The sequence below is a fragment of the Roseomonas marmotae genome, from assembly GCF_017654485.1.
Lineage (GTDB): Bacteria > Pseudomonadota > Alphaproteobacteria > Acetobacterales > Acetobacteraceae > Pseudoroseomonas > Pseudoroseomonas marmotae.
Genome location: NZ_CP061091.1, coordinates 1,090,327 through 1,146,733, shown reverse-complemented (window position 1 = coordinate 1,146,733; position 56,407 = coordinate 1,090,327). Strand labels below are relative to the sequence as shown.

Annotated in this window: 49 protein-coding genes, 1 tRNA gene and 5 pseudogenes (2 of these 55 running past the window's edge); 25 read left to right on the top strand and 30 right to left on the bottom strand. The window is 66.8% G+C overall.

The window, feature by feature from the left end:
• Both IAI58_RS05445 and IAI58_RS05440 read right to left on the bottom strand, forming a co-directional pair.
• On the bottom strand, positions 1 to 1,124 hold the 5' portion of the coding sequence (locus IAI58_RS05445) for a ribonucleoside-diphosphate reductase subunit alpha (RefSeq protein WP_208776031.1). It extends 754 nt beyond the left edge of the window; 1,124 of the gene's 1,878 nt are visible here — the first part of the coding sequence; the start codon lies at positions 1,122 to 1,124; its stop codon lies beyond the left edge, outside the window.
• Positions 1,125 to 1,340: 216 nt separating this feature from the next.
• Positions 1,341 to 2,993, bottom strand: coding sequence for a Na/Pi cotransporter family protein (locus IAI58_RS05440; protein ID WP_207445230.1), 1,653 nt, complete (start codon positions 2,991 to 2,993; stop codon positions 1,341 to 1,343).
• Positions 2,994 to 3,191: 198 nt separating this feature from the next.
• Here IAI58_RS05440 and IAI58_RS05435 point away from each other — a divergent pair, with 198 nt between their 5' ends.
• From IAI58_RS05435 to map, 3 genes are all read left to right on the top strand, one after another.
• Positions 3,192 to 4,091 (top strand): LpxL/LpxP family acyltransferase, encoded by a 900-nt coding sequence (locus IAI58_RS05435; protein WP_207445231.1) that lies wholly within the window; start codon positions 3,192 to 3,194, stop codon positions 4,089 to 4,091.
• Between the two features lie 225 nt (positions 4,092 to 4,316).
• Positions 4,317 to 4,934: a TetR/AcrR family transcriptional regulator gene (locus IAI58_RS05430; protein ID WP_207445232.1), complete on the top strand. Its 618-nt coding sequence runs from the start codon at positions 4,317 to 4,319 to the stop codon at positions 4,932 to 4,934.
• A gap of 32 nt (positions 4,935 to 4,966) precedes the next feature.
• On the top strand, positions 4,967 to 5,773 hold the full coding sequence (gene map / locus IAI58_RS05425) for a type I methionyl aminopeptidase (protein ID WP_207445233.1): 807 nt from the start codon (positions 4,967 to 4,969) through the stop codon (positions 5,771 to 5,773).
• 347 nt (positions 5,774 to 6,120) lie between these two features.
• Here the strand turns inward: map and IAI58_RS05420 are convergent, their stop codons facing one another.
• Both IAI58_RS05420 and IAI58_RS05415 read right to left on the bottom strand, forming a co-directional pair.
• Positions 6,121 to 7,401, bottom strand: a complete 1,281-nt coding sequence (locus tag IAI58_RS05420) for a DEAD/DEAH box helicase (protein WP_207445271.1) — start codon at positions 7,399 to 7,401, stop codon at positions 6,121 to 6,123.
• A gap of 317 nt (positions 7,402 to 7,718) precedes the next feature.
• Positions 7,719 to 8,600, bottom strand: coding sequence for an MBL fold metallo-hydrolase (locus IAI58_RS05415; RefSeq protein WP_207445234.1), 882 nt, complete (start codon positions 8,598 to 8,600; stop codon positions 7,719 to 7,721).
• A gap of 144 nt (positions 8,601 to 8,744) precedes the next feature.
• Here IAI58_RS05415 and IAI58_RS05410 point away from each other — a divergent pair, with 144 nt between their 5' ends.
• The 10 genes and pseudogenes from IAI58_RS05410 to IAI58_RS05365 all read left to right on the top strand — a co-directional run bounded on the left by IAI58_RS05410 (position 8,745) and on the right by IAI58_RS05365 (position 18,039).
• Complete coding sequence (locus tag IAI58_RS05410; RefSeq protein ID WP_207445235.1) at positions 8,745 to 9,719, top strand: GlxA family transcriptional regulator; 975 nt, start codon at positions 8,745 to 8,747, stop codon at positions 9,717 to 9,719.
• 261 nt (positions 9,720 to 9,980) lie between these two features.
• A pseudogene (locus tag IAI58_RS23440) lies at positions 9,981 to 10,268 on the top strand (IS5/IS1182 family transposase); the annotation flags it as partial.
• Positions 10,269 to 10,358: 90 nt separating this feature from the next.
• Positions 10,359 to 11,085 (top strand): IS5 family transposase gene (locus tag IAI58_RS05400; protein ID WP_408906185.1). Its coding sequence is split into 2 segments (ribosomal slippage): positions 10,359 to 10,679 and positions 10,681 to 11,085, totalling 726 coding nucleotides; the frame shifts between segments, so codons are not numbered across the junction.
• Between the two features lie 176 nt (positions 11,086 to 11,261).
• Entirely contained in the window at positions 11,262 to 11,702 is a 441-nt protein-coding gene (locus IAI58_RS05395) for a Rap1a/Tai family immunity protein (RefSeq protein ID WP_207445237.1), read from the top strand.
• Between the two features lie 7 nt (positions 11,703 to 11,709).
• Positions 11,710 to 12,003: a glycine zipper domain-containing protein gene (locus tag IAI58_RS05390; protein ID WP_237182170.1), complete on the top strand. Its 294-nt coding sequence runs from the start codon at positions 11,710 to 11,712 to the stop codon at positions 12,001 to 12,003.
• Positions 12,004 to 12,641: 638 nt separating this feature from the next.
• Positions 12,642 to 14,048, top strand: coding sequence for an ATP-binding protein (locus IAI58_RS05385; protein ID WP_207445238.1), 1,407 nt, complete (start codon positions 12,642 to 12,644; stop codon positions 14,046 to 14,048).
• Positions 14,045 to 15,361 carry a sigma-54-dependent transcriptional regulator gene (locus IAI58_RS05380; protein ID WP_207445239.1) on the top strand — a complete coding sequence of 439 codons (1,317 nt, stop codon included), beginning with the start codon at positions 14,045 to 14,047 and terminating at the stop codon, positions 15,359 to 15,361. Before IAI58_RS05385 ends, IAI58_RS05380 begins: the two co-directional genes overlap by 4 nt.
• A gap of 42 nt (positions 15,362 to 15,403) precedes the next feature.
• The gene (locus IAI58_RS05375) at positions 15,404 to 15,844 is read left to right on the top strand and encodes a tripartite tricarboxylate transporter TctB family protein (RefSeq protein ID WP_237182189.1); all 441 of its coding nucleotides are present in this window, start codon (positions 15,404 to 15,406) and stop codon (positions 15,842 to 15,844) included.
• Positions 15,844 to 17,367 carry a tripartite tricarboxylate transporter permease gene (locus tag IAI58_RS05370; protein WP_207445241.1) on the top strand — a complete coding sequence of 508 codons (1,524 nt, stop codon included), beginning with the start codon at positions 15,844 to 15,846 and terminating at the stop codon, positions 17,365 to 17,367. Before IAI58_RS05375 ends, IAI58_RS05370 begins: the two co-directional genes overlap by 1 nt.
• A 78-nt stretch (positions 17,368 to 17,445) precedes the next feature.
• Positions 17,446 to 18,039 carry a DedA family protein gene (locus IAI58_RS05365; protein ID WP_237182915.1) on the top strand — a complete coding sequence of 198 codons (594 nt, stop codon included), beginning with the start codon at positions 17,446 to 17,448 and terminating at the stop codon, positions 18,037 to 18,039.
• Between the two features lie 574 nt (positions 18,040 to 18,613).
• Here IAI58_RS05365 and IAI58_RS05360 read toward each other — a convergent pair.
• On the bottom strand, positions 18,614 to 19,891 hold the full coding sequence (locus IAI58_RS05360; RefSeq protein ID WP_207445243.1) for a DUF2254 domain-containing protein: 1,278 nt from the start codon (positions 19,889 to 19,891) through the stop codon (positions 18,614 to 18,616).
• Positions 19,892 to 20,025: 134 nt separating this feature from the next.
• Complete coding sequence (locus IAI58_RS05355) at positions 20,026 to 20,382, bottom strand: DUF2238 domain-containing protein (RefSeq protein ID WP_207445244.1); 357 nt, start codon at positions 20,380 to 20,382, stop codon at positions 20,026 to 20,028.
• Positions 20,383 to 20,476: 94 nt separating this feature from the next.
• On the opposite strand from IAI58_RS05355, the gene IAI58_RS05350 reads away from it, so the two are divergent.
• Positions 20,477 to 20,989 carry a DUF421 domain-containing protein gene (locus IAI58_RS05350; protein ID WP_207445245.1) on the top strand — a complete coding sequence of 171 codons (513 nt, stop codon included), beginning with the start codon at positions 20,477 to 20,479 and terminating at the stop codon, positions 20,987 to 20,989.
• A 154-nt stretch (positions 20,990 to 21,143) separates the two neighbouring features.
• Here IAI58_RS05350 and IAI58_RS05345 read toward each other — a convergent pair whose 3' ends face one another.
• Positions 21,144 to 21,509, bottom strand: coding sequence for a Na+/H+ antiporter NhaA (locus IAI58_RS05345; RefSeq protein ID WP_237182914.1), 366 nt, complete (start codon positions 21,507 to 21,509; stop codon positions 21,144 to 21,146).
• A 309-nt stretch (positions 21,510 to 21,818) separates the two neighbouring features.
• On the opposite strand from IAI58_RS05345, the gene IAI58_RS05340 reads away from it, so the two are divergent.
• The 4 genes from IAI58_RS05340 (at position 21,819) to IAI58_RS05325 (ending at position 25,176) form a co-directional block, all read left to right on the top strand.
• Positions 21,819 to 22,232: a cupin domain-containing protein gene (locus IAI58_RS05340; protein WP_336512704.1), complete on the top strand. Its 414-nt coding sequence runs from the start codon at positions 21,819 to 21,821 to the stop codon at positions 22,230 to 22,232.
• A gap of 189 nt (positions 22,233 to 22,421) precedes the next feature.
• The gene (locus IAI58_RS05335; RefSeq protein ID WP_207445246.1) at positions 22,422 to 23,312 is read left to right on the top strand and encodes an aldo/keto reductase; all 891 of its coding nucleotides are present in this window, start codon (positions 22,422 to 22,424) and stop codon (positions 23,310 to 23,312) included.
• 127 nt (positions 23,313 to 23,439) lie between these two features.
• On the top strand, positions 23,440 to 24,360 hold the full coding sequence (locus IAI58_RS05330) for an NADP-dependent oxidoreductase (protein ID WP_207445247.1): 921 nt from the start codon (positions 23,440 to 23,442) through the stop codon (positions 24,358 to 24,360).
• Positions 24,361 to 24,510: 150 nt separating this feature from the next.
• Positions 24,511 to 25,176 carry a putative quinol monooxygenase gene (locus IAI58_RS05325; RefSeq protein ID WP_207445248.1) on the top strand — a complete coding sequence of 222 codons (666 nt, stop codon included), beginning with the start codon at positions 24,511 to 24,513 and terminating at the stop codon, positions 25,174 to 25,176.
• A 263-nt stretch (positions 25,177 to 25,439) separates the two neighbouring features.
• Here IAI58_RS05325 and IAI58_RS05320 read toward each other — a convergent pair whose 3' ends face one another.
• The 8 genes and pseudogenes from IAI58_RS05320 to IAI58_RS05290 all read right to left on the bottom strand — a co-directional run bounded on the left by IAI58_RS05320 (position 25,440) and on the right by IAI58_RS05290 (position 32,671).
• Positions 25,440 to 26,285 carry an IS3 family transposase gene (locus IAI58_RS05320; protein ID WP_237182943.1) on the bottom strand — a complete coding sequence of 282 codons (846 nt, stop codon included), beginning with the start codon at positions 26,283 to 26,285 and terminating at the stop codon, positions 25,440 to 25,442.
• A complete protein-coding gene (locus tag IAI58_RS05315) occupies positions 26,234 to 26,596 on the bottom strand; it encodes a transposase (protein WP_207445250.1) in 363 nt (120 codons plus the stop codon). The genes IAI58_RS05320 and IAI58_RS05315 overlap by 52 nt, the downstream gene beginning before the upstream one ends.
• Before the next feature lie 162 nt (positions 26,597 to 26,758).
• Positions 26,759 to 27,930 (bottom strand): IS3 family transposase gene (locus tag IAI58_RS05310; RefSeq protein WP_207451582.1). Its coding sequence is split into 2 segments (ribosomal slippage): positions 26,759 to 27,666 and positions 27,666 to 27,930, totalling 1,173 coding nucleotides; the frame shifts between segments, so codons are not numbered across the junction.
• A gap of 65 nt (positions 27,931 to 27,995) precedes the next feature.
• A pseudogene (locus IAI58_RS23435) lies at positions 27,996 to 28,070 on the bottom strand (transposase); the annotation flags it as partial.
• Between the two features lie 64 nt (positions 28,071 to 28,134).
• Positions 28,135 to 28,767, bottom strand: a pseudogene (locus IAI58_RS05305) (IS701 family transposase); the annotation flags it as partial.
• Positions 28,768 to 28,898: 131 nt separating this feature from the next.
• Positions 28,899 to 29,975: an IS5 family transposase gene (locus tag IAI58_RS05300; protein WP_208775950.1), complete on the bottom strand. Its 1,077-nt coding sequence runs from the start codon at positions 29,973 to 29,975 to the stop codon at positions 28,899 to 28,901.
• 71 nt (positions 29,976 to 30,046) lie between these two features.
• Positions 30,047 to 30,754: pseudogene (locus IAI58_RS05295) on the bottom strand (IS701 family transposase); the annotation flags it as partial.
• A 240-nt stretch (positions 30,755 to 30,994) separates the two neighbouring features.
• The gene (locus IAI58_RS05290; protein WP_208776029.1) at positions 30,995 to 32,671 is read right to left on the bottom strand and encodes a hypothetical protein; all 1,677 of its coding nucleotides are present in this window, start codon (positions 32,669 to 32,671) and stop codon (positions 30,995 to 30,997) included.
• A 203-nt stretch (positions 32,672 to 32,874) separates the two neighbouring features.
• Here IAI58_RS05290 and tnpA point away from each other — a divergent pair, with 203 nt between their 5' ends.
• The 3 genes and pseudogenes from tnpA to tnpC all read left to right on the top strand — a co-directional run bounded on the left by tnpA (position 32,875) and on the right by tnpC (position 35,195).
• Positions 32,875 to 33,276: an IS66-like element accessory protein TnpA gene (gene tnpA / locus IAI58_RS05285; protein ID WP_207451415.1), complete on the top strand. Its 402-nt coding sequence runs from the start codon at positions 32,875 to 32,877 to the stop codon at positions 33,274 to 33,276.
• Positions 33,273 to 33,617 carry an IS66 family insertion sequence element accessory protein TnpB gene (gene tnpB / locus IAI58_RS05280; RefSeq protein ID WP_207451417.1) on the top strand — a complete coding sequence of 115 codons (345 nt, stop codon included), beginning with the start codon at positions 33,273 to 33,275 and terminating at the stop codon, positions 33,615 to 33,617. Before tnpA ends, tnpB begins: the two co-directional genes overlap by 4 nt.
• 46 nt (positions 33,618 to 33,663) lie before the next feature.
• Positions 33,664 to 35,195 (top strand): annotated as a pseudogene (tnpC, locus tag IAI58_RS05275) (IS66 family transposase).
• Between the two features lie 3 nt (positions 35,196 to 35,198).
• Here the strand turns inward: tnpC and IAI58_RS05270 are convergent.
• A complete protein-coding gene (locus IAI58_RS05270) occupies positions 35,199 to 35,468 on the bottom strand; it encodes a hypothetical protein (protein WP_207451419.1) in 270 nt (89 codons plus the stop codon).
• Positions 35,469 to 35,567: 99 nt separating this feature from the next.
• On the opposite strand from IAI58_RS05270, the gene IAI58_RS05265 reads away from it, so the two are divergent.
• The gene (locus tag IAI58_RS05265) at positions 35,568 to 36,788 is read left to right on the top strand and encodes an IS256 family transposase (RefSeq protein ID WP_207451421.1); all 1,221 of its coding nucleotides are present in this window, start codon (positions 35,568 to 35,570) and stop codon (positions 36,786 to 36,788) included.
• Here the strand turns inward: IAI58_RS05265 and IAI58_RS05260 are convergent.
• The 7 genes from IAI58_RS05260 to IAI58_RS05230 all read right to left on the bottom strand — a co-directional run bounded on the left by IAI58_RS05260 (position 36,769) and on the right by IAI58_RS05230 (position 43,946).
• Positions 36,769 to 36,966 (bottom strand): hypothetical protein, encoded by a 198-nt coding sequence (locus IAI58_RS05260; protein ID WP_208776009.1) that lies wholly within the window; start codon positions 36,964 to 36,966, stop codon positions 36,769 to 36,771. The two genes, IAI58_RS05265 and IAI58_RS05260, sit on opposite strands and share 20 nt — an antisense overlap.
• 63 nt (positions 36,967 to 37,029) lie before the next feature.
• Positions 37,030 to 39,774 (bottom strand): AAA family ATPase, encoded by a 2,745-nt coding sequence (locus tag IAI58_RS05255; protein WP_208776027.1) that lies wholly within the window; start codon positions 39,772 to 39,774, stop codon positions 37,030 to 37,032.
• Between the two features lie 208 nt (positions 39,775 to 39,982).
• Positions 39,983 to 40,059, bottom strand: a tRNA-Arg gene (locus tag IAI58_RS05250).
• Between the two features lie 167 nt (positions 40,060 to 40,226).
• Positions 40,227 to 41,273 (bottom strand): sulfate/molybdate ABC transporter ATP-binding protein, encoded by a 1,047-nt coding sequence (locus tag IAI58_RS05245; RefSeq protein WP_207448633.1) that lies wholly within the window; start codon positions 41,271 to 41,273, stop codon positions 40,227 to 40,229.
• Positions 41,270 to 42,073 carry a sulfate ABC transporter permease subunit CysW gene (gene cysW / locus IAI58_RS05240; protein WP_207448655.1) on the bottom strand — a complete coding sequence of 268 codons (804 nt, stop codon included), beginning with the start codon at positions 42,071 to 42,073 and terminating at the stop codon, positions 41,270 to 41,272. The genes IAI58_RS05245 and cysW overlap by 4 nt, the downstream gene beginning before the upstream one ends.
• A 26-nt stretch (positions 42,074 to 42,099) precedes the next feature.
• Positions 42,100 to 42,930, bottom strand: a complete 831-nt coding sequence (gene cysT, locus IAI58_RS05235) for a sulfate ABC transporter permease subunit CysT (protein WP_207448631.1) — start codon at positions 42,928 to 42,930, stop codon at positions 42,100 to 42,102.
• Entirely contained in the window at positions 42,927 to 43,946 is a 1,020-nt protein-coding gene (locus IAI58_RS05230; protein ID WP_408906211.1) for a sulfate ABC transporter substrate-binding protein, read from the bottom strand. Before IAI58_RS05230 ends, cysT begins: the two co-directional genes overlap by 4 nt.
• Before the next feature lie 283 nt (positions 43,947 to 44,229).
• Here IAI58_RS05230 and IAI58_RS05225 point away from each other — a divergent pair, with 283 nt between their 5' ends.
• From IAI58_RS05225 to IAI58_RS05215, 3 genes are all read left to right on the top strand, one after another.
• The gene (locus IAI58_RS05225; protein ID WP_207448629.1) at positions 44,230 to 45,417 is read left to right on the top strand and encodes a trans-sulfuration enzyme family protein; all 1,188 of its coding nucleotides are present in this window, start codon (positions 44,230 to 44,232) and stop codon (positions 45,415 to 45,417) included.
• Positions 45,418 to 45,604: 187 nt separating this feature from the next.
• The gene (locus IAI58_RS05220) at positions 45,605 to 47,137 is read left to right on the top strand and encodes an ATPase domain-containing protein (protein ID WP_237182515.1); all 1,533 of its coding nucleotides are present in this window, start codon (positions 45,605 to 45,607) and stop codon (positions 47,135 to 47,137) included.
• Complete coding sequence (locus IAI58_RS05215; RefSeq protein WP_237182913.1) at positions 47,130 to 48,833, top strand: ATP-binding protein; 1,704 nt, start codon at positions 47,130 to 47,132, stop codon at positions 48,831 to 48,833. The genes IAI58_RS05220 and IAI58_RS05215 overlap by 8 nt, the downstream gene beginning before the upstream one ends.
• Before the next feature lie 51 nt (positions 48,834 to 48,884).
• On the opposite strand, the gene IAI58_RS05210 is transcribed toward IAI58_RS05215, so the two are convergent.
• The 7 genes in view from IAI58_RS05210 to IAI58_RS05180 are tightly spaced (at most 25 nt apart) and all read right to left on the bottom strand, a layout consistent with a single transcriptional unit that may run on beyond the window.
• Entirely contained in the window at positions 48,885 to 50,516 is a 1,632-nt protein-coding gene (locus tag IAI58_RS05210; protein ID WP_207448623.1) for an ABC transporter substrate-binding protein, read from the bottom strand.
• Between the two features lie 21 nt (positions 50,517 to 50,537).
• Positions 50,538 to 52,334: a S9 family peptidase gene (locus IAI58_RS05205; RefSeq protein ID WP_207448621.1), complete on the bottom strand. Its 1,797-nt coding sequence runs from the start codon at positions 52,332 to 52,334 to the stop codon at positions 50,538 to 50,540.
• 25 nt (positions 52,335 to 52,359) lie between these two features.
• On the bottom strand, positions 52,360 to 53,130 hold the full coding sequence (locus IAI58_RS05200) for an ABC transporter ATP-binding protein (protein ID WP_207448619.1): 771 nt from the start codon (positions 53,128 to 53,130) through the stop codon (positions 52,360 to 52,362).
• Entirely contained in the window at positions 53,127 to 53,996 is an 870-nt protein-coding gene (locus IAI58_RS05195) for an ABC transporter ATP-binding protein (RefSeq protein WP_207448617.1), read from the bottom strand. The genes IAI58_RS05200 and IAI58_RS05195 overlap by 4 nt, the downstream gene beginning before the upstream one ends.
• Positions 53,989 to 54,894 (bottom strand): nickel transporter permease, encoded by a 906-nt coding sequence (nikC, locus tag IAI58_RS05190; RefSeq protein ID WP_207448616.1) that lies wholly within the window; start codon positions 54,892 to 54,894, stop codon positions 53,989 to 53,991. The genes IAI58_RS05195 and nikC overlap by 8 nt, the downstream gene beginning before the upstream one ends.
• Before the next feature lie 2 nt (positions 54,895 to 54,896).
• Positions 54,897 to 55,964 carry an ABC transporter permease gene (locus IAI58_RS05185; RefSeq protein WP_207448614.1) on the bottom strand — a complete coding sequence of 356 codons (1,068 nt, stop codon included), beginning with the start codon at positions 55,962 to 55,964 and terminating at the stop codon, positions 54,897 to 54,899.
• A gap of 5 nt (positions 55,965 to 55,969) precedes the next feature.
• Positions 55,970 to 56,407: the 3' end of an ABC transporter substrate-binding protein gene (locus IAI58_RS05180; protein WP_207448612.1), read on the bottom strand. It continues 1,194 nt past the right edge of the window; 438 of the gene's 1,632 nt are visible here — the last part of the coding sequence; the start codon falls outside the window, past its right edge; it ends in the stop codon at positions 55,970 to 55,972.

The following is a 56,407-nucleotide window of genomic DNA, read 5'->3' as shown; positions in this document are numbered from 1 at the left end:
AAGGGCACGTTCTGCGACTGCAGGAAGGAGTGGAAGCCCATCACGCCGAGGCCGACGGAACGCTCCCGCATCGCGCTGTATTTGGCGCGCGCCATGCTGTCCGGCGCGGTGTCGATGAAGTTCTGGAGCACGTTGTCCAGGAAGCGCATGACATCCGGGATGAAGTAAGGGTCGTCCTTCCACTCGAACCAGGTCTCAAGGTTGAGGGAGGACAGGCAGCACACCGCCGTCCGCTCCTGGTCATGCTGGTCGCGGCCGGTGGGGAGCATGATCTCGGCGCAGAGGTTGGAGGTCTTGATCTCCAGCCCGGCCAGCTTCTGGTGTTCCGGCCGCGCGTTGTTGGCGTGGTCGGAATAGATGATGTACGGCTCGCCCTGCTCGATCCGCGCCATCAGGATACGGATCCACAGCGCGCGCGCCGAGACCTTGCGCACGATCGCGCCGTCCTTCGGCGAGGTCAGTGCCCATTCCTCATCGGCCTCGACGGCGCGCATGAAGGCATCGGGGATCAGCACGCCGTGGTGCAGGTTCAGCGCCTTGCGGTTGGGGTCGCCGCCGGTGGGGCGCCGCAGGTCGACGAATTCCTCGATCTCCGGATGTGTGACCGGCAGATAGACGGCGGCCGAGCCGCGGCGCAGCGAACCCTGGCTGATCGCCAGAGTCAGGCTGTCCATCACGCGGATGAAGGGGATGATGCCGGAGGTCTTGCCGTTCTGGCCGACCTTCTCGCCGATCGAGCGCAGGTTGCCCCAGTAGGAGCCGATGCCACCGCCCTTGGAGGCCAGCCAGACATTCTCGTTCCAGAGGCCGACGATGCCGTCCAGGCTGTCATTGGCCTCGTTCAGGAAGCAGGAGATCGGCAGGCCGCGCGTGGTGCCGCCATTGGACAGCACCGGGGTGGCCGGCATGAACCAGAGCTTGCTGATATAGTCGTAGATACGCTGCGCATGCGCGGTGTCGTCGCCATAGGCGCTGGCGACGCGCGCGAAGAGATCCTGGTAGGATTCGCCGGGCAGCAGGTAGCGGTCGTCCAGCGTCGCCTTGCCGAAATCGGTCAGCAGTGAATCACGTGTACGGTCCAGGCGTACCTGGCTATGGCCTTCGAGCTGAATGGCATCGAACACGGCGGTGAACCCCTATGGCTTAGCGAATTGCGGGCGCAGATTTGCACCCTCATCTCTCGGCCATCAACACCAGATTTAGTCATGGGATGCATGTCGCCCCCCACAGATAGGGGGTGGACAAGTTTCCTCCACAGCTCAAAAGCCGCGGCTAAAGGCCGAATTTCACAGGTTCTCCACAGCCCTCGGGACAGGGCTGCCACAGCCCCGAAAATTTTTCTAGGCCCCCTTTCCGGCCACGCGGCTCGGCAGCAGGGCCCCCGCCCGCTCCAGCACCGGATAGGCGGCGGCCGCCACCAGATGGCTGTTGATGCGCTTGATATCGCGCAGCAGGTCGAGCCGCAGGGCGCCGGCATCCGCCGCTTCCGCGCCGTGCCGCAGCCGGTCGAGATAGACGCGAGTCGCCGCGCTCTCCATCTGCCGGAAGACCGTCTTCTCCTCGGCCAGCAGATGCGCGGCGCGAGGGTCCTCCGTCATGAACAGGGCGGCGGCGGTGCGCAGGTTGGCGCGCAGCCGGACCAGCAGCGCCCGCAGGTCCCCGATGCCGCCGGATTCGGCCGACGGCCCTTCCTTCCACAAGGCGGCGGCATGCGGCAGCAGAATGCGGCGGGCGACACCCCCGGCCTGGTCCAGCTGCGTCACGAAGGTGATGATTTCCCGCATCCGCCGGTGGTCCGCCTCGTCGAGGGATTCCGTGTCCAGCGCCGCCAGATAGGCGCGGATGGCGCCGGCTAGCCGACCCAGCGCCTCCTCCAATGCCTTGCAGCCCGGTGGCGCACGGCGGGCGCCCAGGGTCTGCTGCGCCGCGGCCAGCAGCTCCTCCAGCAGATCCGCCAGCCGCAGCGCCTCCCGCGCCGCGGCGCCGAGCGCGAGGCCGGGGACGCGCCGCGTGGCCTCATCCAGATACAGCGGCCGCCCGGGATCGGCCGCCGCCGGGCGGTCGGGCAGCCAGCGGCGCAACAACCGGGCATAGGGCGAGAGCAGCGGCAGGAAGAGCAGCGCCAGCACGAGGTTGAAGCCGACATGGAACCAGACCACCGCCAGGCCGGGCTCCCCTGCCCCCACAGTCAGCCAGCCGGCGATCCAGGGCAGGAGTGGCAGGGCCAGCGCCAGCCCCACGAGCCGGTTCAGCAGATTGCCCAGCGGCACCCGCCGCGCCGCCGGGTCATCCCGCCCGCCGCCCTCCACCACCGGGTTGACGGCGCTGCCGAGATTGGCCCCCAGCACCAGTGCCAGCGCGGTCTCCGGCGGCACGATGCCGTGCTGGGCCAGGGACATGATGAGCAGCACCACCGCCACGCTGGAATGGGTGGCCCAGGTCAGCGCCGCCGCCAGCAGCACATCCAGCAGCGGCACGGTGGAGATGATCCGCAGCAGCTCCCGCAGGGCCGGCGCGCTCTCCAGCGGCGCCATCACTGCCATCAGCTGGTGCAGCGCCAGCAGCATCAGCCCCAGGCCGATGGCCGACCGCCCGAGGTCATGCACCACGGAAGCCGGGTCGCGCCGGAACATCAGGAAGCCCAAGAGGATCAGCAGGGGCGAGAGCAGCGCGATATCGAAGGACAGCACCTGCACCACCAGCGTGGTGCCGAGATTGGCGCCCAGCATGACGGCCAGCGCCGGCACCAGCTCCACCACCCCGCCAGCGGCGAAGCCTGCCACCATCAGCCCGGTGGCCGTGCTGCTCTGCAGCGCGGCGGTGACACCGAGGCCGGCCAGCAGCGCCTTGACCCGATTGTTCAGGGCCCGGCCCAGGAGGATGCGCAGGCGCGGCCCGAAGGCCCGCTGCACCCCTGTCTGCACCATCCGCATGCCCCAGAGCAGCAGGGCAATGGCCCCGGCCAGGCTGATGACGACGGTGGTGAAGGACATGCCGCGGGATCTCCTCTCTGGTCAGGCACGGCGGAACTTGCCGGAAAGCATGGACTTTCCCCGGCCGGTTTACGACAGCCAGGTGCCGCATCCGCGAGGGCGGGGCCGGCCATGGCGGGCCGCCCTCCGGCACAAATCTATGGCCCGCCACGCCGAAAGCAGGCAGAACCCGCCCCTGACTTGGCGTAAGACAACCATATGCGACAGTTCCGGTGGCGGCTCGAGGCAGGCCTGGTTCGCCTGCTGCTCGGCTTTTCCCATGCCCTCGGCCCCATCCGTGCTTCCAACCTGGGCGGCGCCGTCGCCCGGACCATCGGGCCCTGGCTCCCCGTCTCCCGCATCGGCCTCCGGAATCTGGAACTGGCCTTCCCCGGGCGCGATGCCGCCTGGCGGGCGGCCACGCTCCGCGATTCCTGGGAGAACCTGGGGCGCACGGTCATGGAACTGCCGCATGTGGGCCAGCTGCCGCAGAACAGCGGGGAAGGCCCGGGCTGGGAGGTCGTGGGCGCCGGGAATCTGCCCAGGGGCGGCCGCGCGATCCTGGTCTCGGCGCATCTGGCGAACTGGGAAGTGCTGCCCCGCGCCGGGGCCCTGGCGGGGCTGCGGATGGGTGGCTTCTACCGGGCGCCGGACAATCCTTATGTCGCCGAGTTGCTGCGCGGCCTCCGGGGCACGGAGCAGGAACTGGCCCTCTTCCCCAAGGGCTCGGCGGGGGCGCGGCAGGCGCTGAAGCATCTTTCCGGCGGCGGAGCACTGGGGCTGCTGGCAGACCAGAAGCTGAACGAGGGGCTGGAGCTGCCCTTCTTCGGGCAACCGGCCATGACCACCTCGGCCCCGGCCGAGTTGGCCCTGCGCTTCCAGTGCCCGCTGATCCCGGTACAGGTCACGCGCCTCGGGCCCTGCCGCTTCCGCATCCTGGTGGAACCGCCGCTGGTGCCGCCCGGGAGCGGCGACCGCCACGCCGATATCCGTGCCCTGACCCTGGCGGTGAATCAGCGGATCGAAGCCTGGCTGCGGGAGAGGCCGGGGGAATGGCTCTGGCTGCACCGCCGCTTACCCAAATCCGCCTATCGGGGCAGCACCACCGGCAGGAGCTAGACGGCGGCCGACGAGAGCCGGCCCGATGGGTGCTGAGCGCGCCTCAGATGCGCCAAGGCGCTGGGCCTCATCGGCCCGGCGGATGGCAGACAATCGCTAGAATCCCGGATGCAGCTATGGCGGCCCGACAGCCCAGGTGTCCGGTGCCACTGCCATTCGGCTGCATATAGGGTGCCAGATGCCAATTAATGTGGACGTCCATTCTAGAATGCGTATTCTAGAAAAATGGTCCGGACAGCACGCTTCTCGGCAGGGCACTTCATCGACGCAGCCATAGCCCTCGTCGCAGAAGGCGGGCCAAGCGCCGCCACCATGCAAGCCGTTGCACGGCGGGTCGGTGCACCGACCGGCTCAATCTACCACCGCTTCGAGTCCCGGTCGGCCATTCTCGCCGCTGCCTGGAACCTCAGCTACGGCTCCCTTGCCCAGGTGCTGACGCCGCTCCTGCACGCCGGGCGGCCGCGCGAAGCCGCGCTGGCACTCCTACCCTGGGCAGGTGAGGACAGGCACCGCGCCCGTTTCCTTCTGCTGCACGAGCCCGTCTCTCTGTTCGAGGACACGCCTCCCCCCGAGCCGCTCCGGCTGGAAATGGAGCGGCTGGAAGGCGGGATGGACCAGGCGTTCCGCGCCTGCATCGCCCGGACTGGCGATGGATTGATCCGGGAGGAAGACCTGGCGCGCGCCAAGTTCCTGATCTTTGACGCGCCCATCGCGATCCTCCGCCCCCATCTTACAACAGACAGCGTCATCCCACCCTTTGCCGGACAGATGATTGCCGAACTGCACGCGGGAGTGCCGTTTGTCGGTGCGGGCATCCGCGCCGATGGCACGCAAGCGGCCTGAGCACCTATCCCACAGAGCGTTTCAGAACGAACATGAACGACATCGTCGACGACCGGCGGATCAAGCTGCATTCGCCTGAGGACTTCGCTGGCATGCGCGCGGCAGGAAGGCTCGCGGCAGAAACCTTGGACATGATCACCGCGCATGTGCGTGAGGGCGTCACCACCGCGGAACTCGACCGGCTGTGCCACGAGTTCATCATGGGCCATGGCGCCGTCCCGGCTTCTCTGGGATACCAGGGCTACACCCACGCGACCTGCATCTCGCTGAACCATGTCGTCTGCCATGGCTTTCCGGGGAATCGGGTGCTGATGGAAGGGGATATCCTCAACATCGACCTCGCCGTTATCGTCGATGGATGGCACGGGGACAGCAGCCGCATGTTCACGGTCGGCAGGATCCCTACCCGTGCGGGCCGGCTGATCGAGGTCACGTATGAGGCGATGATGCGCGGCATCGCAGCCATACGGCCCGGCGCAACCCTGGGCGACATCGGCTTCGCAATCCAGAGCCATGTGGAGGCTGCGCGTTTCAGCGTGGTGCGGGATTTCTGCGGCCACGGTCTCGGACGCATGTACCATGATGCGCCCGACGTCCTGAACTATGGCCAGAAAGGCAAAGGCCTCGAGCTCCGCCCTGGCATGTTCCTGACGGTGGAGCCCATGATCAATGCCGGCCGGTCCGACGTGAAGGTGCTGAGCGACGGCTGGACGGCCGTGACCCGCGACCGTAGCCTTTCCGCGCAATTCGAGCACAGCATTGGCGTGACCGGGAGCGGTTGCGAGATCTTCACCCTGTCCCCTGCTGGCTTCACCAAGCCCCCATACACAAGGGGGTAGCAAGCGACAGGCCCGGGCCGCCTCGCACCAAGCTCTACGCTGGCCTGGAAGCTGCCGTTCCGCTTCCCGCCGGCGTCCACCGCAACAGATGCACGGACAAAGATGGGACGTCGGAATGGGAAAAGCCCGACATCTCCGCCAGGCTTTTCGATAAGATCCTGATTTTACCTAGGAAAGACTGGCGCCTCCGCAGAAATTCAAACTCCCGCCCCCAGATTCGTGGGTTGACGGCCGGAGTGCCTCTGTGGCCCTCACGAAGAGCAATCGAGGAACATCAACGACTTCCGCCGGAACCCCGCTCTGGAAATTGCCTCGGGGCCGACCCGCCAGCCTTATCAGGCGTCCTCTCAGGCGGCCTTGGCCGCTGCCCGCGCGGCGAGCTTCTCTTCCTCGGTCCAGATTTTGCGCTCGCGCTTTTCCTGCGGCTTGATCGCCTTGACCGGCCCACCGCCCAGCACGGGTGGGCGCATGGTCGAGTTCCGCGCCGCTTCCGAATGCCATGGGTGATCGGCCTGCACGGTCAGGGCGCGACCGATTTCCCGCTCCACATCCCGCAGCCAGGCACGCTGCTCGGCATCGCAGAGCGTGATGGCGAAGCCGCTGCGCCCCGCCCGACCGGTGCGGCCGATGCGGTGGACATAGCTTTCCGGCAGGCTTGGCAGGTCATGGTTAAAGACATGGGTCACGGTATCGACGTCGATGCCGCGTGCTGCGATATCCGTCGCCACCAGGACCTGCACGGCCCCGGTGCGGAAGGCGTCCAGCGCGCGTTCCCGCTGGCCCTGCGACTTGTTGCCGTGCAGGGCCTCGGCCGTGATGCCCGCCTCGGTGATGAAGGCGCAGACTTCGTTGGCGATGTTCTTCTGCAGCGTGAAAACCACAGCCTGGCCGATTTCCGGCCTCCGCAACTGCGCCAGCAGCGCCGCCTTCTTGTTGGCCGCATCGACGAACATGACCGACTGCTCGATCCGGTCGACGGTGGTCGAGGGCGGGGCGATCTCGACCCTCACCGGATCGCGCAGCAGGCTTTCGGCCAGAGCGGCGATGGATTTCGGCATCGTTGCCGAGAACAGCAGCGTCTGCCGGTCCTTCGGCAGGGTCGCCACGATGCGCTCGATCGGCTTGGCGAAGCCCATGTCGAGCATCTGGTCAGCCTCATCCAGCACCAGCGCCTCAAGCTGCGACAGGTCGCAGAGGCCCTGGTTGATCAGGTCCAGCAACCGCCCTGGCGTGGCCACGATGATGTCGGCACCGGTCCTGAGCGCATTGACCTGGTGGAACTGACTGACGCCGCCGAAGATCGTCGTCACGCTGGGCCGCAGATGGCGGCCGAAGCCCTCGAAGCCGTCGGCGATCTGAGAGACCAGTTCGCGCGTGGGCGCCAGGACCAGGACGCGGGCACCGCCTCTGGGTGCCGGTCGGGGAGCCATGGCAAGGCGATGCAGCAGCGGCAACGCGAAGGCGGCGGTCTTACCTGTGCCGGTCTGGGCCATGCCCAGCAGGTCGCGGCCCTCCAGCAGCATCGGGATTGATTGGGCCTGGATAGGGGTGGGACTGGCATACCCTTCCTCGGCCAGGGCGCGCAGCAGGGGCGGCGCCAGGGAGAGGTCGGCGAAGGTCATGGGCATGGTCAAGCGGCGCCTCCGGCGCTGGATAAGGCTGCGCCTAATCGGGCTTCGCTGGTTTGGAGGACGGGCTTTTACGAGTGATGCTGCACTGCGTCAACGCGGAGAAGAGGGGCAGCGAGGTGGTTCCTCTCCTCACCCGCTGCCGCCACAAACCCTACCCGCTGAACCACCGCGCTTATCGTCGGGGCAGACTGTTCGGCCTCATGAAGGAGTGGCCGGGATTACGGCAGGCTACGACCGCCTCGCCCGGAACTTCCTCTCCGCCATCGCGCTCGTGGCAACCGCTTGTTTCTGGATCACCTGATTGAGGCGGCAGCCTAGGTGACAACGGCCTCTCCGTCGGCCGGGACAAGCAGGCTCGACGTGAAGCCCTCCTTCTCGGCAAAGGCCCGCAGTTCGGCGCGGCTCAGGACGCAATGGTTGACCGCCTCCATGTGGCTGGCGATCAGCGTAGCTCGCGGCGCAGCACGATGGACTGCCAGGACATCCGCTTCGCCCATGATAATGGGCTCCAGGCCGTTGAAGGTTGCCTTGCCCGCATTCAGAACGATCACGTCCGGTCGGTGCCTTGCGATGGCTTGCTCGACATGCTGGTTCCAGATGGTGTCGCCCGCCACGTAGAGCGTCTTCTCCGACGGGTGGCTGAAGACGACGCCGCAGACCTTGCCCAGGGCCGGGATCGCCTTGAGCGCGGCATCGGTGCCGTGCTGCCCACCTGTCTTGGCGAGCTTGACGCCCTTGAACTCCGATGCCTCAGTCAGGACGCGCACGTCCATGAACCCTGCTCCCCGGATCGCTTCGGCATCCTCGTCATTCTGCGCGAACAAGGGCAGCGACTTGTCGAGCTTCGCCTTGGCGGCATTATCCCAATGGTCAGTGTGCAGATGGGTCACGATCACCGCGTCCACATCGGTGATGTCAGCGATGGGCATCGGAAGTGGAACCAGGGGGTTGCGGCGCTCGCTGTTGGCCGAGCCAGGGAAGCCGGGGGACGTGCCCTGGTCGTCCAGCATCGGGTCTACTAGGAACCGCACACCGCCATAATCGATGCGCAGCGTTGCGTTGCGGATCTGCGTCACCCTCGCCCGCTGGCCAGCCGCTTGTGAAGCCTGTGTCGTCATTCCGATGATCCCCACGGACAATGCCATGATCTTCATCCGGCGCGTGATCAGGAAGCCTTTCCTGCTCCTGTCGTTCATGGTTCCAATCCTCCTTATCAGCAACTGGGCTGCAAAGGGCACCAGTATCCCCCGCATGCCGTAAAGGCCGCGATAACTTCTGGATAACGGACTAGGCGCAAGGATAAGAGTGGCGGCATCGACATAATGAGGGCCGGAAACGACATGGTGGTGCAGAAGCCAATCGAGATTGGCCTGGTGATCTACCCTGGCGCCCAGATGGCGGCCGTTCTTGGGATGACGGACTTCCTAGCGCTCGCGGACCGGATCGCGGGCGAAAAGGCTGATGGTCCCCAGACACCTTCCCTTCGTGTCAGTCATTGGCAGTTGCAGAATGGTGAGGACATGCCGGCGCGCGTGTTCGATACCGCTCCCGGAATTGAGGGGGCGCCGAACGTCCTCATCATGCCGCCCCGGCTGGGCGCGCTTATCGAAGCCGACGAGGCGGCTCCCTTTGTGAACTGGCTCCGCGAGCGACATGGCACCGGCACCTCGCTCGGCTCGATTTGCACGGGCGCGTTCCTGCTGGGCGAGACAGGCCTCCTGTCCGGCCGGTGCGTCACCACCCATTGGATCTTCGAGGAGGCGTTCCAGGCCCGCTTTCCCGAGGCCAGGACGGATGCCGCCCGCCTGCTCATCGACGACGGCGATATCATCACTGCGGGCGGGGCGATGGCCTGGACCGACCTCGTCCTGAAGCTGATCGACCGTCATCTCGGACCGGTGGTTATGATGGAGACGGCGCGGCGGCTCCTGGTTGATCCCCCCGGGCGGGAGCAGAGCTACTACAGCGCCTTCACACCGAGGCTGAGCCACGGTGACGGCGCCATCCTCAAGGTCCAGCACTGGCTTCAGGCAACAGAGGCGAAAGATGCCGACTTGGCCACTCTGGCCGCCCAGGCAGGCTTGGAAGAGCGGACCTTCCTGCGACGCTTCCAGAAGGCAACAGGCCTGACAACGACGGAGTACTATCAGCGGCTCCGCGTTGGAAAAGCTCGCGAGCTGCTTCAATCCAGCCCGCTTACAGCGGACCAGGTGGCATGGGAGGTCGGCTACTCCGACCCAGGCGCTTTCCGGAAGGTGTTCACGCGGATCGTGGGCCTGACGCCCGCCGAGTACCGCAAGCGCTTCCGGGCATAAGGTGGACGGACCGAAAGCAACCAGGCTTGTCGAAGGTCTGCTTTCTTGTGCCATCCGCCAAGAAGCAGTCATTCCGTCTCCGGCCAATGCCCGCCGCAACAGATGCACGAACAAACGTGGGACCAGCGTGAGACGTCCAAACGCGAAAAGCGTCCCCTTGGGTGGGTGATCGAAGGGGCCAATCGCAACGACCACAATCTGATGCACCCGGCGCTTGAGGCGATCTCAATCAAAGGCCCAAGCCGACGCCCCCATCGCCCCCAGCACCTCTGCCTCGATAACGGCTTCGACTATGACGAGCCGCGTGCACTGGCAGCCGAGTTCGGGTTCACCCTGCACCTGCGCACACGTGGCGAGGACGGCAGGGCCAAACGGCGCGCCGGAGCCAAGGCAAGGCGCTGCGTCGTTGAACGCATGCACTCCTCCTGGCTGAACCGCTTCCGCTCCAGCCTGATCCGATGGATCAAGAAGCCTGACAACTACCTCGCCCGGCTCCATCTTGCCTGCGGCATCATCACATGGCGTCACGCCCTACCGGATAGGCTCTAACACTACTTGGGCAGTTTAGGGTCAGGACCTATTAACGAGCCTCTTGCGCTTTGATCCTGCTGTGATTCCATGGTAGCCAGAGGTGCTGCCATGGCTGACCTGTTCTGGCTGACGAAGGCACAGATCGAGCGGATCTCGCGCTACTTTCCGCTTTCGCATGGTGTGCCGCGGGCCGACGACCAGCGGGTCGTCAGCGACATCATCCACGTCATCCGCAATGGCTTGCGCTGGCGCGACGCGCCTGCCGAGTACGGCCCACACAAGGCCCTGTACAACCGCATCTTCGTGGGGCTGGCAGGGCGCAAGGGTCAGCCTGACCGGCTGATGATCGATGCTATGCACCTCAAGGCTCACCGCACAGCAGCCAGCCGGCTCAAAAGGGCTGTTTCCCGCCGTATCGGGCGCTACCTGAGGCGACCTGAACTCCAAGCTGCACGCCATCACTGATGGCCAAGGCCGCCCGCTCATCATGCTGCTCTCCGAAGGTCAGATGAGCGACCACAAAGGCGCAGCGCTGATGCTCGGCGCCCTGCCGCCCGCCCGCATCCTGATCGGCGACAAAGGCTATGACAGCGACCGCTTCCGTCAGGCCCTGGCCGCTCGCGGTATCGAACCCTGCATTCCGTCACGCCGCGGACGCAAGCAGCGCATTCCGCATGACAGGATGCTGTATCGCCAGCGGCACCGTATCGAGAACATGTCCGGCAGGCTCAAGGACTGGCGCCGCATCGCCATGCGCTATGACCGCTGCGCCCACGCCTTCATGTCCGCCATCTGCCTCGCCGCCACCGTCCTCTTCTGGATCAATGAGCCCTGAGCCTAGGCCCCGGCCCCTGGCGGCACCTTTCGCGGCCCTGACTTGAGAACGACACCGCAACTATCATGCGCCGCGTGGATTCCACTCCTGGCGGCCGGGCGCGCCCGGCCGCCGGTTCAGGCCGTCGGGCTATCCTGCACGGGTCCGCGCGCCGCGATCATGCGAGGACCGATCTCATGCGGATACTCACCTTGGCCTCGGCGCTCATCGCTTTGGCCACAGCCCCTACACTGGCCCAGATGGCACCGCAGGGGGGTGCTTCCATCGTGACCCATGCCGGCAGCGTCGCCGATCTGGCGGCGATCTGTGATCCATCGCCCGAGCATCCGCGCCGCCTGGAATCCATCGCTTATTGCCAGGGCTACATCACGGCGGCGGGCCAGTACCACACGGCCGAACGGATGGCCGGCGACCAGGCAAGTCCGCTCTACTGCCTCCCCAATCCACCCCCGACCGTGGCGGAGAGCGGCCTCTCCTTCGCCGCATGGGCGCGGCAGAATCCGCAATATAACAACGAGCCGGCGATCGACGGCCTCACCCGCTGGGCACAGGCGAGTTTTCCCTGTGGAGATGCAGCCCAGCAGCGCGGCGCCAACCGCGGCACCATGGGCCGCTGAGAAGGGGATGCAGATGATTCGCCATTTCCGCGTGGCCTTGCCCTTGGTGGCAGTGCTCTCCCTAGGCGCCTGCGGGCCGGGCGGCATGAACCCCGAGACCCGCAACATTCTCGGCGGCACCGCCGGCGGCGCGGCGCTGGGCGGTGTTGTGGGTTCCTTCAGCGGTGATGCCGGCCTCGGCGCCCTGATCGGGGCCGGTGTCGGCGCGGGTGCCGGCTATCTCTACAACCAGGCGCACCAACCGCCCCGCTGGCGGCCTCCTCCACCGCCACGCGGCCCGCGTGGCCCGGGCGGCTACTAATGACATAAGGCGGCATTGCCGGGCTTCCACGAGTCCGGCCCCTTCCCCTTGACGCCAGTTCAGGGCGGCACGCAGCGCTTACGCCGCCTCCGCCCGCAGCACGGCGTCTCGTCGTCTACTGCGGCTGAGCCCGTAGAGGACGCAAGGCGGTACTCCTGGTCTTCCGGCAGGTGGCGGACTCATACGCACGCCTTCGCCAGCGCCCGCACCGTCGCGTCATCCAGAGCGCCCCCGCGCTCCATCAGCGCCTAGTACACTGCCGCGCACTGATCCCTGCCCAGCGAGCACGAGCATCACGCCCTCCCTAGCTGACACAGGCAGGCAGCACCTGAGAACAGACCGGGCAGCCCAGGATGCTCGCGCCCGATGCTGTTCAGATATCCGGACATGCACCGCCAGAGATGTCCGGAGATCCGGGCGTGCCACCCGGCGTCTGGCGCCGAAGTGATTGAGTTTGCACCCCTCTAAGCTCTGGCAAAGCTCTTGCAGAGCAGCGCTCGATGTACGACGCCAAGGCCATATCGCGGTCACGCATGCCTCGCCGCCCCATGCGGCGGCAGGCAAGCAAGCTGCAAACGATCGGCAAGGCCCTGCCGCGCCGGTTGGACACGCATCTTTCCGGAGCACGCCTGACGTCCATGCTTCCTCAACTTCGCTCGCTCCCCCTGGCCATACGGCTGCCGCTCCTGGCGGGGCTGGCGGTGTTCGTCTCCTCCGTCGGCACCACCCATCTGGCCCTGAGCTTCATGCAACGGGAGCTGGACAGCAGTGTGGCCCATATGGCTGACGTCTATATCGACAGCCTCGCGGGCACGGCCCTGCCCTGGCTGCGCGCCGGCGACTTCTCGGGGCTGGAGGCGGCGCTGGAGCGCAGCATGGGATTCCAGCGCGGCGTCAACGATCTGGCTATTATCGTGGCTGATCCCAGTGGCCGTCCTCTGGCCCATGCCGGCGAGCCGCAGGGCCCATCGCCCATGGCCTTCGGGCAGGCAGGCCTGCATTGGTCACCCGATCCCGCCCAGGATACGGCCTGGGTACAGCGCGAGCTGGTGATGGATGGGCAGGTGGTGGCACTCGTGGCGGCGCAGCTTGCCTTCCCCGAGCAGACCAGCCGGCAGCGCCACGTCACCTGGGTTCTGACAGTGGCCGACCTCGTGCTGGCAACGTTGGCCGCCGGCCTCGCCATGCTGCTGGCGCGCCGGCTGATGCAGCCCTTCCTGGCCGTGAGGGCGGCCCTGAACCGCGCCGGCACCGGAGATTTCGAACCCCTTCCCCTCGCCCGGCACGATGTCGAGGCCAACCGCCTGGCCGAAGCCTTCAACCTGATGGCCGCCCGGCTACGGGAGCGGGAGGAGCTGGCCAGCCGCCTGGCGGAGCGGGAGCGCGCCGCCATGCTGGGCCGCCTCGCCGCCAGCGTGGCGCACGAGGTCCGCAACCCCCTTGCCGGCATGCTGACAGCCCTGGAAACAGCGCGCCGCTTCGGCGACGATCCGGCGGCACGCGGCCGGGCGCTCGACCTCGTGGAACGAGGGCTGCGGCAGATCGAGGCCGTGGTCCGCAGCACCCTCGCCACCTACCGCCAAAACGACGAACGCCGGCCTCTCTCGGCCGAGGACCTGGAAGACCTGCGCCTGCTGGTGATGCCGGAGGCGCGGCGCGGCCAGGTCGGGCTGGACTGGCATGTTTCCCTGCCGGAGCCCTTCCCCACCGATGCGCTGCGCCTGCGGCAGCTCCTTCTCAACCTGCTGCTGAACGCCGTCGCCGCCACGCCGCCGGGCCGGCAGGTCCGTCTGCGCGTGGACCGCGCCACGGATACGCGCCTGACGATCTGCGTGGAGGACGAGGCGGGCGGCCTGCCGGCGGAGGCGGAACAGCGCCTTGCCGGCAGCGGCACGGATGCCGCCGGCGGCACGTCCGGCGGACTGGGGCTGGAAATCGCGGCGCAGCTCGCCGCCAGCCTCGGCGCCCGCATTGGGGTCGTGAAACTGGCGCGGGGCAGCCGCATCACCCTCGACCTACCGGCCCGCGCGGAGAAGATGCCATGAGCCCGACCCCTTCCCGCTCCGTGGTGCTGATCGAGGATGACGAGGTGCTGGGCGAGAGCCTGGTGCAGCGGCTGACGCTGGAGGGAATCGCCACCGCCTGGGCGCGCAGCGCGCGTGAGGGCGAGGCGCTGCTGCGCCGCCAGCGGCCAACCCTGATCGTCTGCGACATCCGCCTGCCCGACGGCAATGGCGAGGCGCTGCTCACCCGGTTGATGCCCGAGCTGGGTGGCACGCCCATCATCGTCGTCACGGCCTTCGGTGACGTGGCGCAGGCGGTGCGGCTGCTGCGTGCCGGCGCCGACGACTATGTGGAGAAGCCCTTTCCGGCACAGCTCCTGATCGACAAGCTGGCCACCTATGCCGGCTGGGCGGCCCCCGACGCGCCCGCCGCGGATATCACCGGCTGGTCGTCCCCGGCCATGCGCACGCTGCGCCGCCACCTGCTGAAGCTCGGCCTCGTCGATACCACCGTGCTGCTCGGGGGCGAGAGCGGCGCCGGCAAGGAAGTGGCGGCGCGCGTGCTGCACGACAATGGCAGCCGCGCCGTGGGACCGTTCGTTGCCATCAACTGCGCGGCGATTCCGGCGGAGCTGCTGGAAAGCCAGATCTTCGGCCATGAGCGCGGCGCCTTCACCGGCGCGGCCGAGCGACAGGCTGGCCTCGCCGAGCGCGCGGCCGGCGGCACGCTGTTCCTCGACGAGGTGGCGGAACTCGGGCCGGCTCCCCAGGCGAAGCTGCTGCGCCTGCTGCAGGAGCGGCGCTTCACCCGCCTTGGCGGGCGGGAAGAACTGCCGCTGCAGGCACGCATCATTGCTGCCAGCAATGCCGACCTCCGCGCACGCGTGGCCGAGGGCCGCTTCCGCGAGGACCTGTTCTATCGCCTTGCCGTGGTGGAACTGACCGTGCCGCCATTGCGCGAGCGACCGGAGGATCTCGGCGCGCTGGCGGCGCATTTCCTGCGCCACTTTGCCTCAGCCTTCGGGCGGGAGGAGCCGCAGCTTTCGGCGCCTGCCTTTGACGCGCTGCTGGCGCATGACTGGCCCGGCAATGTGCGCGAACTCCGCAACCGCGTCGAGCGCGCCATGGTGCTGGCCGAGGGCACGCGCCTGGAAGCGGCGGACCTGTTTCCCGAACGCCGGACGCAGGAGGCACCGCCGCTCTCGCTGGCCGAAGCCCGCGACGCTGCCGAGCGTGAGCACATCCGGCGCGTGCTGGCGCGTGCCGGGAGCCGCGTGGGCGATGCTGCTCAGCTGCTCGGCATCTCCCGTACCACGCTGTGGGAGCGGATGCGGCGTCTCGGCCTCAAGGGCTGAGATTTTCCACAAGAACTCCTGGGAGTGTCTCGTTTGAGAGCGATGAGAGATTATGGCGACATCATCGGCGGTCTTCTGCTGATGGCCGCGGGTGCCTGGTTCGCGATGTACTCCGGCAACTACTCGATGGGAACGTTACGCCGGATGGGGCCGGGCTACTTCCCTGTGGTGATCGGCGGGACGATCATCCTCTTCGGCCTTCTGGTGCTGGTGCCGGGCATGCTGCGGGCGGGCAGCTTGCCCCGGCCGGAATGGCGACCCTTCGCCACCATCAGCCTCTCGGTGCTGGCCTTCGCGGTCATCGTCGAACGCTTCGGGCTGGTGCCGGCCACTATTGCCCTCACCCTCTCCGCCGCACTGGCGGAGCCGGGCCTCAAGCCGTTGCGCATCATACTGCTTGCCCTGGGCCTCTCGGCTCTTGGCGTCATTGTCTTCACGCAGGGGCTGGGCATCCCCCTTCCTGCCTTCCGGTGGCCGCAATAATGGACATGTTTTCCAATCTGGCGCTGGGCTTCGGTGAAGCCTTCGCCATGCAGAACCTGCTCTACTGCTTCTTCGGTGTATTCCTTGGCACCTTCATCGGCGTGCTGCCTGGCATCGGGCCGCTCGCCACGATCTCGATGCTGCTGCCCCTTACCTTCCACGTGCCGCCCACAGCCGCCATCATCATGCTGGCCGGCATCTATTATGGCGCGCAGTATGGCGGCTCCACGGCGTCGATCCTGATGAACCTCCCCGGCACGCCGGCGGCGGCCGTGGTCTGCCTGGACGGCTACCCGATGGCCAAGCAGGGCCGCGCCGGCGTCGCCCTGTTCATGACGACGATCGCCTCCTTCGTCGGCAGCACCATCGGCATCATCATCCTGACGGCCTTCTCGCCCACTCTGGCCAGCGTGGCGCTCGCCTTCGGCCCGGCCGACTATTTCTCGATGATGCTGCTTGGCCTCATCGCCGCCGCGGCGCTGGCGCAGGGATCGCCGGCCAAGGGTATCGCCATGGTGCTGCTGGGCTTGGCGCTGGGCATGATCGGCACCGACGTGCAGACCGGCCAGCAGCGCTTCACCTTCGGCATCCCGCAGTTGTCCGACGGGCTGAACCTCGTCGCGGTCGCCATGGGTCTGTTCGGCGTGTCCGAGGTCATCACCAGCATCATGCGAATGCGTGATGTCAACAAGCAGAAGCAGGAGAGCATCACCATGCGCTCCATGCTTCCCAGGGCGGACGATGTGAAGCGGTCCTGGCGCGCCATGCTGCGCGGCAGCGGTGTCGGCTCCTTCTTCGGCACGCTGCCGGGCGCAGGCACCACCATTGCCGCCTTCATCGCCTATGCGGTGGAGAAGCGCATGTCCCGGCAGCCGGAACGCTTCGGAAAGGGCGCCGTCGAGGGCATCAGCGCGCCGGAATCCGCTTCCAACGCCTCGGCGCAGACGGCCTTCATCCCGACGCTCACCCTCGGCATCCCAGGCGATGCCGTGATGGCGCTGATGCTGGGCGCCATGATCATCCAGGGCATCCAGCCCGGGCCGCGCCTTGTCTCCGACCATCCGGAATTGTTCTGGGGCCTCATCGCCAGCTTCTGGATCGGCAACGTCATGCTGGTGATCCTGAACATCCCGATGATCGGACTCTGGGTGCGGATGCTGCGCATCCCCTACGGCATCCTCTATCCGTCGATCCTGCTGTTCATCTGCATCGGCGTGTTCAGCGTCAACAACAGCGCCTTCGACGTGTTGCTGGTGATGATCTTCGGCGTCATCGGCTATGGCATGGTGCTGCTGAAGTTCGAGCCGGCGCCGCTGATCCTTGGTTTCATCCTGGGCCCGCTGATGGAGGAGCACCTGCGGCGCGCCATGCTGCTGTCCCGCGGTGACCTCGCCGTCTTCATCGAGCGCCCTATCAGCGCGAGCTTCCTCGCCGTCACCGCCTCGCTGCTGGCCTGGTCGGTGGTCAGCATGGTGAAGCAGACTCGGACGCAGCGCCGCGCTGCCGTCGCAGCCGGTCTTTAACAGGACAGCGTCGTGCAGGAGCAGGTCATCGGCCCCTTCCTGGACTGGGTCGCCCGGCACCAGGACTGGGCGGGGCCAGTGGCCTTCCTGCTGGCCTTCACCGAATCCCTGCCGGTGGTGGGGTTCTTCATTCCCGGCTCGGCGCTGCTCTTCGCGGCAGGCATGCTGATCCTCAGCGGCGTATTGCCGGCATGGCCGGTGCTGTTGGGCGCGGGGCTCGGTGCCGCGCTGGGCGACAGCACCGGCTATCTCATGGCGCGTCACTGGGGGCCTGGCGTGGTGCGCCGCCACCTGCCACGACGCCACTGGCGATTATACGCCAGGGCGCGGATCGGCTTTCGCCGCTGGGGCCTGTGGGCGGTGTTCCTCAGCCGCTTCTTTGCCCCGCTGCGCGCCTTCATCCCCGTGGTGGCGGGACTGTCCGGCATGCGTCACTGGCATTTCCAGCTTGCCAATCTCCCATCGGCTGTGGTGTGGGCGCCGCTGCTGCTGATGCCCGGCCAAGCCGTAGGCTGGTTTTCAGGTACGGTCTCCGAGGAGCACCTGCCGATCGTGCTGCTTACCATGTCGGGCATGGCACTGGCCGCTTGGCGCCTGCTCAAGCGACCGCCAAGCCATGCGGTGAGCCATGCCTTACAGGTGAGAAAGCGGGGCCTGCGGAAGTCACCGTGATCGGTATCCCGTCGGCAGTGGGACCAGCGTGGGACGCCCAAACGCGAAAAGCCCGGCATCTCTGCCGGGCTTTTCGATAAGATCCTGATTTTACTCAGGAAAGACTGGCGCGCCCGAAGAGATTCGAACTCCTGACCCCCAGATTCGTAGGTTGACGATCGGTGCACCTCTGTAGCCGTCATGAAGGGATATCGAGGAACATCAATGACTTCCGCAGGAGCCCCGCTTTGGGAGTTCCCCACCATTCGATATAATAGCCCCCTCGTGCCCCTGTGGGACTGGCGTGGGACGAGCGGCTTGACTTGCGTGGAGAACCCCTGCCCCCGCAGCTACAGGTTGGTGAGGACATAGGTCGCGGCGTTGCCTTAGTCGAGCTCACGATAGTGCCTGAACTTCCGTAGCCGGTCTGCTTCGCACCCACTCCGGACCCTGTGGGGCACCTTGCTTACACTCAGAAGCGGACCTCATCGAGGCTGCGCATTCCGGTCAACGTGCTTCCCGTGAAACGCAGATCAAGTCGCCAGGAGTGGGAGAGGCCGGTCTGCTGCGCTCTGGCAGCGCACATCCAGTCACGCTAGAGGTCCCGCGGCAGGGCGGCGTAGCGCGCCTCGAGGTCAGCCACCGCGGCTCGGTCACTCAGGTTCAGCCGCCCCGCGATGAGGTTGAGATCAGCATGGCGGCGTAGCGCGGCGCGGCGACCTGGCGCCTGCTCAGCCGCCAGCACGACGCCGAGAACCTCTATGAGGCGGAGGAGGACGGCGGCAGAGGACGCGCCATTCTGCCGGACCATGTGGAACATCGCGTCGAGCAGCCCGTCATAGTTCACCGTGCGCCGGAACAGGACAGCCCGCCCATCCCGGAGCACAGCCCGTCCCGGCAGGTGCCGGTCGGTCAGACCGCAGAGCACGTCACCAAACCGGTCCAGCACGGCAATTGCCGTGAACGGGTCGTTTATGCCGGGGGAGAGAGCACGAACCGCGATTTCCGCCAGTTGCCGCACGGCGAACTCCAGGTCCTGCGCCGCGGCACGCCGGTCCCCCAGGCTCATTGCCACGCAGATCCGTTCGGATGCCTCCTCTGCCAGTGCTGGCGGCGAAACCTCGGCTACAGGCGCTCCGGGAAAGACGTAGTCACCCGGACGCACAAGGAGGTCGAGGGTCGCTCCCCGCGCCGCCGCCCAGTCCGCGAGTTCCTCCTCGTCCAGCGCACGAAGGTAGCCTCCCCCCTCTGCGAAGGCAGAAGCGCTCATCGTGGGTGAGCCACTCGGCTCGGGGTCTGGCCGGTCAAGGGTCAATCGGGCGACCGCCTCACGCAGCTCTGCGTGGACGGTGCCGATCACGGTCTCGACGTTGATGCCGGACGCGATGTGGTGGACGAACCAGGTGAGCGTCCCGACGCAGATGAGGGCAAGAAGGAGGGCAAGGGTGACACCAAGGTGGGGCACGAAGGTGCCCTCTTCCACCGATCGCACGGTCCGCAGCACGATAAGTGCGTAGACGAAGGTGCCGAGGAACACCCCCAGGGCCATCTGGTTCCCCGCGTCACGGACAAAGTTCCGGAGCAGGCGCGGCCCCATTTGACCGGAGGCGAGGGAGAGCGCGGCGACCGTGATGGAGAAGGTGGTGCCTGCGACACCGATGGTTGAGGTGGCGATGGCGCCCAGCAGAGCCCGTGCCCCCGCCTCGCCGCCCACATAGAGCCACCCTTCGGGAAGAACCGACCGGACCCAATCCGACTGCTCAGCCCAGACCGCTCCCTCCCCGAGGATGATCCCCAGGAGGACAAGGATCGCCGGGCGGAGCCAGAAGGCGTCTCCGAGAGCCTCCAGCCGTTCGCGCAGGGCCGTGCTCATGGCGCCTCGGGGCGGGGTTCACGCCGCCCCCCAGCCCGCGCACCGCACACGACCCCAAGTACGGCCAGCCCGACGAGGAGTACCGAGACAATTGTCATGAAGATGCGCCGAACTCGCCGAACCGGGCGGTCACTTCAACGGTCACGCGGGACATGCTCCGGCACACCCGCGCGTTGCGCGGCATCCGCCCGGTAGCGCAGGGCGAGTGCTGCGGCCGCTACCGCTCCGGCAGTGTCCATGATCATGTCGATCATCGTGTCGTCCTTCCCCTTGATGACGTCGCCGGAGGCGAAACGGTCAAACACCCATTCCGCGACCTCCCAGAGCGCCCCGATCGTGATGCCTACGGAGGAGATCAGCAGGACGAAGAGGATAGCCCGTCCTTCCCGGACGCCCTGGCCGATGAACATGACTGTGAGCCAGAAGGTCAGGGCCAGAAGGGCGAAGGCCAATCCCCAGGCGACCATGCGCCCCTGACCGGATCCGCTCATGATCCATCCTCCTCACCAGCCTGGTGCAACGCCGCTCTCCCTCGCAACGGCGAGGCGCTCCGAAAGTTGAAATCCGGGCGAGAGGAGTGGCGGCATGTTCTTCGACAGCTGGACGGGGCTGCTGCGGGTCGTGGTGGTTGGAAGCCTCGCCTACGTTATCCTGGTATTGCTGCTCCGAGCGACGGGCAAGCGCACGCTCTCCAAGATGAACGCGTTCGACCTAGTCGTGACGGTCGCGCTCGGCTCCACCCTGGCGACCGTGCTGCTGAGCAAGGACGTTGCCCTCGTTGAAGGGGTCGTTGCATTCGCGCTTCTCGTCCTGCTGCAATATGCCATTACTTGGCTCTCGGTCCGTTCGGATCGTGTGCGGACCCTCGTCAAGGCGGAGCCCTGCCTCCTGCTCCGCGACGGCCGCTTCTTGCCTGAGGCCATGCGGCGGGAACGCGTGACCGAAGACGAGGTCCAGGCTGCGGCCCGTGCGCAGGGCATCGGCTCGCTTCAGGCGGTGGCCGCGGTGGTCTTGGAGACCGACGGGAGTTTTTCCGTCATACGTCGGAACTCCACACCGATGAATGAGGGCGGGCGCCCTTCCTCACTGTCGCCCTGATCCGCCTTGGCCACTCTGACCCACAACGCGCCGTGTGGTTCAGGTTCTTAGCGACACCTGATTGACGAGCGCCGCCCAATTTGGCGGGCTGGGTGGCAGCCACCCGCTGCTCACCCTGTCCGAGGAACGACCTTACGCTGGATGCTTCCGTTCTTCAGGCCTGCCGAGACGGGGTCCCCGGCCAGTCCTGCGGAGCGACCCGCAGCAGGGTGTAGCCCAGCAAGCCGGACAGGAAGGAGCCCGCGAGAATACCGATCTTGGCCTCCGCCTGGAGAAGCGGGTCACCGGGAAAGGCCAGCAGGGTGATAAAGAGGCTCATGGTGAAGCCGATGCCACAGAGCAGGGCCGTTCCCGCCATCTGCAGCCGCCCGGCATAGGCAGGCATGTCGGCAAACCCAAGGCGGATGGCCAACAGGGAGAACCCCAGCACGCCAACCACCTTGCCGACCAGCAGCCCGAGCCCAACACCCAGCGTGACCGGCGCAGCCAGGGCTTCCATGGGCAGGCCGAGGAAGGGCACGCCCGCATTCGCCAAGCCAAAGATCGGCACCACGCCGCGCCTCGAGCGCCGCGATGGCATGGCTCAACGCGGACGTCGTCACACCCATCTCCGACGCTGCCCGTCAGAAGATGCCATGCCTCGCAACAGCCAGGAAGTAGACGAAGTCGGCAAGGTCGGCCCGGCTCAGCTGCATCTGGGAGTGATAGCACATTGTTGAGCAGCGCTCATCAGTCCGTTGCGTGAGAGGGGGCTAATCGGGATGCGAGATCCGCATTAGATCTACAGCATCGGCCTCGCTCCCAGGCACACGGTCGAGGAGGCAGCAACATGATCAGATTGCCACTCGCACTCGCAGCGCCTGTGACTGCTCCCGCGACCGCATCACCCAAGGAAGGAAGAACGATAGATATCGCCCGAAAGGCAGAGATGAAGACGGTGGAAGGGGCCGCCGAGTACTGCACCGGCAAGGTCACGGTCAGCGGTCAATTCCAACGACCGGCTCCTTCCCGCGTGAATGGTGCGATCGTCCACTTTGACCCTGCTGGGCGCTCGGCATGGCACACGCATCCGACGGGCCAGACGCTGATCGTCACTGAAGGAGCGGGCTGGACGCAGGTGGAGGGTGGGCCGAAGCTCGAGTTCCGCACTAGCGACATTGTGTGGTGTCCAGCCAAGCACAAGCATTGGCATGGCGCGACGCAGCATGAGGCCATACCCACGTCGCCATTCATGAGTCGGTGAACGGTTCGCCGGTGACCTGGATGGAGAAGGTCACCGACGAGCAATATCTCGCCCCGGTTGGCGGGGACTGATCCCGTGCCGCACCTGATCGTGAAACTCTGGCCCGACAAGACTCAGGCGCGGAAGCAGGCGCTTTCAGAGGCCATCGTGCGCGATGTCAGCAACCTTTAAAATCGAAAGGCTCTAATCATGGTTCTGGAAGAGACCTTCACCCTGGCCAACGGGGTATCCATTCCGAAGCTCGGCTTCGGCACCTGGATGATCGGGGACGACGACGCCGCCCGCGCGGTACGCGACGCCATCGACATCGGATACCGGCACATCGACACCGCCCAGGCCTATGCCAACGAGCGCAGGGTTGGCGAAGGGGTGCGCAGCAGCGGCGTTCCGCGTGACCAAGTTTTCGTCACGACCAAGCTCGCGGCCGAGAGCAAGAGCTATGCCGACGCCCAGGAACGCATCGACGGATCGCTGCGGGCCCTGGGGCTCGACCACATCGATCTCATGCTGATCCACAGTCCGCAGCCTTGGGCGGAGTTTCGGGAGGGCAAGCACTATTTCGAGGGCAATGCAGAGGCCTGGCGCGCGCTCGAAGGTGCATATCGCGCCGGCAAGCTTCGTGCGATCGGCGTCTCCAACTTCGAGCGGGCCGACATCGACAACCTGCTCGCCACCTGCAGCGTCGCACCGATGGTGAACCAGGTTCTGGCGCATGTCGGCAACACGCCCTTCGACCTTATCGACTATTCCAATTCGAAGGGCATCCTGGTCGAGGCCTATTCGCCGGTTGCGCACGGCGCGGTGCTGAAGGATGCGGGCTTGCGGGCGATGGCCGACCGCTACGGCGTGAGCGTCCCGCAGCTCTGCATCCGCTACTGCCTGCAACTCGAGCTCCTACCGCTGCCCCAGACCGTGAACCCAGCGCACATGCGCGACAACGCCGCTGTCGACTTCGCAATCTCCGATGCGGACATGGATACGCTGCGGAGCGTCCGGGACGGCACCGACTATGGCGAGGCGAGGATGTTCCCTGTGTTCGGCAAGAAGCGTCAGGATGAAACAACGACCGGGAAGAGCTGAACCACCGCACCGGGCGAGGGACATTCCCCGGGGTCGCGGGCGCGGCTCAGGAATCAGTCCGACGTTACCGGGCGCGGCTGTCCGAGCGCCCTAATCGAGGAGACAAGCCGTCATGAGAGCCATAGGATTGTCCGAGTTCGGAGGCCCCGAGGTGCTGCAGGCTCTCGACCTGCCCCTGCCGGAGGTGCGGTCGGGCGAGATCCGGATTCGCGTGGCCGCCGCAACCGTCAACCCGGTCGATGCGATGGTTCGCAAAGGATTGGCCTTCGTCTCCGACGCCGCGCCACCCTATGTTCCCGGCATGGAGGCGGCGGGCGTGGTCGATCGTATCGGCGACGGCGTCAGCACCGATCTTGTTGTCGGCGACCGCGTCATCGCAATCGCCGTCGTCTCCGGGACACACGGCGCTTACGCCGACTATCTTGTCGTCCCCGCGGACTCGGTCGTACGCGCTCCAGCCAACGCCAGGGACGTCGAAGCCGCCACGCTGCCGATGAACGGACTGACGGCCTGCATGGCGCTCGATCTTCTGAAGCTTCCGACTGGCGGCAGCGTGGCCGTGGTTGGCGGGGCCGGCGCAGTCGGCGGCTACGCCGTGCAGCTGGCCAAGGCGGACGGTTTCCGCGTGATAGCGGACGCGGCTCCCGGCGACCTGCACAGAGTGAAGGAACTGGGTGCCGACATGGTCTTTCCCCGAGGGGACGACTTCCCTGAGCTCGTGCGCCAGGAGATACCCCAAGGGGTTGATGGACTCGTCGACACTGCGGGGATCGTAGTGTCCGTAGCGCGCGCGGTTCGTGACGGCGGTCGCATCGTGACGTCGGCTCCTGGCGCGCCGCTCGCAACCGAGCGCGGGATCGTCACTGAACGCACTTTCGTGCCCGACTACTCCCGCAATCGAAGCGCGCTCGATCGCCTTCGCGAGTTGACCGACGCGGGCCGCATCACGCTCCGAGTTGCCAGAGCCCTTCCTGCCGAGCAGGCCGTAGAGGCTCACCGGCTGCTCGAGACCGGCGGCCTGTGGGGCCGTATTGTCCTGACCTTCTGACCCGAGCCCGCGATGTACGCAGGTAGAATCAACGATGTGTCGGCACTGATGCTGGGGCTCCTTGTCATGCTTGGAGTCGCCGTCGCAGCGTGCTCGCAAACTGTCGAGTGATCTGTGGAGCAAAACGCCCCCGCGCCGCGCTCTGAAGGCATGGTAACTCGGCTTTGGGAACTGGAAGTCGATCCCGCGCAGCTCGGCGCGTTCAGGGCAGTCGGCGCCGAAAACCTTGACGCCTCCACCCGGCTCGAGCCGGGCGTGCTGATGATGCACGCCGTTCAACTCACCGCTGACCCCACGCAAGTCCGCGTGCTCGAGGCCTATGCCAGTCAGGAAGCCTACGAGTCGCACATCGGGACGCCTCACTTCCGCAAGTACAAGGCCGCAGCTCAGCGGATGCTGAGGTCGCAAAGGCTAGTCCCCGTCAACCCGATCCTGCTCTGCGCTAAGGGAGGGACCATCCCTCCGGCCGTCGCGCAAGGCTTGATGGTCCGCATCGCGGTAATTGGCGTCGATCCCACGCAGATGGATGCCTACAAAGCCTTGCTCACCGAGGAACAGGAAGCTTCGGTCCGGCTGGAGCCGGGGGTCCTGATGCTCCACTCGGTCCACTACGCCGAGGACCCTTCGCAGGTTCGGCTGCTGGAGGTCTACGCCGGCCGAGAGGCGTATGAGGCGCACATCCAGACGCCCCACTTCCTCAAGTACAAGAACGGGACTGAAAGGATGGTGAGGTCGCTCGAGCTTCCGCTCGCAAACCCGATCATGCTTGCCGCGCAGCCGCCAGTCCAGGCGGCCGGTTCCGTCACCTGCATGTAAGGTAACCTTCCCCCATGAACTCGGCCCACGCGAAGTGAGAGAGTTGGCCTTCTGTGAGGGAGGCTGCGGGTATGAAGAAGCGCTACACGGCAGAGCAGATCATTGGCCTGCTGTGATCTTCCTTGGCTTCCGTGGACACCCAGAGGCAAAGTTTGAGCTGGAGGTGTTTGATGGATCAGCAAGCGACGAGGACTGTTGATTTTCGCTGAGAGCTGACCCGGCGTTGGAGTGAACCCCTGAGGCTGGACCGCCCTGGGTCAGAACTAAGCCACGTGCTGGACCAGTTGACGTTCGAACTCTTCGGGTGACCGGTAGCCAAGCGCCGAGTGGAGGCGCCTGGCGTTGTAGACCTCCTCGATGAACCGCGGCAAACGCTCCGCGACGTCCTGGAACGTCTCGTAGCCACCGATGTAGATGTCCTCGACCTTCAGCGTCTTCATGAAGCTCTCGGCCTGCGCATTGTGGTACGGATTGCCGACGGAACTCATTGAGCCGCGCAGCCCGGCCTCGGTCAGCGCCCGACGGTAGGCTTCACTCGCGTATTGCCCGCCCCGATCGGTGTGGAAGATGCATCCGGCAGGAGGATGTCGGGTCTCCACTGCCGATCGCAGCGCCGCCAGCGCCAGGTTGGTATCGATGGTGCGTGAGATGGCATAGCCGACCACCTTGCGGCTGCAGGCGTCCAGGATGGCAGCCAGGTAGCAGAACCCCGAGGCAAGACGGATGTAGGTGAAGTCGCCGACCCATACCAAGTTCGGCTGTGCCGGAATGACATTGCGGTAGAGGTTAGGGAAGATTGGGCTGTCGTGCTGGCTGTTGGTGGTGCGCACATGGCGCCGCCGCGGCCTGATGCCCAAGCCCTTCGTCCGCATGACACGGGCAACACGCTTATGGTTGATATGATGGCCGCGGCGCCTGAGCTCATGCGTCACTCTGCGGTAGCCATATCCGGGCCGCTCATCCTGGATGGTGCCAATGAGCTCCTCCAGCTCGCTGTCCGTCAGCGCGGCAGCACCCTCCTGCATCCGGTAGTAGTAGGTGCTGCGCGGCAATCCGATCACTTGGCAGCCCCTTCGGAGGGAGCAGGCCTGGGGCCGGTGATGATCGATGAGCTTTCGTTGTCGCTCACGAGGCGCAGGCGCGGCGTTTTTTTTGCAAGGTCTAGCTCCATGGTGAGCTGGCCGACCTTGCGCTCCAGCGCCGCGATCCTGGCCTCGTATTCGTCGACAATAGAGGCCTCCGCCTCCTCGCTGCTGAGTTCGCCCCGGTCGTACTGGGTTAGCCAGAGCTGCAGCAGGTTGGTCGACAGGTTATGGTGCCGGGCCGCATCACGGCGGCCAATGGCGCCGCTGCAGATGTCCTGGCACAGCTGAAGCCGGAACTGCGGCGAATGGCGCCGGTAGGTGCCTCGTGATGGCATGACCTTCTCCTGATGGAAGGTCCAACCAGTGTATCAGTTCCGAGGCGCCAAGTGGTCCAGCCTCAGGGGTTCACTCCACTTGTCGGCGAAGTTGACAGAGAAACTGCCCGCAGCAAGGATTTACATTGTGACCAGCCCCCATCGACTGGTCCGGGCAAGATTTTAGTGGATCATGGGCAGTGGCGGGGTCGATGAACCGCTGGAACCGGGATGGGACATGGGCCCGGCTTCTCCTGGCATGATCACCTCCGGGGCGGGTGGTCTGTAGCCGAGCGAGGAATGAGGGCGAGCGGTGTTGTAGTGCACCCGCCACTGCTCGATCAGCACCCTGGCTTCGGCCAGCGAGTTGAACACCTCGCCGTTGAGCAGCTCATCGCGCAGCTTGCCGTTGAAACTCTCCACGTAGCCGTTCTCCCAGGGGCTGCCGGGATCGATGAAGGCGGTCTTCGCGCCCACGCCGTGTATCCAGCTCTGCACGGCCTTGGCCACGAGCTCAGGGCCGTTGTCCGACCGAACATGCGCGGGCGTGCCGCGGGCGATGAACAGGTCCGTCAGCACGTCGATGACGTCGAAGGAGTTCAGCTTGCGCGCCACCCGGATCGCCAGGCATTCGCGGGTAAACTCGTCCACCACGTTCAGCATACGGAGCTTGCGCCCGTCGCGCGTCCGGTCCTCCACGAAGTCGTAGGCCCAGACATGCTGCGGACGCTCGGGGCGCAGCCGAATGCAGGAGCCGTCGTTCAGCCAGAGCCGTCCGCGTTTGGGCTGCCGGCCCGGCACCCTCAGTCCCTCACGGCGCCAGATGCGCTCCACCCGCTTGTGGTTGCAGCACCAGCCCTCCACCCGCAGCAGCGCCGTGATCCGCCGGTAGCCGTAGCGGCCGTACTGCCGGGCCAGGCCAGTGATCGCCGCCGTCAGCGTCGCCTCGTCGTCCGGCAGACCTGGCGCCTGCCGCTGCGTCGAGCGATGCTGGCCCAGCACGCGGCAGGCGAAGCGCTCCGAGACGCCCAACGCCGCCCTGACATGCCCCACCGCCGCCCGACGACGCGCGGCGCTCAGAAGTTTCCCGAGGCGGCTTCCTTCAGCACCAGCTTCTCCAGCGTCAGATCCGCCACGGCCTTGCGCAGGCGGCCGTTCTCCTGCTCCAGCTGCTTCAGGCGCTTCACCTGGTCCAGCTTCAGGCCCCCATACTCCGACCGCCAGCGGTAGTACGTCGCCTCCGTGACCCCGATCACCCGGGCACCCTCGGCCACCGTCTTGCCCTGCGCCACCAGAACCTCGACCTGGCGCAGCTTGGCCACGATCTCTTCCGGCTTGTGCTGCTTCTTCGCCATCTCCGGCCCCTCTCCGCGTCCACCAATCTCACATCATTGGCGGTCCACTTCTAAGGGGGCAGGTCAAGCGTCAGGTAAGGCGCGACCAGCGCCCATTCTTCATCAGACACATCGGACGGGTAAGGCTTGCGGGCAGTCATACCGCGCAACCTGATCGTTGCCAGGCCATAGGTCCATAACAACCTCTAGCACTACCTGGGCATTTTATGATGAGGTGACAGGAACCTGCGTCGGCAGTGCGGACATCGGATCGGCGTGACGAGATGGCTGAACAGGCGGTCGAGAATGGCGCGTCGCACGGCGGGCAGGCTTGGTGAGGGTGGCGGGCCCGGCATTGGGGGCCGCATTTTCCCCCCGCCTCGTCCGGCGGTGCGCGGCGAGGCGGAGGTGCTGCAGGTAGGCACAGGCGATGCAGCTCATCAACGCGTGTCGGTGCAGGCCTGTCCAGGACCGTCCCTCGAAGTGGCCGAGCCCGAGTTCCTGCTTCAGCTGCTGGTGCGCCTGTTCGCAGATCCAGCGTCCTTTGATGGTGGCCGCCAGCGCCCGCAGCGGTGTGTCGGCGGACAGGTTGCTCAGATAGTACTTCCGCTCGCCGCTAGAGCGCCATTCGCCGACCAGCCAGGCTTCATCACCCGGCAGATGCCGGTTGTTGCCCCAAACCGCGCCGTCGCCCACCCGGATGCGCGCCGCGGCGAACCGGGCCGCCAATGCGCCCTTGGTACCCTGCCGCCAGGCGATGCGGCGCCAGGTTTGCGAGGCCAACACCCTCTCCGCCTCTGCTGGCTCTTCGTTCGGCACTGGCTTACGAGCCCGTCCCTGCGGCGGCACCAGCTGGACACCTCGAAGTACCCGTCGCTGTGCTGGTTTCGTGAACAGGGTTGTCGCCTCAGGTCATGACGTGCCCCTGCTGACCCGACTGGGTCACCGGCTTTGGGCGGCGGGTGCCGCTCTTCGTGGGCGCGGTGGGGTTATGCGGGCGCAGCTCGGGTGCTGAGCCAGGCGAGGCGGGCGAAGTTATAGGCCAGATTGGCCATGCCGATCTTCACCTGGGCCCGTGCGATGCCGATCGTGCGGACGAACAGCCTCATACGGTGCTTCTGGGCGGCGAAAACATGTTCGATGCCGGAGCGGATCCGGGCGCGTAAGGCATTGGCCTTCGCCTGCTGTTCGGAAAGTTGACGCCGCGGTGGCCTGCGGAACTGAATGCGTTCGGTCAGGCCGCGCCGCTCCAACACTTCCAGATTGCGCTTGGTGCGGTAGGCGGTGTCCGCCCAGACGCGGCTGGCGGTGTTCTCGGGATCCAGCAGATCTACAAAACTGCGGCTGTCATGCTGGGCGGCATCGGTGACTGTCCAGCGGCGGATCAGCCCGTGCCGCCGGTCGATACCGATATGGCTCTTGTAGCCGAAGATGGGCACCGCGATCTGGATGGCCTGGCGCTGCGTGCCTTCTGGTTTGGGCTTGGTCCTGCCGCGCTTGAGCGTCCACCGCGCATCCCGGTCCTTCTGCGCCCGCTTGGCACGGGACCAGCCTTCCGGCGTGCCACCGTTGCGGATGGTGGCTTTCTCCTCAATGGTGAGCTGCTGGCGCGGTGCGGCGATCAGGGTGGCATCAATGATCTGCCCACCCATGGCGAGAAAGCCCTTGGCCGCCAGCACCTCATCAAAGCGGCGGAACAGCCCCTCGATGGCACCGGCCTGCTTGAGCTGTTCGCGATAGAGCCAGATCGTCTTGGCATCCGGCACCGCCTGATGCAGGCCAAGACCCGCAAAGCGCATGAAGGACAGCCGGTCCCGCAGCTGGAATTCTGCTTGCTCATCCGAGAGGCTGTAGAGCGCCTGCAGCACCAGGATGCGGAACATCATCACCGCATCATACGGTGGGCGTCCGCCGCGGCCGCGATCTGACCGCTTCAGCGCCGCATCCAGTACGGGGCGGAAGATCTCGAAGTCGACCACTGCCGCAAGGCGCTCCAGCGGATCGCCCGCGGCAGAGAGCGTTGCATACCGCTCATCCACATCGAAGAAGCCTGGCTGATCTGCCATCGCCACTGCCTCCGCTGATTGACCTCATTGAATCAGCTCAGCGTGTCAACCGCGAGGTTTTTAGAGGCGTCCAGCTGCACGGCGGCGCTGTAGACCTTCTGGTTGCGCGGGATGCCCACCGCCCAGCGCAGATCCCGAGCATCCAGGCCCTGCCGGAACGCCGCACTTGCGCCATAGCCCGCATCGGCCAGCACAGTGCCGAACCGCACGCCCGCCGCCCTCAGCCGGTCGAGTTCGTCCAGTGCGATTTCGGCCTTGGTTCGCGGCGCCATCGCCGCCTCCGGCACGCCTGCCTGGGCACAGCGTGCAGGGTCATCGGTCCACTTCTCCGGCAGGAACAGCCGTAGACCGACCGGAACAGGCACCTCGCCCTGTGCCAGGGTGAGCGACACCAGCGATTGGCAATTGGCCTTCTTGCCGAGTTGGCCGCAGTACTGCGGCAGCACGCCGACTGACATCGTGCCTTTCTTAGGCAGCGCCGTGTCATCGATCACCAGCCAAGCCTGCGGACCGCCGACCAGCTTGTCGGCCTGCTGCGCCAGCACCGACCACAGCGGCGCATCATCCCAGGCGGGGCTGGCGATGAAGTGCTGCAGCTGGTCGTGGCCGCCCAAGCCAAGCCGGGCGGCCATCGGCTGCAGGCTCTTGCGCTCGCCGGGTCCGAGCAGACCCCGCAGGTAGAGCGGTGCCCAGGTGCGGCGGGTCTTGCGCCCCAGAACCTCCAGGAACGGCGCTAGCCAGCGATCCAGATCTGCTCCACCACCAAGGATGCTCGTCATCATCGTCGCCTCCAGCAGGAGGCGTCGCACACCATCAGATCATACGCAAACAAAATGCCCAGGTAGTGCTAGGTCGCGAGAAGCCACGGACTGCCCCTCATCTAACGGCCGTTTTCTCCAATATTCCAGTTGAAACCGGACTTGCTGCTTTCTGCCAACTCCTGTCACGACCTGGTTCCCAGGTAAGCTGCAGGAGCAGAGTTCCCCATTCCGGCAAGCATATGTGTAGGGGAAAGCCGATCACCCGAAACGATTCCGATCAAACCGTCCCATCTGCTCCTCAATCCCGTAAACCTCGAATGCCAGCAATGTCTCGAACAGATCCGTCCCGAGTTGACGGGCCGCGTCGATCCGCTGGAGGGCTGTCGCGATTTCGAAGAGACTCGCGGACGACGACACCCAGCTACTGCCCGGGCCACGCCCCTCTACCCCTGCAGCCTTGACCATCCCGAGCGCCACTTCGCCAATCAATCGGGGGTCCATGCCGTCACGGAGTGAGGTCTTCAACAGTTCAGGCAGGAAGTGTGTATCCGACGTCAGAAGCGCCGGACAACTGACGCAGGCACGGAGAACGCGTTCCGTAGCGGCATCCCACGACTTGCCCCGGGTCAAGGCGAAGATCGGGCGTAAGCCTGCTGCGAGTTTACGGTCTGCCAACGGCGCAAGACGCTCGACCCAAACGGTCGCGACATTACGGCAGGCCACTTCGGACCAGACTCCGGCAACCGTACATGCAACTCCGAAGATAAAGTCGGAGGTCTCCATGCCTACCGCAGCCGATCCAATCCTCTCCTCCAGCATCACTGCGGGCAGCGGATCCTCCGGAACCGTGAAAGCGCGTAAGGCCATAAACTCACCCGCAGCCTGGTCGGCCCGATCCCAACCGCTAGACAACAGTGCGCCGATCCGGCTGTGGACAACCCGAGTAGGAAGCCAGCGATGAGTGTAAGCGAGGAGGCACAGCCCCTCGACGCTCCCGGACAGAGCCGGCTCCCTCTCAAAAAGACGCTCCAGGAACGATACGGCCCGGCCGTAATCGGCATGCTTGAGGAAACGGAGGTTGTCCGCCGCAGCCATCCAGACCTCTGGGTTCTCATTTCGCCCGAGATGTTGCTCGAGGATCGTGAGCCATGAGTCAGCAGCTGGAGGTGTCCGAAGCAGGAAGCAGCACTCAAGTGCACGAAGCATCGGGTAATTGCCCCCGGGTAGCACCCTCATTCCACCCATGCCCCATAGGAGAGGATGCTGGCGATCTTCTCCCCTCTTTTCACTGGTCTCTTCTGCCTTCTTTTCGGGCGGCGTGTAGTCCCCGAGCCAACCGGCAACGGTCGAGCAGATCCGGTCATCTAGGCCGCCCACCCGCGACGCCATACGGGCAAGCACCCAAGCGGCCGCCCGTCGGAAGTGTGATGACGAGAAACCTCGATCTTGCAGTTCCACTACCAGGCCGACGATCTCCTCGGGCGAGGCATCGTCTCGCTCGGACATCTCGCTGATCGCATGCTCTACCGGGCGTTCCAAATCGCCAGGCGGTATCTGCCGGATGAGCCGCTTCGCCCGTTCAGGGTGCGCCTTTGCAAAGGCACCAAAGGCTCTCGCGGCATCTATGCTTCGGTTGCGACGTCGCTCGAAGGGGGTGCCCCATTCGCTGCTGTCGGGGTGCAGCCCGAGGAAGCCAAGGATGTCGCGGTCCTTCGCCCGGGCCATCGCATCAGCTGTCATTGCGACGTCTTCGCCAGAACGAATACTCATCCGCTCCCGCTTAGTCGGCTCCCCAACGGCGCGGATCTCTTCCTGAATCAATCGTGTGAGGTACTCGGGACGACTGGATACCGGCACGGCAACAAGCAGCCCAAGTTGTTCCTGACGGATCCACTTTGATGCCTGCATACGATTCGCTCGGTCGTAGTCCGCCAATCTGCGTCCACGACTCCAGAGCCTGATGGCGGTCACGAGCCGCTGCAGGTCTATGGGAGACAAATGTGGGGTAAGCGTCGTCTGACCCCCATGGTTGAGGTGCACAGCTCTGGGGAGGAGGATTGAGCCTTCTGGAGAGAGGGCAGGCAGTGGACGGGGATCTGGTCGGGAGCACGGAGGCGAGCACTCCTATGAGTGATCGTATGAGTGCCCGTACGGAATTCGTGGAAGTGGTGACCCGCGGTGAACGGCGCCGCCGCTGGAGCCCCGAGCAAAAGCTGCGGATCGTCGCCGAGGCGATGGACCCCACAGTCACCGCGGTCGATGTGGCACGGCGCTGGGGGATCGGCACGGGACTGCTTTATACATGGCGACGCGAGCTGCTGATGGCGGTCACCCCGGCGCCGATCACGCCAGGGCTCCCTGCGATCGCAGCGGAGGAAGCCCCCTGCGAGAATGCGCCTGCCGTCATTGCTGAGGCCGCCTCGCTGCCTGGTGACGGACGGATCGAGATCGCGCTTCCAGGTGGTGTCGTCGTCCGTGTTGATGCCGGGGTAGACGAGGCGGCGCTTCGGCGCGTCCTTGCGGCACTGGAGAGGCGATGATCGGTCCCGCGCCGGGCACACGCATCTTCCTCGCCTGCGGGGTGACGGACATGCGGCGTGGCATGGACGGGCTTGCCGCTCTCGTGCAGACCACCTTCGGCGAGGATCCGTTCTCGGGTGCGGTCTATCTCTTCCGTGGGCGCCGGGGCCATCTGGTGAAATGCCTCTGGCATGACGGTCAAGGCCTGTGCCTTTTCCAGAAGCGCTTGGAACGGAGCCGCTTCCAGTGGCCGGTGACGAACACCGGCAGGATTGCGTTGTCGGTGGCGCAGACTTCGATGCTGCTCGAGGGCCTGGACTGGCGCAACCCACAGCGGGTGTGGCGGCCGAGCGCGACGTAGCAGCTTTCGCTTGCACCGACGCGGCGCGGCCTGCGACGATTCCTGCGTGACAGCAGCCGATGACACGAACGGGGCGGACGCGGAGGTGGTTCTCCTGCGCGCTGCGCTGGCTGCCGCCGAGGCGAGGATCGCGGCACTCGAGGGCATGCTCCACGCGCTCAACCGCGCACGCTTCGGCCAGAGTGCCGAGCGCATCGATCCCGGCCAGCTTGTCCTTGCACTTGGCCGCGACGTGCCACCCCGCCGCCCGCGAACGATGCGCCGGGGGAGGATGGCCCTCGCGGACGCCCATCGGCGCGCCGGAACCGCGGCGCCTTGCCGCCGCACCTCGAGAGAGTGGAGCGCGTGCTGGAACCCGCCAGCCGGACCTGTTCTTGCTGCGGCAGCGACATGCGCGTCATCGGCGAGGACCGGTCAGAGCGGCTCGACGTCGTGCCCGCGAGGCTGCGGGTGCTGGTGACCGTCCGCCCGCGCCTGGCCTGTCGTGGCTGCGTGGGCGGTGTTCATCAGGCGCCTGCCCCGGAGCACGCGGTGACGCGCGGTCTGCCGACCGAGGCGCTGCTGGCGCATGTGCTCGTCTCGAAATACGGCGACGGCCTGCCGCTGTACCGCCAGGTGGCAATCCTCCGCCGCAGCGGGGTGAGGCTCGACCGCTCGACCCTCTGCGACTGGGTCGGGGCAGCTTGTTGGTGGCTCCGGCCTCTCTACGAGCGGGTCCTGGAGCATGTCAGGAAACAGGGACGGGTGTTCGCCGACGACACGCCACTTCCCACCCTGGAGCGCGGTCGCGGGCGAACCCGCAAGGGGGCCCTCTGGGCCTATGCCGTCGACGACCGCCCCTGGCTGGGGCGGGCTCCTCCTGCGGTCGCTTATGCCTACGCGCCGGACCGCAAGGGAGCGCGACCCGCTGCTCATCTCGGCCGGTTCCGAGGCGTGCTGCAGGTCGACGGCTATGACGGGTTCAAGGCCATGCGGCGGGAGCGCCGCGACGGCTCGGTGACGCTGGCCTTCTGTTGGGCGCACCTGCGCCGACGGTTCTTTGAGGTCCATGCGGGCACGAAGTCGCCCATCGCCGCCGAGGCCTTGCTGCGTATCGGGGAGCTCTACCGGATCGAGCGCGAGATCCGGGGCCGCTCGGCGGAGCAGCGCCGCGCCATCCGTCGCGAGAGGAGCGCGCCGCTGGTCGCCGCCCTCGAGATCTGGCTGCGGGCGCAGCTGGATCGCCTCAGCCAGGGCTCCAAGCTCGCCGGGGACATCCGCTACGGCCTGCGCCACTGGGGCGGTCTCGTGCGGTTCCTTGAGGACGGCAGGCTGGAGATGGATACAAACACGGTGGAGCGGCAGATCAGGCCCGTGGCCGTCACCCGCAAGGCGGCGCTGTTCGCAGGCAGTGAGGCAGGCGGCGCGAACTGGGCCATCGCGACGACGCTGATCCGGACGGCCCTGATGAATGACGTTGAGCCCGAGGCCTGGCTGACCGACGTGCTGCAGCGGATGGTCCGCGGCGACGTGCGCTCGAACGGGCTTGATGCCCTTCTCCCCTGGACCTGGGGCCGGGACACCGCCGCAGCGGCGTAGCCATCAGAGCCCCGGCAAGGCGGGGTTTACCTCCTCCGCGTCGCTGGTATCGGCATGGACCGCGTCGTGGATGATGCGCGTGGTCACGCCCTGCAGATGCGCCCGCAGCGCCCGCTCCAGTTCCAGAAACTCGGGCCAGAGGACCGTATCGAGGAAGCCCTTGGGCGCGCGCAGCATTACCGTCGTGCGCTTCTGGCGAGGGTAGCGATAGGGCCTCAGCCCGTAGCGGCGGCAGAGGGCGACGAAGAGCTGCCGGGACCAGCTGTCCGGCATTGAGAACTGCTGCTCCACGGCCGGGTCACGGCGGGCTTGCTCGGGACTGTCAGGAATTTCGTGTGTGGCGGGGCATAGTAGGGAAGAAGGAGACCCCCTATGGCCCGACGGAAAGAGCCGCGGATCCCGGATGCGATCCTGGACCAGTTGCTGGCCGGTGCGGACGCCAGAACGGCCTTCGAGCAGGGCGGCCTGCTGGATGAGCTGAAGAAGGCGTTCACCGAGCGGGCGCTGAACGCCGAGATGGACCACCACTTGGCCGGAGAGGGTGGTGAAGGCAACAGCCGCAACGGCTATGGCCGGAAGTCGGTGGTCACTGACAGTGGCAAGCTGGCGCTGGAGATCCCACGCGACCGGCAGGCGAGCTTCGATCCGCAGCTGATCGCCAAGTACCAGCGGCGCTTCCCTGGCTTCGATGACAAGGTCATCTCGATGTACGCCCGCGGCATGAGCGCGCGGGAGATCGTGGGCCACCTGCGCGAACTCTACGGCATCGAGGTCTCGCCCGACCTGATCAGCGCTGTCACGGATGCCGTGCTCGACGAGATCAGCGCCTGGCAGAACCGGCCGCTGGAGCCCGTCTACCCGGTGGTGTTCTTCGATGCCCTGCGGGTGAAGATCCGGGATGAGGGCCTTGTCCGCAACAAGGCGGTGCACATCGCGCTGGGCGTCCGGGCCGACGGTGGCAAGGAGATCCTGGGCCTGTGGCTGGAGCAGAATGAGGGTGCGAAGTTCTGGCTGCGGGTGATGAACGAGCTGCGCGGCCGCGGTGTCGAGGACCTGCTGCTGGCGGTGGTAGACGGGCTGAAGGGCTTCCCTGAGGCCATCCTGGCAGTGTTCCCGGAGGCCGTGGTGCAGACTTGCATTGTTCACCTCCTGCGCCAGAGCCTGGACTTCGTCGCCTACAAGGACCGCAAGCCCGTGGCCGCGGCGCTGAAGGCGATCTACCAGGCCGTGGATGCCGCCGCCGCCGAAGCGGCCCTGACTGCCTTTGAAGCAGAATTCTGGGGCCAGAAATATCCCGCCATTGGCCAGAGCTGGCGCCGCGCCTGGACCGAGGTCGTGCCGTTCTACGCATTCAGCGTCGAAATCAGACGGTTCCTCTACACCACCAATGCCATTGAGGCGCTGAACGCGAAGCTGCGCCGTGCAGTTCGAAGCCGAGGGCACTTCCCCACGGATGAGGCCGCCCTGAAGCTGCTGTTTCTGGTCTTGCACCGGGCGGAGAAGGAGTGGACCATGCCGCCGCGGGAATGGTCCATGGCTAAGGCGCAGTTCGCCGTTCTGTTCGGCGAGCGCTTCACTCGCGCCATGGCCTGAGCATGTTCAACCGCTCCGCCGCACACGAAATTCCTGACAGTCCCGCTTGCTCGGCCAGGCGTGCCTTGACCCGCTCCAGCGCCGCCCCGGCCGCCTCCCGCTCACCCGCCGTTCCTGCACCCGCAATCAACGCCTCGATCTTGCGGAGCCGCTCCCGGAGATCGTCTTCGCCCGCCATCCCCCTCAACCTCCAACCGGCATGCAGGATAACCGGTACAGACCGCCAGGGCAGCAGGGCACGTCAAGCGCTGAGCTGGATGGGGATCAGACGACGGTTACAATGTGGGGCAATCGCCGCGATAAGAGCCTCGGTTACTCCGTACGGGTCGTCGTAGCTCCCGAGTTGGAACCGGCGTTCGTCCCCGAGGAGGTAGTCGAGAACGGCCAGCGGACGGCTTTCCGCGACTGCGAGGTATCCTCCGGCCAGGAACTGGTGGAGTGCGTCCAGATCGGTCGAGACTACATTGGAAGCGAACTCGACAAATGCGTCAGGTTCCCGGCGTGCCCAAGCTGCGATGGCGTTAGCGAAAGCCCGCCCAAGGTGATCATGGTCATGTGATCGCGAACCAAAGCGGTCAAGGAGTGAGCCGTCATCGTGGCGGTAGCCGTCGCGGTGCTCATACCTCGCGACCGTCAGTGCGGCGACTTCCGCGAACCATGGCCACAATACTCTTACGTGTGTCGCCGGTGAGCCGAGCAGCAGTGCCCCGAAGCCGTACATGCCGCTCGGATCGGTGAGGAAGCGCTTGAGGGTGTCGTCCGCTGAGCCTTTAGCGCGGCCTTCCGCCAGGATCACCTCGAGGCGGCAGAGAAGAAAATCCGGCAGCCGTCGGGGCAACGACTTCCCGATGGCCTGAGCGAGAGCCATGACCCTCCACATGTCAAGCGCCGGAGCGATTTCCTTGGCCAGGTCTGCGGCAACATCGGTCCAGGTGTTCAAGCCATCAAGGACGAGGTAGGCCCGGCTCTGAAACTCCGGCGCGGTCCAGTGCTCTGTCACCAAGGGAAGAACCAAGTCGTACCTAGCATTGACAACTGAGCGGAGAAGGACGCTGTAAGCCCACCCGAGAGGTTCGGGAGCGCGCATGAGGTCGACGGCCCTCGGGAGAAGCCGATCAAACCATCCCAAGCTTCCTATGGTGGACCGCAGGGCCCTTGCCCCCTCCTCTGGATCAGCCAGCACTGGAAGGAGGAGGCGTGCCTCGCCATCTGTAGGAACGGCCTGCTTCCCAATGAAGTCGCGAAGCAGCCATCGCAGATGCGGACGGAGGTCCTGGGCGTTCCAAAGCCGCACGAGTTCCCGCTCATATCCTGAGGGATCGGACGCTCGAAGATAGGTGAAGGCACTCCAGATCGTTGGGCGCGCGAAGATCGTACCCTGCCGCGCCAGGGCATAGTCGGCCACACTCTCTCCATCGGCGACAAAGGCGCGGGCGCGCACGAAATCAAAGATCGTCTGGTGCCGGAAGCCGATCCGCCGACCGTCCTGCACGAGGAATCCTGCGCCCTGCAGCCTCTGGATAGCGTCTCTATGCGTGTCGAAGCGGGCGGACGGAACCCATAGGTCTTCTTCCTCAATCATCGCCCGCGCGACAGCGTGAAGTGCTGCGCCGTCGTTCTGTCCCGAGTCACCAGAGAGGATGCGGCGCCGGAACACCTCCTCCAGCATATCGTGGTAGCTCGCGTATGCCGTCCCTGCGTCGGCCAGATAAGTCAGGAAGAGATCGAGGTGCTGGGGTGTGCAGAGCACCTCACGGAATTCGGGAGGCCAGTTCGTCGGGTTGAGGCGCGCTCCTCTTACTAGAGGTTCGACGGCTTCCCATGACAGGAGTCCGAGATGCAGTGGGACGGCCTCAAGGGAGGTGAGGCGTGCATCGTGCCGGAACTCGAACTCTCGGCTCGACAGGATGATCCCAAGGTTCTGGTGATTGCGGACAAGTGCGACGAGCGAGAGCAATGCGCTGAGGCGGCCACCGTGCTGGTCCATCAGGTCGGCAAGCGCATCGAGTTGGTCGATCAAGAGAACGACAGGCCCTTCAGCCGCGAGACGAACGAGGCAGCGGTCCAGTGGTTCCGGTACTCCTGTTTCAGCATCGAGGTCAGCAAGGGACGCCACCCTACCAGGTAGAGCATCCGCCTTGATCGCGAGGAGGGTTGTTCCCCGCGTTGCAAGCTCCCTGCCGAGCTTTGCGAGTAGGGCTGACTTCCCCGAGCCTGGAGGGCCAAGGAGGACAAGAGGCGGCGCTACAGGCTTCGCGAGGTGCTCGACCATGCCCGTCAGTTCAGGCCGATCGAGCCATTCACCGGCGGTGGTAGTCGGCCAAGCGAGAAGCGTCGCCGAATGCGCTCCGAGGATTCGCCGCACCCTCTCGGCGTCCTTTCCCTCGAATGCCGTCGGTACGGCTGGGGGCGTAGGTACCCCTCCAACAAGATCCCGAGGGGTGATGGTCGCTGCCCCGCCCCTCAGATCGGTAAGGATGCCGTGCATCTCTTCCACCTGCTGGGCCACCCGCCGCATCTTCGGGGCGACCTCGGGGAAGTATCGCTCGATGACCGTCTCGTGGCGCCCGATAAGGTGGCAGAGATCGTCCCAGCCCATTGCCTGGACCTCGAACAGTCCCTGCGCACGATGCTCCTCTGTGATCTCGCGAGCGAGCGCCTCGACGTCGGCTCGCTTCGGGCCGGATGTCACGAGGATCCACTGCGTCAACTGCGGCCTGAAGGTTAGCGCTTTCGCCACCTCCTTCCGAAGTTCGGCGGGCATGACCTCTTTCTCGGCGTAGTTGTCCTTGCCCTTGCACTGCACAGCAACCCAGTCGCCGTTCGGCAACCTGCCGCAGACATCAACCCCGTGCTGCTCGTCACCGCGGCGCCCGTTCTTCCGAGCTGTGGGGTCACCCCAAACCTCAGCAAACAGGGCGCAGGATAAGTCCTCGAACACCTCCCAGGATGTCGGAGCGGGGTGCTGAAATGCCTCGAAACTCACTTCGACAGGTATCCACCGGCTTGGACGGGGCTATGAGCCGCGAGCGAGGCTGCTCGGTTAGAAGCTAACTGGTCTCAGCAGTAAGGGAAATCCGCCGCGCACAGCATCGTAGGGCCGGTCGTGGGACCAGCGTGGGACGCCCAAACGCGAAAAGCCCGGCATCTCTGCCGGGCTTTTCGATAAGGTCCTGATCTTACTCAGGAAAGACTGGCGCGCCCGAAGAGATTCGAACTCCTGACCCCCAGATTCGTAGTCTGGTGCTCTATCCAGCTGAGCTACGGGCGCCGTCCAGTGAGGGGGGACATAGCCAGGAGCGGCGCGGAGCGCAACAGGGCGGAACCCAAAATTCGGCATCTTTTTCTGCATGGGTGCCCCTCCGAGTGGCGCGGCCACAGGGCCAAGCCATCGCCGTCGCCTTGCTGCTCATGCGCCGCGATGCGCCAGGCAACAGCTCAGCTGGGGAAGACCAGCGCCACCCGGGGCTGCAGCAGGCAGGGCTGGCCGGCGCGCAGCAGCCCCTGCGGCGCCGCGGCCTCGATGATCAACCCCGCAAGATCGGCTTCCACCCGGTCATGCCCGCCGGCGGGCCGGCAGCTCCGCACCAGGGCATTGCCGGCGCCGGCGGCGGCCGGCTGCACCTCCCATTCATGCAGGCGGATGAAGGCCAGCACCTCCCCCGTATCCTCGACCCGGCCGCGCAGCCGGTCACGCGGCAGGGGCGGCAGGGGCAGCGGGTCGAAGCGCAGCGCATCGCCCTCCAGCCGGGCCGGCAGCCGCGTGGATTCGCCGATGAAGCCGGCCACGAAGGCATTGGCCGGCTGGTTCGCCAGCTCGGCCGGGCTGTCGAACTGCACCACCCTGCCCTGCTGCATCACCGCCACGCGGTCGGCCATGGCCATGGCTTCATCCTGGTCGTGGGTGACGAAGATAGTGGTCAGGTCAAGCTCGTCATGCAGGTCACGCAGCCAATGGCGCAGGTTCTTGCGCACCTCGGCATCCAGGGCGCCGAAGGGTTCGTCCAGCAGGAGCAGCCGCGGCTCGATGGCCAGGGCGCGTGCCAGCGCCACGCGCTGGCGCTGACCGCCGGAAATCTGGTCCGGCATGCGCTTCTCCAGCTCGGGGATTTGCATCCGTTCCAGCAGCTGCCGCACGCGTTGGGCAATCTCACCTGCCCGCGGGCGGGTGGCGCGGGGGCGCACGCGCAGGCCGAAGGCAACATTCTCGAAGACCGTCATGTGGCGGAACAGCGCGTAGTTCTGGAAGACGAAGCCGATACCGCGCGCCCGTGCCGGCACCTGCGCCACATCCTGTCCGCCGATCTCGATCCCGCCGGCATCGGGGAAATCCAGCCCGGCCAGGAGGCGCAGCAGCGTCGTCTTGCCGGAACCGGAGGGGCCGAGCAGCGCCACGAACTCACCCGGCCGGGTCGCCAGATCCACCTCCCGCAGGGCGGCCATCGGGCCGAAGCGGCGCACCAGGCGGCGGATGGTCACGCTCATGCGATAATGCTCCTGCCGCCGCCCTCTCCCCGCTCCAGCAGCGTCTTGGCGCCCAGCGTGACCAGGGCCAGCAGCGCCAGCACGGAAGCCATCGTGAAAGCGCCGACGAACTGGTATTCGTTGTAGAGAATCTCGACATGCAGCGGCATCGTGTTCGTCTCGCCCCTGATATGGCCGGAGACGACGGAGACCGCGCCGAATTCCCCCATGGCGCGCGCATTGCAGAGCAGCACGCCGGAGAGCAGGCCCCAGCGGATCTCCGGCAGGGTGACGCGGCGGAAGGTCTGCCAGCCGGAGGCGCCCAGCGTGGCCGCCGCTTCCTCTGAGGCACGGCCCTGCTCCTGCATCAGCGGGATCAGCGTGCGGGCCACAAAGGGAAAGGTGACGAAGATCGTCGCCAGCACCAGTCCCGGCACGGCGAAAACGATCTGGATGTCATGCGCCTGCAGCCAGGGGCCAAGCCAGCCATGCGCGCCGAAGAGCAACACCCAGACCAGCCCCGAAATGACGGGCGAGACGGAGAAGGGCAGTTCGATCAGCGCCAGCAGCAGCGCCCGCCCGGGGAAGCGGAATTTGGCGATGCACCAGGCCGCCGCCAGCCCGCCCAGGGTATTCACGGGCACCGCGATGGCGGCCACCAGCAGCGTCAGGCGGATGGAGGCGATGGCATCGGGGTCGCTGAGCGTCTGCCAGACCGGCACCCAGCCACGCCGCAGCGCCTCGGTGAAGACGGCGGCCAGCGGCAGCAGCAGGAAGACGCCCAGCAGCAGCACCGCCAGCGCGATCAGCAGCAGGCGCATCCAGGCGGGCTCGGAGGCAGGCGGCGTCACGCGCGGCGCCACAGGCGGTTCGCCAGGTTCAGCGCCAGCAGCAGCAGGAAGGACAGCGCCAGCATCGCGATGCCCACCGCCGCCGCGCCGGCATAGTCGAACTGCTCCAGCCGCACCACGATCAGCAGCGGCGCGATCTCGCTGATCATCGGCATGTTGCCGGCGATAAAGATGACGCTGCCATATTCACCGATCGCACGGGCCGAGGCCATGGCGAAGCCGGCCAGCAGGGCTGGCGCCAGGGCGGGCAGCACCACCCGCCAGAGCGTCTGCGCCCGGGTGGCGCCCAGGGTGGCGGCGGCCTCCTCGCCTTCGGGCGGCATGTCGCGCAGCACCGGCTCCACCGTGCGGACGATGAAGGGCAGGCCGACGAAGGCCATGGCGAGCCCGACGCCCAGCGGCGTATAGGCGACCTTGATGCCCAGCGCAGCCAGCGGCGCGCCGAGCCAGCCATTGGGCGCGTAGATCGCGGTCAGCGCCAACCCGGCGACCGCGGTCGGCAGGGCGAAGGGCAGGTCCACCATGCTGTCCAGCAGCTTCCGGCCGGGGAAGCGGTAGCGCACCAGCACCCAGGCCACGAGCAGCCCCAGCGGCAGGTTCACCAGCGAGGCCGCCAGCGCACCCAGGAAGGAGAGCCGCAGCGCCGCCAGCACGCGCGGCTCGGTGATGGAGTTCCAGAAGCCGAGCGGCCCGAGTTCCAGCGGCCGCAGCAGCAGCGCCAGCAGTGGCACCAGCACGATGCCGCCGAGCCAGAGCAGGGTCACGCCGAGGCTGAGGTAGAAGCCTGGCAGAGCGTCCCGCTGGTGCCGCCTGGGGGCGATGCTCATCGTCCGGGCTGGTAGATCCGGTCGAAAAGGCCGCCATCATCGAAATGCATCGCCTGCGCCCTGGCCCAGCCGCCGAAGACCGGGTCGTCGATGGTTACCATTTCCAGGGGCGGGAAGCGGTCTCCGGCGGCGGCCAGGGCGGCGACATCGCGCGGGCGGTAGAAATGCCTCGCCGCCAGCGCCTGGCCTTCCGGCTCATAGAGGGTCTGGAGATAGGCCTCCGCCACCGCACGGGTGCCACGCCGGTCCACGTTGCGGTCCACCACCGCCACCGGCGGCTCGGCCAGGATGGAGAGGGAGGGATAGACGATGTCGAACTTGTCCGCGCCGAACTCCGCGAAGGCCAGATGGGCCTCGTTCTCCCAGGCCAGCAGCACATCGCCCTGGGCGCGCTGCACGAAGGTGGTGGTGGAGCCGCGCGCCCCGGTATCCAGCACCGGAACGTTGCGGAACAGCTGCGTCAGATAGGCCTGCGCCGCCTCCGGCGACCCGCCGGGCTGGCGCAGGGCCCAGGCCCATCCTGCCAGGTAGCTCCAGCGCGCGCCGCCCGAGGTCTTGGGATTGGGCGTGATGACGGAAACGCCGGGCTTCACCAGGTCGCCCCAGTCCCGCAGCCCCTTCGGGTTCCCCTTCCGCACCAGGAAGACGATGGTGCTGGTATAGGGCGCGCTGTTCTGCGGCAGGCGGCTCTGCCAGTCGGCGGCCATCAGCCCGGCCTTGGCGATGGCGTCGATGTCATAGGCCAGGGCCAGCGTCACCACATCGGCCTGCAGCCCGTCGATCACCGACCGCGCCTGCCGGCCGGAGCCGCCATGGGAGGCATTGGCGCGCACCGCCTGCCCCGTGCGGGCCTTCCACTGGGCGGCGAAGGCGGCATTGAAGGCGCGGTAGAACTCCCGCGTCGGGTCATAGGAGACATTCAGCAGCTGGACCGTGCCCTGCGCGTGGGCGCCCTGCCCCGCCAGCCAGACGGCGCCGCCCATGACGGCGCCCAAGACCTGGCGGCGAGACGCCATGATTTGAGTCATCCTGGCCTCCTTTGGCGTCAGATCCTCCGGAACAGAGCCGAAGCCACACGCCGCCTTGAGCATACCGCACCGCACCCGGCGGAGGGCAGCGCAACCCGGCGGAGACTGCCCGCAGGCCGCGCAAATCTGCGTGGCACTGCGGCATGGGCAGGCTCCGGTGCCCCTTCAGGCACGAAGATCCGGCCTCGCGCGCACCGACCTCTCCCCCTCTTGCGCCGGCCCGCCCGCTGACCCATCGAAGTCCCAGGACCATGGAACGGCAGGAGACCCCATGCGAACCGCAACCCAGGCCATTCATGCCGCCGCCCCCGCGCGTGAGCCGGGCACGCCGCTGACCCCTTCCCTGGTCGCGGCCACCAGCTTCCACGCCGACCCCGATGCCATCGGCTTCTCGGCGGCCGAACTGGGGGCGGAGGCGCCGCCCTTCTATACCCGCTGGGGCAACCCGACGATCAGTCTGCTGGAGCAGCGGCTGGCGGTGCTGGAAGGCGGCGAAGCGGCGGTGGCCTTCGCCAGCGGCATGGCCGCCGCCACCGGGCTGATGCTGCACCGCCTTTCACCAGGCGAACACCTGCTGGTCAGCGACGTCTGCTACGCCGGCATCGCCGAATTCGCGCAGGAGACGCTGGCCCGCTTCGGCGTGGCGGTGACGGCGGTCGATATGTCCGACCTCGGCGCCGTGGCCGCCGCCATCCGGCCGGAGACGCGGCTGCTGCATGTGGAGACGCCGGCCAACCCGATCCTGCGCCTGTCCGACATCGCCGCCCTGGCGGAGCTGGCGCACCGGCACGGGGCGGAGCTTTCGGTCGATTCCACCATGGCGACCCCCATCGCAACCCGCCCGCTGGCGCTGGGTGCGGACTGGGTCATCCATTCCCTGACGAAATATGCCTGCGGCCATGGCGACGCCCTGGGCGGCGCCGTCATCGGCCGGGCGGGAGCCATCGGCGCGCTGCGGAAGGAGGCACTCATCCATCTCGGCGGCGCCATCAGCCCCTTCGCCGCCTGGCTGATCCTGCGCGGGCTGGAGACCCTGCCCGCGCGCATGGCGCTGCATGAAAGCAATGCCCGCGCCGTGGCCCGGTATCTGGAAGGCCATCCGCGCATCGCCCGGGTCTACTGGCCCGGGCTGGAGAGCCACCCGCAGCACGAGCTGGCGCGGCGGCAGATGCGGAACTTCTCCGGCATGGTCAGCTTCACCGCCGGGGATGACAAGGCCCTGGCCCGGCAGCTTGCCGCGAAGCTCAGGGTGGTGTCCTACGCCGTATCCCTCGGCAAGACCCAGAGCCTGCTCTTCCACATCCCGGCGGAGGAGATCCTGCGCTCCTCCTTCCACCTGGAAGGCGCGCAGGCCGAAGCCTACCGCGCCTGGACAGGCAGCGGCACCTTCCGCTTCTCGGTTGGACTGGAGGACCCGGCGGATCTGATCGCCGATCTGGAGCAGGCGCTGGCGGGCTGATTCCTCCCCCCGTGCGATCTCTCCGGGAAGGCTAAGATCAAGCTTCATGCAGCGCAGCCCTGGCAAGATGGCCGGGGGGCACGGGGCATGGCCGAGGATTTCAAATCCCCTCCAACCTGCTAGAGAGGCTGCCGGGCGCCTGTCTATCCTGGTTGCTCGGCAGCCCTCGCGATCACCAGGAGACGTCATGGCAGGCACTTCCCGAGACCAGGCCGGGCCGGCGGCTCCTGGCCCTGCCCGCATCACCACGGGCATTTCCGGCCTTGATCATGTCCTGGGCGGTGGCCTGACGCCCAACCGGCTCTATCTGGTCGAGGGCACGCCAGGTTCCGGCAAGACCACCCTCGCCCTGCAATTCCTGCAGGCCGCCCGGATGGCCGGGGAGCCCTGCCTCTACATCACCCTTTCCGAGACCCAGGAAGAACTGTCCGCCGTCGTTGCCTCGCATGGCATGACGCTCGATGGCATCAACGTCTTCGAACTCGCCTCCGCCGAGGTCGCCTTCAACGCCGACCGCGAGATGACGCTGCTGCACCCCTGGGAGGTCGAGCTCGGGGAGACGGTCAAGCGGATCATCGATGAGATCGAACGGGTGAAGCCGACCCGGGTGGTCTTCGACAGCCTGTCCGAGATGCGGCTGCTGGCGCAGGACCCGCTGCGCTACCGCCGCCAGATCCTGTCCCTTAAGCAGTTCTTCGTCGGGCGCAAGACGACCGTCCTGCTGCTCGACGACCTGACCGGCGGCAGCGGCCAGCAGGATCTGCAACTGCACAGCATCTCCCACGGCGTCATCACCCTGGAGCGGCTGACGCTCGAATTCGGCGCGGCACGGCGCCGGCTGCAGGTCCAGAAGATGCGTGGCGCCCCCTTCAGCGCCGGCTACCACGACATGGCCATCCGGCATGGCGGGCTGGAGGTCTTCCCCCGGCTGGTCGCCGCCGAGCACCACAAGCCCTTCTCCGGCGAACCCCTGCCCAGCGGGCTGCCCGAACTGGACGCGCTGCTCGGCGGCGGTCCGCTGCGCGGCACCTGCACCCTGGTCAATGGCCCGGCCGGCACGGGCAAGACCACCCTGGCCCTGCAATACGTGGCGGCGGCCTGCGCCCGGGGCGAGCGTAGCGTGATCTTCGAGTTCGACGAGCGGATCGGCACCCTGCTGTCCCGTGCCGCCCGCCAGGGCATGGACCTGCAACTCTATATCGACCAGGGGCTTCTGCTGGTGCGGCAGATCGACCCGGCCGAAATCGCCCCCGGTGAGTTCTCGGGGATGATCCGGCACGAGGTGGAGGTGATGGGGGCCCGGCTGATCGTGATCGATTCCCTCAGCGGTTACGAAGCCGCCATGCCGCAGGAGAAGCACCTCGTGCTGCAAATGCACGAGATCCTCTCTTATCTGAACCAGCAGGGCGTCGCGACTCTGCTGATCAATTCCCAGCCCGGGATGATCGGCACGATGACCGGTGCGCTTCATGTCAGTTACATCGCCGATGCGGTCCTGCTCGTGCGCTTCTTCGAGGCCGGCGGGCGCGTGCGGAAGGCGCTCTCGGTGCTGAAGAACCGCGGCGGCAGCCACGAGGATTCCATCCGCGAGTTGCGGATCGACGAGAACGGTCTGCGTATCGGTGCGCCGCTGACCGGTTTTCATGGCGTGCTGACCGGCACGCCAAGCTATGCCGGCCAGACCGAGCCATTGCTGGAGGAGCGTCCACAGAGTGCCTGACCAGCTCCGGGCACCACATCCCGGCCCCGTCCTGATCCTGACGCCCACCGGCCGGGACGCCGGGGGCGCGGCCCGGCTGCTGGGTGACGAGGGGATCGACAGCATCATCCATCCCAGCCTCGGCAGCCTGCAGGACGCACTGGACGACCGGGCGGGGCTGGTGCTGATGGCGGACGAGGCGCTGTTCCGGGCGGATCTGACGAAGCTGACGCGCCGCATCGCGGAACAGCCGCCCTGGTCCGACCTGCCCTTCATCATCCTGACCCGGACGGGCATCGCGGCGCGGCGGAAGCTGGCTGAGATGAAGCTGCCCGACAGGCTCGGCAATCTGCTGTTCCTGGAACGCCCGCTGAACGCCATGAGCCTGATCAGCGCCGTCAGGACCGCGCTGCGGGCCCGCCAGCGGCAACGCCAGGTGCGGGAGTATCTCGCCGAACGGGTTGGCGCCGCCGAGCGCGTTGCCACACTGCTGGACGCCCGGGTGCAGGAGCGCACCGCCGCCCTGAAGGCGGCCGAGGAGGAGCGGCACCGGATTGCCACCGCCCTCGCCCAGTCCCAGAAGATGGAAGCGGTCGGGCAACTCACCGGCGGGCTCGCGCATGACTTCAACAACATGCTGGCTGGCGTCATCGGCAGCCTTGACCTGTTGCAGATCCGGCTGGCGCAGGGCCGGACCGAGCAGCTCGACCGGTATATCGGCATGGCGCGGATGGGTGCCGAGCGCGCGGCCGCCCTCACGCACCGATTGCTGGCATTCTCACGGCGGCAGACGCTTGAGCCGAAGCCGACCGACCTGAACCACCTGATCCACGGCATGATCGAGCTGATCCGCAGCACAATCGGGCCGGAGATCGAGATCGTGACGGATCTGCATGACGCGTTGTGGCCAACGCTCTGCGACCCGCATCAGCTTGAGAATGCGCTGCTCAACCTCTGCATCAATGCGCGCGACGCCATGCCCGCCGGCGGGCGGCTGGTGATCGGGACGGGACATGCCTCGCTTACCTCTGCCGATACCGGGGCGTCCCATGAGAATGGCCCGGGCGATTACGCCACCCTCTGCGTGAGCGACACCGGCACGGGCATGTCGCCCGAGGTGATCGCCCGCGCCTTCGATCCCTTCTTCACCACCAAGCCGCTGGGCCAGGGCACCGGGCTCGGCCTCTCGATGATCTATGGATTCATCCAGCAGTCCGGCGGCCATATCCGGATCGACAGCCGGCCGGAACGTGGCACCCGGGTCACGCTGCAACTGCCCCGCTACCACGGCACGGTGGATGCGGCGCTGGGCGGGGATGGCGCGCGCATCCGGGAGGATGTCGCCGCGCGGGGCTCGGTGCTGGTGGTCGATGACGAGCCCGCGGTGCGGATGCTGGTCGCGGAAGTCCTGGCGGATCTCGGCTACCACACGCTGGAAGCCCATGACGGGCCTTCGGGGCTGCGGGCGCTGCGGGCCAGTGGACGGGTGGACCTGCTGGTCACCGATGTCGGCATGCCCGGCGGCATGAACGGCCGGCACCTGGCGGATGCCGCCCGGGTCGAGCAGCCAGACCTGAGAATCCTCTTCATCACCGGCTATGCGGAGAATGCCCTGATCGGCAGCGACCGCCTGGAGCAGGGCATGCATGTGCTGACCAAGCCATTCTCCATGGAAGCCCTGACCACCCGGATCAGGGCCATCACCATGGCAGGCTGACATCCGGCCGGGCACCCTGGCTGCGGCGCCCGGAGCGGAGCACAGCGCGTGTCAGTTCTTGGCCGCGCGGTCGTAGTAGGTCTGGAAGCCGTTCCAGGTCCAGTCCCGCACGGTGTCGCGGACCCCCGCGACATAGATGGTCTGGAACAGGAAGACCGCCGGTCCCCGCTGCATCATGTCGCGCTGCAACTGCTCATACATCGCCGCGCGCCGGCTCTCGTCCCGCTCCATCACCGCGTCTTCCACCACCTTGTTGGCGGCCTCATCCATGAAGGCGGCGCGCCAGGAAGGGAATTGCGTCAGCTTGGCCTCAAGGCGGTTGTCGGGGTTGTAGATCAAGCGTGAGGCGTTCGCGTGGGCATCCGGCATGCCGGCGCCCCAGCCCAGCATGGCGCTCTGGAACTCCCGGCCGCGATGACGGGCGAAGAGCTGCGCGTTGGCCATCTGCTCCAGCCTGAGCCGCACGCCCACCTTGGCCGCATTGGCCTGGATGTGCTGCGCGATGGGCGCGGCATAAGGGCTGCTGCCGATGATCACCGAGGCTTCGAACCCATCGGGGTAGCCGGCCTCAGCCAGGAGCTGCTTCGCGCGGCTGGTGTCCAGCTTGAAGGGCTGGCCTTCCTTCTCGTCCAGCGCGCCGAAGGAGCCGAGCGGCACGAAGCTGGCGCGCGCCACGCCGTCATAGGCCATCACGGTCTTCTGCAGCGCGTCGTAATCCACCAGATAGCGCATCGCCAGCCGCACCTTCTCACTGGCGAAGATCGGGTCGGCGCTGTTGAAGCCCCAGTAGAACATGGTGGGCCTGCGCGTGCGGGCCAGGGTGATGCCCTTGGCATCCTCCAGCGTGCGCAGATCCTCCGGCGTCAGGTTGCGGGCGATGTCGACATCGCCCTTCTCCAGCAGCAGGCGCTGGGTGCCGGCCTCGGCGACGTGGCGGATGATGACGCGGGGCAGCTTCGGTGCCGGGCCCCAGTAATCCCTGTTGGCCTCCAGCACCACGACATCGCCCGAATTCCACTGGCGCAGGCGGTAGGGGCCGACGCATTCCGTATGCGTGGCCAGGTATTTATTGCCGAGATCGCCATTGGCCTCATGGGCCATGATGGTCTTGCGGTCCAGCAGCGCCGTGACGCGGTTGGCGGCGACGGCCTGCAGGATCAGCCCGATCGGGTAAGGCTTGTCCAGCTTCATCACCAGCGTCCGGTCGTCCGGCGCGGTGATCATCTGCTCCACATTCTCCTTGGTGAAGCCGTAATCCGTCAGCGTCGCCGCATTGCCGAAGCCAAGCCTCACGACACGCTGCATCGACCAGGCCAGGTCCCGCGCCGTCGCGGCCTCCCCCGAGGGGAAGCGCAGCCTGTCGCGCAGATGGAAGGTGATCTTCAGCCCGTCCGGCGAGACATCCCAGCTCTCAGCGAGAGCGGGGATGACCTTCTTCTCGTCCGCCGGATCGAAGGCGGCAAGGCTGTCGCAGGTATTGGAGAAGATCTCGTTGGTCACGACCTCGGCGATCTGGGCAGGGTCGAAGGTGCTGATCGCGTCGATGTTCCAGGCCATCACCAGCGCATTGCCGGGGGTCGCGCCCCGCGCCATGCCGGAGGCCAGCAGCACCGCCACCAGAGCCGAGGCGACGAGGCCCGCGCGCCTTGGCGCGGGCAGCCGTTGGTGTCGGGGCTGGGCCATGATCGTCCTCCTGATAGCGCGTTACGTCGCGCCTTCCGGCCTGAGATGCTGCGCCAGGAAACTGGCGACACCAAGAAAAACCCGGCGGCGGTTGTCGCGCTTGAGGAAGCCGTGTCCTTCGTCGGGGAAGGTCAGGTATTCCACGGGCACGTTCCGGTTCCGCAGCGCCTCGACGATCTGCTCGCTTTCATGGGGCGGCACGCGCGGGTCGGTCAGCCCCTGCGCCACCAGCATCGGGCACCGGATGTCATTGGCCTTGTGCAGCGGCGAGAGCCGCTCCAGCAGCTCGGCATCCCGCAGGGGGTCGCCGTATTCGGCGGCGCGGTGGCCGACGCGCCAGGGCCCCGTGCGCTCGAAGAAGGTCTTCCAGCGGGCGATGCCGTAATAGTCGATGCCGGCGGCCCAGAGCTCGGGGTATTCGGTCACGGCGGCCAGCACCATCCAGCCGCCATAGCTCTGGCCCATGATGGCGATGCGCCGTGCGTCGAAGCGCTCCTGCGCGCCCAGCCAGGCATGTGCCGCCGCCAGGTCGCGCACGCTGTCCAGCCGCAGTTCGCGGTCGTCCAGCGCGGCATAGTCGCGGCCATAGCCGGTGGAGCCACGGACATTCGGCACCAGCACGGCGATGCCGAGGGAGAGGACCGTCTGCAGGTCCGGCCGCCAGTTGGGCAGTGCCTGCATGGCCGGGCCGCCATGCACCCAGACCAGTACCGGCCAGCCACCGGCCGGCGGCGCGCCTTCCGGCAGGGCCAGGAAGCCCGGCAGGTCCCGCCCGTCGAAGGTGGGGAAGGAGATGAGCTGCCAGTCCCGCACCGCCGCCGGGGCCTCGCTGGCCGCGAAGAGCAGTTCCGCCGCTTCCGCCCCGGTCTGGTAGTGCCAGAGGGTCGAAGGGCGCGTCGGGCAGGCCAGGTCGAAGGCCAGGCCGGAGCCATCCGGCCGCCAGCTCAGCTTCGTGATGACGCCGCGGGGATGCTCAGGGGCCGCCAGCACGGCGCCCGTCCCGGCATCCAGCAGATACAGGCGAGAATAGCCGGCCTCGTTCACCACCACGGCGAGGCGGGACTGGTCGGGCGAGACCTCCAGCTTCTCCACATCGGCATCCGGCGCGAAGAGGAAGCGCAGCGCGCCGCCCGGCTCCAGGAAGGCGACCCCCAGGAAGTCCGAGCCCTGGTCGCAGAGCAGCCAGAAGCCCTGGCCGTCCCGTCGCCAGCGCGAGTTCATGTGCCGCCGGTCGCCCTCATGCGGCGTGAGGTCCGTCGCCGCGCCCGTGGCGGCATCGACACCGATCAGGCTGCTCTCGAAGGTGCGGGGGGCGGTGGAGAGGATGACGGCGCTGCCATCCGGATACCAGCCGGGCAGCTCATGCGGGCCTTCCACCTCCAGCAGCCGGGTGACGGCGCCCGTGGCGATGTCGATCACGCAGGGATCGGCATGGGCGGGGTCGCGGCCATTGGCGGTGCAGGCCAGCCGCGTCCCGTCCGGGGAGAAGGCGCCCCAGGCATGGATGGTCGCGGGGTCCGCCGTCAGGGCCCGGGGCGCGCCCTCCGGCGGCAGGTGGTAGAACTGGATGCGCTCGTCGCCCGCGTGGTCGCGGCCGAAGACGGCGCCGCCATCCACGGGGCTGCCAGCGACGAAGGAAACGGCATCCCGGTGCTCGCTCCGGGGCCGCGCCGCGCCGCCATCGGCCGGAAGCTCCCAGACCTGGGCCGAGCCACCGGCATCGCAGAGGAAATACAGCCGCCCATCGGCCGCGTAGGAAGGTCCGCTGGCCGCGGGCGCGGCCAGCAGGGCGTCAAGGCGGGTCTCGGTTTCGCTCATCGGACTCATCTGTCTGCGGGCGGGGTCAGGCGGCGGGGCGCTGGCTGCGGCTGGCCGCCAGCAGGGTCTGGCTATAGGGGTGCTCGGCGCGTCCGGCGCGCAGATCCGCGACGGAGAGTTCCTCGACGATCTCACCCTGGCTCATGATCGCGACACGGCCGCAGAGATGCGCCACCACCGCGAGGTCATGGCTGACCATGATGTAGGTCAGGTTCCTCTCCTGCCGCAGCCGCGCGAGCAGGTTCAGGATCTCCGCCTGCACCGAGACGTCGAGCGCGCTGGTCGGCTCATCCAGCAGCAGGATCTTGGGCTCCAGGATCAGGCAGCGGGCAATGGCGACGCGCTGGCGCTGGCCGCCGGAGAGCTCATGCGGATAGCGGTAGCGGAAGGCGGGGCCGAGCCCCACCGCCGTCAGCGCCTCGTCCACCCGCTGCTGCGGGCGGTCCAGGCCATGGATGGTCAATGGCTCCAGCAGCACCTTGTTGACCATCTTGCGCGGATGCAGGGAACCATAAGGGTCCTGGAACACCATCTGCGTGCGGCGGAAGAAGGGCTTGTCGCGCCGATGCGGCAATTCCTGGCCATGCAGCAGCAGCGCGCCCTCATACTGCTCGTTGAGGCCGGAAAGAGCCCGCAGCACCGTGGACTTGCCGGAACCGGATTCACCGATCAGCCCGAAAGCCTCGCCCTGTCCTACCCGGAAGGAGACATCGCGCACCGCGCGGGTGGTACGCGCGCCGTGGCCGAAGCTGATATTGAGGTTCACCGCCTCGATGGCGGGAGTAATGCCGCTCATGCCGCCAGCTCCCCGAAGCGGTAGGTGGGTCCGTCACGCCAGGATGGATCGCGTGTCGGCACGGCGAGAAGCTCCGCCGGTTCCTCCAGCCGCGGCAGGCTGCGCAGCAGCGCCTGGGTATAGGGGTGCCGCGCCTCGTGCAGCGCGGAGGCGTACAGCTCCTCCACCACGCGCCCCGCATACATCACCAGCACCCGGTCGCAGAACTCGGCGACGAGGTTGAGGTCATGGCTGATGAAGACAAGGCCGGCGCCGCGCCGCGTCACCAGTTCATCCAGCACCGAGAGCACCTGGCGCCGCACCGTCACGTCCAGCGCCGAGGTCGGCTCATCCGCCACGATCAGGTCGGGTTCCGTCACCAGCATCATGGCGATCATGATGCGCTGGCCCATCCCGCCGGAAACCTCGTGCGGGAAGAGGTCATAGACGCGGGCGGGGTCGCGGATATGCACGGCCTCCAGCATCGCCATGGCCTTGTCCCGCGCCGCGCGCCTGGAGACGTTCTGGTGCAGCCGGCAGGATTCCGTGATCTGCGCGCCGACGCGCATCAACGGGTTCAGCGAGTATTTCGGGTCCTGCAGGATCATCGAGATACGGCCGCCGCGGATGGTGCGCAGCTTGCGCTCGGAAGCCGCCATCAGGTCGATATCGCCGAGGCGCATCTCCGCCGCCCGCACCGTCGCGGCGCGGGGGGACAGGCGCAGCAGTGCGCGGCCGGTCATGGATTTGCCGGAGCCGCTCTCGCCGACGATGCCGACTTTCTCCCGCCCGATATCGAAGGAGACGCCGCGCACCGCCTCTACCGGGCCGTTGGAGGAGGGGAAGGAGACGCGCAGGTCGCGCAGGCGCAGCAGGGGCTCAACCATGGCGCGGGTCCAGGATATCGCGCAGCCCGTCACCGAAGAGGTTGAAGGCCAGGCTGGTCAGCAGGATGGCGCAGCCGGGAATGGCGGCGATCCACCAGGCATTCATCACGAACTGCCGGCCGGTGGACAGCATCGCCCCCCATTCAGGGCTGGGTGGCTGCGCGCCCAGGCCGAGGAAGCCCAGGCCCGCCGCCGTCAGGATGATGGCCGCCATGTTCAGCGTGATGCGCACGATGACGGAGGGGATGCACATGGGCATGACGTGATGCACGATGATACGCAGGCGGGAGGCCCCTTGCAGGCGCACGGCGGCGATATAGTCGGAATTGCGCACCGTCAGCGTCTCCGCCCGCGCCAGCCGCGCGATGGGTGGCCAGGCGGCGAGAGAGATGGCGATGATGGCATTCTCGATTCCCGGGCCAAGCGCCGCGACGAAGGCCAGCGCCAGGATCAGGCTGGGGAAGGAGAGGAAGATATCCACCAGCCGCATCAGGACGGTGTCCGTCCAGCCGCCGAGATAGCCCGCCGATGTGCCGATGATCAGCCCCAGCGGCGCCGCGATCAGCGCCGCCAGAAAGGCGATGTAGAGCGTGATGCGGGAGCCGTAGACGACGCGGCTGAAGATATCGCGCCCGAGATCGTCGGTACCGAGCCAATGCGCGGCGGAGGGTTTCTGCAAACGCGCCGTGAGGTCCTGCGCGAAGATGTCATGCGTGGCGATCAGCGGCGCGAAGACGGCGACCGCCAGCAGCAGCAGCAGCAGGATGGCGCCGGCCAGCGCCGGCGGATTGCGGCGCAGCCGCCGCCAGGCCAGCCAGAGCGCCTGCATGCGCGCCTGGAAGGGCGAGGCCGGGACCGGCGCGCGCAGCCAGCTTCCAAGGGAGGTAGAGGCACTCATGCTCAGCGGGTCCGGGGATCGAAGATGCGGTAGAGGAGGTCGGTCAGCAGATTGAGCGCGACGAAGATGATGCCGATCAGCAGTGTGCAGCCGACCACGGCATTCATGTCGCCGGCCAGCAGCGCATTGGTCAGGTAGCGGCCGAAGCCCGGCCAGGCGAAGACCGTCTCGGTCAGCACGGCGCCCTCCAGCAGGAAGGCATAGGCCAGGGCCACCACGGTCACGACCTGCACGGCCACGTTGCGGAAGGCATGCACCCAGACCGTCCGCATCCAGGACAGGCCCTTCACCCGCGCGGCCACGACATATTCCTGGCTCAGCTGCTCCAGCATGAAGGAGCGCGTCATGCGGCTGATATAGGCCAGCGCGCCGAAGCCGAGGATGGAGGCCGGCAGGATGATGTGGCTGAAGACATTGCGGAAGATCTCCCACTGCCCGGCCATGGCCGTATCCAGCAGCAGCAGGTCCGTCACCGGCTCGACATCCCATTGGAAGCCGGTATCGATCCGCCCGGGCCCGCCAACCCAGCCGAGAGTGGCATAGAAGAGCACCAGTCCCATCAGACCCAGCCAGAAATTCGGCATGGAGTAGCCAAGCAGGCCGAAGACGCGCACGAAGTAGTCCAGCGGCGTGTCGCGATAGGCCGCGGCCATGACGCCGAGGGGGATGCCGAGCCCGGTGCCGATCAGGATGCCCACGGTCGCCAGCTCGATGGTGGCGGGAAAGACGCGGGCGATATCGTCGAGCACCGGCCTGCCGGTGGTCAGCGCCATCCCGAGGTCGAGGCGCAGGACATCACCGACATAGCGCCCGAACTGGATCCAGATCGGCTGATCCAGGCCGAGCTGCGCGCGCATGGCCTCGATCGCATCCTGGGAGGCATTGTCGCCCAGGATGGCGGTGACGGGATCGAGCGGCAGCATGCGGCCGATAAAGAAGGTCAGCGCCATCAGCCCGAAGAGCGTGACGCCGATCGAAACCACGACGCGCAGGGCCGCGCCGCTCCATGAGGGCAGGCCGGGGGCGGCGACGCCCCCGGCTCGCCGGGCGGGAACCGCCGCCTCAGCCATTCCTGTTATTCCTTCGAGACGAGGTCGTAGTAAGCCTGGAAGCCGTGCCAGGTCCAATTACGCACATTGCCGCGCAACCCGGCCAGCATCACGCTCTGGAACATGATCGCGGAAGGACCGGCCTGCATCATGTCCTTCTGCAGCTGGTGATACATCGCGATCCGCTTGGCCTCGTCCTGCTCCAGCAGGGCCGCCTCCGCCAGCTTGTTGGCGGCCTCGGACTGGAAGGCATGGCGCCAGGAAGGAAGCTGGGTCAGCTTGGCTTCGATGCGGTTGTCGGGGTTGTAGATCAGGCGCGAGGCATTGCCATGCGCATCCGGCACGCTGGTCTGCCAGGCCATCATCGCCGTCTGGAATTCCCGCCCGCGATGGCGCGCGAAGAGCTGCGCCTGGGCCATCTGCTCCAGCTTGATCCGCACGCCGACCTTGGCGGCATTGGCCTG

Coding starts and splice junctions, on each gene's coding strand:
- IAI58_RS05440 (WP_207445230.1), bottom strand. CDS start 2,993: ATGTCCTTCACCACCGTCGTCATCAGCCTGGCCGGGGCCATTGCCCTG.
- IAI58_RS05435 (WP_207445231.1), top strand. CDS start 3,192: ATGCGACAGTTCCGGTGGCGGCTCGAGGCAGGCCTGGTTCGCCTGCTG.
- IAI58_RS05430 (WP_207445232.1), top strand. CDS start 4,317: ATGGTCCGGACAGCACGCTTCTCGGCAGGGCACTTCATCGACGCAGCC.
- map (WP_207445233.1), top strand. CDS start 4,967: ATGAACGACATCGTCGACGACCGGCGGATCAAGCTGCATTCGCCTGAG.
- IAI58_RS05420 (WP_207445271.1), bottom strand. CDS start 7,401: ATGCCCATGACCTTCGCCGACCTCTCCCTGGCGCCGCCCCTGCTGCGC.
- IAI58_RS05415 (WP_207445234.1), bottom strand. CDS start 8,600: ATGAACGACAGGAGCAGGAAAGGCTTCCTGATCACGCGCCGGATGAAG.
- IAI58_RS05410 (WP_207445235.1), top strand. CDS start 8,745: ATGGTGGTGCAGAAGCCAATCGAGATTGGCCTGGTGATCTACCCTGGC.
- IAI58_RS05395 (WP_207445237.1), top strand. CDS start 11,262: ATGCGGATACTCACCTTGGCCTCGGCGCTCATCGCTTTGGCCACAGCC.
- IAI58_RS05390 (WP_237182170.1), top strand. CDS start 11,710: ATGCAGATGATTCGCCATTTCCGCGTGGCCTTGCCCTTGGTGGCAGTG.
- IAI58_RS05385 (WP_207445238.1), top strand. CDS start 12,642: ATGCTTCCTCAACTTCGCTCGCTCCCCCTGGCCATACGGCTGCCGCTC.
- IAI58_RS05380 (WP_207445239.1), top strand. CDS start 14,045: ATGAGCCCGACCCCTTCCCGCTCCGTGGTGCTGATCGAGGATGACGAG.
- IAI58_RS05375 (WP_237182189.1), top strand. CDS start 15,404: ATGAGAGATTATGGCGACATCATCGGCGGTCTTCTGCTGATGGCCGCG.
- IAI58_RS05370 (WP_207445241.1), top strand. CDS start 15,844: ATGGACATGTTTTCCAATCTGGCGCTGGGCTTCGGTGAAGCCTTCGCC.
- IAI58_RS05360 (WP_207445243.1), bottom strand. CDS start 19,891: ATGAGCACGGCCCTGCGCGAACGGCTGGAGGCTCTCGGAGACGCCTTC.
- IAI58_RS05355 (WP_207445244.1), bottom strand. CDS start 20,382: ATGAGCGGATCCGGTCAGGGGCGCATGGTCGCCTGGGGATTGGCCTTC.
- IAI58_RS05350 (WP_207445245.1), top strand. CDS start 20,477: ATGTTCTTCGACAGCTGGACGGGGCTGCTGCGGGTCGTGGTGGTTGGA.
- IAI58_RS05340 (WP_336512704.1), top strand. CDS start 21,819: ATGATCAGATTGCCACTCGCACTCGCAGCGCCTGTGACTGCTCCCGCG.
- IAI58_RS05335 (WP_207445246.1), top strand. CDS start 22,422: ATGGTTCTGGAAGAGACCTTCACCCTGGCCAACGGGGTATCCATTCCG.
- IAI58_RS05325 (WP_207445248.1), top strand. CDS start 24,511: ATGGTAACTCGGCTTTGGGAACTGGAAGTCGATCCCGCGCAGCTCGGC.
- IAI58_RS05315 (WP_207445250.1), bottom strand. CDS start 26,596: ATGCCATCACGAGGCACCTACCGGCGCCATTCGCCGCAGTTCCGGCTT.
- IAI58_RS05300 (WP_208775950.1), bottom strand. CDS start 29,975: ATGGCAGATCAGCCAGGCTTCTTCGATGTGGATGAGCGGTATGCAACG.
- tnpA (WP_207451415.1), top strand. CDS start 32,875: ATGAGTGCCCGTACGGAATTCGTGGAAGTGGTGACCCGCGGTGAACGG.
- tnpB (WP_207451417.1), top strand. CDS start 33,273: ATGATCGGTCCCGCGCCGGGCACACGCATCTTCCTCGCCTGCGGGGTG.
- IAI58_RS05270 (WP_207451419.1), bottom strand. CDS start 35,468: ATGCCGGACAGCTGGTCCCGGCAGCTCTTCGTCGCCCTCTGCCGCCGC.
- IAI58_RS05265 (WP_207451421.1), top strand. CDS start 35,568: ATGGCCCGACGGAAAGAGCCGCGGATCCCGGATGCGATCCTGGACCAG.
- IAI58_RS05260 (WP_208776009.1), bottom strand. CDS start 36,966: ATGGCGGGCGAAGACGATCTCCGGGAGCGGCTCCGCAAGATCGAGGCG.
- IAI58_RS05245 (WP_207448633.1), bottom strand. CDS start 41,273: ATGAGCGTGACCATCCGCCGCCTGGTGCGCCGCTTCGGCCCGATGGCC.
- cysW (WP_207448655.1), bottom strand. CDS start 42,073: ATGCGCCTGCTGCTGATCGCGCTGGCGGTGCTGCTGCTGGGCGTCTTC.
- cysT (WP_207448631.1), bottom strand. CDS start 42,930: ATGAGCATCGCCCCCAGGCGGCACCAGCGGGACGCTCTGCCAGGCTTC.
- IAI58_RS05230 (WP_408906211.1), bottom strand. CDS start 43,946: ATGGCGTCTCGCCGCCAGGTCTTGGGCGCCGTCATGGGCGGCGCCGTC.
- IAI58_RS05225 (WP_207448629.1), top strand. CDS start 44,230: ATGCGAACCGCAACCCAGGCCATTCATGCCGCCGCCCCCGCGCGTGAG.
- IAI58_RS05220 (WP_237182515.1), top strand. CDS start 45,605: ATGGCAGGCACTTCCCGAGACCAGGCCGGGCCGGCGGCTCCTGGCCCT.
- IAI58_RS05210 (WP_207448623.1), bottom strand. CDS start 50,516: ATGGCCCAGCCCCGACACCAACGGCTGCCCGCGCCAAGGCGCGCGGGC.
- IAI58_RS05205 (WP_207448621.1), bottom strand. CDS start 52,334: ATGAGCGAAACCGAGACCCGCCTTGACGCCCTGCTGGCCGCGCCCGCG.
- IAI58_RS05200 (WP_207448619.1), bottom strand. CDS start 53,130: ATGAGCGGCATTACTCCCGCCATCGAGGCGGTGAACCTCAATATCAGC.
- IAI58_RS05195 (WP_207448617.1), bottom strand. CDS start 53,996: ATGGTTGAGCCCCTGCTGCGCCTGCGCGACCTGCGCGTCTCCTTCCCC.
- nikC (WP_207448616.1), bottom strand. CDS start 54,894: ATGAGTGCCTCTACCTCCCTTGGAAGCTGGCTGCGCGCGCCGGTCCCG.
- IAI58_RS05185 (WP_207448614.1), bottom strand. CDS start 55,964: ATGGCTGAGGCGGCGGTTCCCGCCCGGCGAGCCGGGGGCGTCGCCGCC.